Annotated in this window: 48 protein-coding genes, 1 tRNA gene and 2 pseudogenes; 28 read left to right on the top strand and 23 right to left on the bottom strand. The window is 41.1% G+C overall.

From position 1 onward, the window contains the following. Positions 1-2,420, top strand: a 2,420-nt coding sequence (locus tag RMZ95_RS26840) for a PBS lyase (protein ID WP_409883895.1), incomplete at its 5' end; no start/stop codon positions are given. Positions 2,421-2,518: 98 nt separating this feature from the next. Here RMZ95_RS26840 and RMZ95_RS26835 read toward each other — a convergent pair. The 3 genes from RMZ95_RS26835 to thrS all read right to left on the bottom strand — a co-directional run bounded on the left by RMZ95_RS26835 (position 2,519) and on the right by thrS (position 5,803). Beyond that, positions 2,519-2,746 (bottom strand): hypothetical protein, encoded by a 228-nt coding sequence (locus RMZ95_RS26835; RefSeq protein WP_322682190.1) that lies wholly within the window; start codon positions 2,744-2,746, stop codon positions 2,519-2,521. Between the two features lie 365 nt (positions 2,747-3,111). After that, positions 3,112-3,606 (bottom strand): hypothetical protein, encoded by a 495-nt coding sequence (locus tag RMZ95_RS26830; RefSeq protein WP_409883893.1) that lies wholly within the window; start codon positions 3,604-3,606, stop codon positions 3,112-3,114. Between the two features lie 361 nt (positions 3,607-3,967). After that, positions 3,968-5,803 (bottom strand): threonine--tRNA ligase, encoded by a 1,836-nt coding sequence (gene thrS / locus RMZ95_RS26825; protein WP_322682200.1) that lies wholly within the window; start codon positions 5,801-5,803, stop codon positions 3,968-3,970. Positions 5,804-6,328: 525 nt separating this feature from the next. Between thrS and RMZ95_RS26820 the strand changes: the two genes are divergently transcribed. Then, on the top strand, positions 6,329-6,646 hold the full coding sequence (locus RMZ95_RS26820; protein ID WP_322672930.1) for a DUF2605 domain-containing protein: 318 nt from the start codon (positions 6,329-6,331) through the stop codon (positions 6,644-6,646). 308 nt (positions 6,647-6,954) lie between these two features. Next, positions 6,955-7,284 carry a DUF2973 domain-containing protein gene (locus RMZ95_RS26815; protein WP_322672931.1) on the top strand — a complete coding sequence of 110 codons (330 nt, stop codon included), beginning with the start codon at positions 6,955-6,957 and terminating at the stop codon, positions 7,282-7,284. Between the two features lie 215 nt (positions 7,285-7,499). On the opposite strand, the gene RMZ95_RS26810 is transcribed toward RMZ95_RS26815, so the two are convergent. From RMZ95_RS26810 to RMZ95_RS26795, 4 genes are all read right to left on the bottom strand, one after another. Beyond that, entirely contained in the window at positions 7,500-7,745 is a 246-nt protein-coding gene (locus RMZ95_RS26810) for a hypothetical protein (RefSeq protein WP_322682188.1), read from the bottom strand. Between the two features lie 46 nt (positions 7,746-7,791). Next, complete coding sequence (locus RMZ95_RS26805) at positions 7,792-8,067, bottom strand: hypothetical protein (RefSeq protein WP_322682187.1); 276 nt, start codon at positions 8,065-8,067, stop codon at positions 7,792-7,794. Between the two features lie 229 nt (positions 8,068-8,296). Beyond that, positions 8,297-9,820 (bottom strand): chlorophyll a/b binding light-harvesting protein, encoded by a 1,524-nt coding sequence (locus RMZ95_RS26800; RefSeq protein ID WP_322682186.1) that lies wholly within the window; start codon positions 9,818-9,820, stop codon positions 8,297-8,299. A 92-nt stretch (positions 9,821-9,912) separates the two neighbouring features. After that, positions 9,913-10,971 (bottom strand): chlorophyll a/b binding light-harvesting protein, encoded by a 1,059-nt coding sequence (locus RMZ95_RS26795; RefSeq protein WP_322682185.1) that lies wholly within the window; start codon positions 10,969-10,971, stop codon positions 9,913-9,915. Positions 10,972-11,111: 140 nt separating this feature from the next. On the opposite strand from RMZ95_RS26795, the gene RMZ95_RS26790 reads away from it, so the two are divergent. The 3 genes from RMZ95_RS26790 (at position 11,112) to RMZ95_RS26780 (ending at position 12,303) form a co-directional block, all read left to right on the top strand. Further along, a complete protein-coding gene (locus RMZ95_RS26790; protein ID WP_322672936.1) occupies positions 11,112-11,300 on the top strand; it encodes a hypothetical protein in 189 nt (62 codons plus the stop codon). A gap of 111 nt (positions 11,301-11,411) precedes the next feature. Beyond that, positions 11,412-11,696 carry a hypothetical protein gene (locus RMZ95_RS26785; RefSeq protein WP_322672937.1) on the top strand — a complete coding sequence of 95 codons (285 nt, stop codon included), beginning with the start codon at positions 11,412-11,414 and terminating at the stop codon, positions 11,694-11,696. 283 nt (positions 11,697-11,979) lie between these two features. Next, positions 11,980-12,303, top strand: a complete 324-nt coding sequence (locus tag RMZ95_RS26780) for a hypothetical protein (protein WP_322672938.1) — start codon at positions 11,980-11,982, stop codon at positions 12,301-12,303. A 117-nt stretch (positions 12,304-12,420) separates the two neighbouring features. Here RMZ95_RS26780 and RMZ95_RS26775 read toward each other — a convergent pair whose 3' ends face one another. Continuing rightward, positions 12,421-14,712 (bottom strand): amylo-alpha-1,6-glucosidase, encoded by a 2,292-nt coding sequence (locus RMZ95_RS26775; RefSeq protein WP_322672939.1) that lies wholly within the window; start codon positions 14,710-14,712, stop codon positions 12,421-12,423. 724 nt (positions 14,713-15,436) lie between these two features. On the opposite strand from RMZ95_RS26775, the gene RMZ95_RS26770 reads away from it, so the two are divergent. The 3 genes from RMZ95_RS26770 (at position 15,437) to trpE (ending at position 19,712) form a co-directional block, all read left to right on the top strand. After that, on the top strand, positions 15,437-17,446 hold the full coding sequence (locus RMZ95_RS26770) for a DICT sensory domain-containing protein (RefSeq protein WP_322682184.1): 2,010 nt from the start codon (positions 15,437-15,439) through the stop codon (positions 17,444-17,446). Between the two features lie 216 nt (positions 17,447-17,662). Beyond that, complete coding sequence (locus RMZ95_RS26765; RefSeq protein ID WP_322682183.1) at positions 17,663-18,088, top strand: photosystem I reaction center subunit II; 426 nt, start codon at positions 17,663-17,665, stop codon at positions 18,086-18,088. Between the two features lie 94 nt (positions 18,089-18,182). After that, complete coding sequence (trpE, locus tag RMZ95_RS26760) at positions 18,183-19,712, top strand: anthranilate synthase component I (RefSeq protein WP_322682182.1); 1,530 nt, start codon at positions 18,183-18,185, stop codon at positions 19,710-19,712. A 598-nt stretch (positions 19,713-20,310) separates the two neighbouring features. Here the strand turns inward: trpE and RMZ95_RS26755 are convergent. The 3 genes and pseudogenes from RMZ95_RS26755 to RMZ95_RS26745 form a co-directional block, all read right to left on the bottom strand. Further along, positions 20,311-20,541: pseudogene (locus RMZ95_RS26755) on the bottom strand (hypothetical protein). 69 nt (positions 20,542-20,610) lie between these two features. After that, positions 20,611-20,823: a chlorophyll a/b-binding protein gene (locus tag RMZ95_RS26750; RefSeq protein WP_322682181.1), complete on the bottom strand. Its 213-nt coding sequence runs from the start codon at positions 20,821-20,823 to the stop codon at positions 20,611-20,613. A 718-nt stretch (positions 20,824-21,541) separates the two neighbouring features. Continuing rightward, on the bottom strand, positions 21,542-21,703 hold the full coding sequence (locus RMZ95_RS26745) for a hypothetical protein (RefSeq protein WP_322682180.1): 162 nt from the start codon (positions 21,701-21,703) through the stop codon (positions 21,542-21,544). A gap of 82 nt (positions 21,704-21,785) precedes the next feature. On the opposite strand from RMZ95_RS26745, the pseudogene RMZ95_RS26740 reads away from it, so the two are divergent. The 3 genes and pseudogenes from RMZ95_RS26740 to RMZ95_RS26730 all read left to right on the top strand — a co-directional run bounded on the left by RMZ95_RS26740 (position 21,786) and on the right by RMZ95_RS26730 (position 24,128). Further along, positions 21,786-22,747, top strand: a pseudogene (locus RMZ95_RS26740) (orange carotenoid protein N-terminal domain-containing protein). Positions 22,748-23,066: 319 nt separating this feature from the next. Further along, positions 23,067-23,759, top strand: coding sequence for a hypothetical protein (locus RMZ95_RS26735; RefSeq protein WP_322682179.1), 693 nt, complete (start codon positions 23,067-23,069; stop codon positions 23,757-23,759). Positions 23,760-23,885: 126 nt separating this feature from the next. After that, positions 23,886-24,128, top strand: coding sequence for a hypothetical protein (locus RMZ95_RS26730; protein ID WP_322682178.1), 243 nt, complete (start codon positions 23,886-23,888; stop codon positions 24,126-24,128). Positions 24,129-24,171: 43 nt separating this feature from the next. Here the strand turns inward: RMZ95_RS26730 and RMZ95_RS26725 are convergent, their stop codons facing one another. The 4 genes from RMZ95_RS26725 to RMZ95_RS26710 all read right to left on the bottom strand — a co-directional run bounded on the left by RMZ95_RS26725 (position 24,172) and on the right by RMZ95_RS26710 (position 28,145). Continuing rightward, positions 24,172-24,627, bottom strand: a complete 456-nt coding sequence (locus RMZ95_RS26725) for a nuclear transport factor 2 family protein (protein WP_322682177.1) — start codon at positions 24,625-24,627, stop codon at positions 24,172-24,174. Positions 24,628-24,764: 137 nt separating this feature from the next. Further along, a complete protein-coding gene (locus tag RMZ95_RS26720; protein ID WP_322682176.1) occupies positions 24,765-27,086 on the bottom strand; it encodes a Piwi domain-containing protein in 2,322 nt (773 codons plus the stop codon). After that, a complete protein-coding gene (locus tag RMZ95_RS26715; protein ID WP_322672949.1) occupies positions 27,083-27,904 on the bottom strand; it encodes a PD-(D/E)XK nuclease family protein in 822 nt (273 codons plus the stop codon). The genes RMZ95_RS26720 and RMZ95_RS26715 overlap by 4 nt, the downstream gene beginning before the upstream one ends. 37 nt (positions 27,905-27,941) lie before the next feature. Beyond that, positions 27,942-28,145: a hypothetical protein gene (locus RMZ95_RS26710; protein WP_322682175.1), complete on the bottom strand. Its 204-nt coding sequence runs from the start codon at positions 28,143-28,145 to the stop codon at positions 27,942-27,944. Between the two features lie 355 nt (positions 28,146-28,500). Between RMZ95_RS26710 and RMZ95_RS26705 the strand changes: the two genes are divergently transcribed. The 3 genes from RMZ95_RS26705 (at position 28,501) to RMZ95_RS26695 (ending at position 30,987) form a co-directional block, all read left to right on the top strand. Beyond that, positions 28,501-29,580, top strand: a complete 1,080-nt coding sequence (locus RMZ95_RS26705) for a helix-turn-helix domain-containing protein (protein ID WP_322682174.1) — start codon at positions 28,501-28,503, stop codon at positions 29,578-29,580. Between the two features lie 44 nt (positions 29,581-29,624). Next, on the top strand, positions 29,625-30,299 hold the full coding sequence (locus RMZ95_RS26700; protein WP_322682173.1) for an ImmA/IrrE family metallo-endopeptidase: 675 nt from the start codon (positions 29,625-29,627) through the stop codon (positions 30,297-30,299). Between the two features lie 100 nt (positions 30,300-30,399). Further along, positions 30,400-30,987, top strand: a complete 588-nt coding sequence (locus tag RMZ95_RS26695; RefSeq protein ID WP_322682172.1) for a Uma2 family endonuclease — start codon at positions 30,400-30,402, stop codon at positions 30,985-30,987. 2 nt (positions 30,988-30,989) lie between these two features. Here the strand turns inward: RMZ95_RS26695 and RMZ95_RS26690 are convergent, their stop codons facing one another. The 3 genes from RMZ95_RS26690 to RMZ95_RS26680 all read right to left on the bottom strand — a co-directional run bounded on the left by RMZ95_RS26690 (position 30,990) and on the right by RMZ95_RS26680 (position 34,622). Beyond that, complete coding sequence (locus tag RMZ95_RS26690; RefSeq protein WP_322682171.1) at positions 30,990-32,924, bottom strand: hypothetical protein; 1,935 nt, start codon at positions 32,922-32,924, stop codon at positions 30,990-30,992. 656 nt (positions 32,925-33,580) lie between these two features. Beyond that, positions 33,581-33,985, bottom strand: a complete 405-nt coding sequence (locus RMZ95_RS26685) for an ExbD/TolR family protein (protein WP_094352241.1) — start codon at positions 33,983-33,985, stop codon at positions 33,581-33,583. Beyond that, positions 33,969-34,622 carry a MotA/TolQ/ExbB proton channel family protein gene (locus tag RMZ95_RS26680; RefSeq protein WP_322672955.1) on the bottom strand — a complete coding sequence of 218 codons (654 nt, stop codon included), beginning with the start codon at positions 34,620-34,622 and terminating at the stop codon, positions 33,969-33,971. The genes RMZ95_RS26685 and RMZ95_RS26680 overlap by 17 nt, the downstream gene beginning before the upstream one ends. 341 nt (positions 34,623-34,963) lie before the next feature. On the opposite strand from RMZ95_RS26680, the gene RMZ95_RS26675 reads away from it, so the two are divergent. Then, positions 34,964-36,502, top strand: a complete 1,539-nt coding sequence (locus RMZ95_RS26675) for a TonB family protein (RefSeq protein WP_322682170.1) — start codon at positions 34,964-34,966, stop codon at positions 36,500-36,502. Between the two features lie 189 nt (positions 36,503-36,691). Here the strand turns inward: RMZ95_RS26675 and RMZ95_RS26670 are convergent, their stop codons facing one another. After that, positions 36,692-36,916, bottom strand: a complete 225-nt coding sequence (locus tag RMZ95_RS26670; RefSeq protein ID WP_322682169.1) for a hypothetical protein — start codon at positions 36,914-36,916, stop codon at positions 36,692-36,694. A gap of 190 nt (positions 36,917-37,106) precedes the next feature. On the opposite strand from RMZ95_RS26670, the gene RMZ95_RS26665 reads away from it, so the two are divergent. Further along, a complete protein-coding gene (locus RMZ95_RS26665) occupies positions 37,107-37,352 on the top strand; it encodes a hypothetical protein (RefSeq protein WP_099099597.1) in 246 nt (81 codons plus the stop codon). Between the two features lie 10 nt (positions 37,353-37,362). Next, positions 37,363-38,400 (top strand): hypothetical protein, encoded by a 1,038-nt coding sequence (locus tag RMZ95_RS26660; protein ID WP_322682168.1) that lies wholly within the window; start codon positions 37,363-37,365, stop codon positions 38,398-38,400. A gap of 90 nt (positions 38,401-38,490) precedes the next feature. Here RMZ95_RS26660 and ilvA read toward each other — a convergent pair whose 3' ends face one another. Beyond that, positions 38,491-40,002 (bottom strand): threonine ammonia-lyase, biosynthetic, encoded by a 1,512-nt coding sequence (ilvA, locus tag RMZ95_RS26655; RefSeq protein ID WP_322682167.1) that lies wholly within the window; start codon positions 40,000-40,002, stop codon positions 38,491-38,493. 404 nt (positions 40,003-40,406) lie between these two features. Between ilvA and RMZ95_RS26650 the strand changes: the two genes are divergently transcribed. From RMZ95_RS26650 to RMZ95_RS26630, 5 genes are all read left to right on the top strand, one after another. After that, positions 40,407-40,712 carry an RNA-binding protein gene (locus RMZ95_RS26650; RefSeq protein ID WP_322672960.1) on the top strand — a complete coding sequence of 102 codons (306 nt, stop codon included), beginning with the start codon at positions 40,407-40,409 and terminating at the stop codon, positions 40,710-40,712. Positions 40,713-40,948: 236 nt separating this feature from the next. After that, entirely contained in the window at positions 40,949-41,956 is a 1,008-nt protein-coding gene (locus RMZ95_RS26645; RefSeq protein ID WP_322682166.1) for an aldo/keto reductase, read from the top strand. Between the two features lie 314 nt (positions 41,957-42,270). After that, positions 42,271-42,666 (top strand): hypothetical protein, encoded by a 396-nt coding sequence (locus RMZ95_RS26640; RefSeq protein ID WP_409883880.1) that lies wholly within the window; start codon positions 42,271-42,273, stop codon positions 42,664-42,666. Positions 42,667-42,802: 136 nt separating this feature from the next. Then, complete coding sequence (locus RMZ95_RS26635) at positions 42,803-45,100, top strand: tetratricopeptide repeat protein (RefSeq protein WP_322682165.1); 2,298 nt, start codon at positions 42,803-42,805, stop codon at positions 45,098-45,100. A gap of 193 nt (positions 45,101-45,293) precedes the next feature. After that, entirely contained in the window at positions 45,294-45,656 is a 363-nt protein-coding gene (locus tag RMZ95_RS26630; protein ID WP_322682164.1) for a hypothetical protein, read from the top strand. Between the two features lie 3 nt (positions 45,657-45,659). On the opposite strand, the gene RMZ95_RS26625 is transcribed toward RMZ95_RS26630, so the two are convergent. After that, complete coding sequence (locus RMZ95_RS26625; RefSeq protein WP_322682163.1) at positions 45,660-46,406, bottom strand: Uma2 family endonuclease; 747 nt, start codon at positions 46,404-46,406, stop codon at positions 45,660-45,662. Between the two features lie 64 nt (positions 46,407-46,470). Beyond that, positions 46,471-47,697: a hypothetical protein gene (locus RMZ95_RS26620; protein WP_322682162.1), complete on the bottom strand. Its 1,227-nt coding sequence runs from the start codon at positions 47,695-47,697 to the stop codon at positions 46,471-46,473. Between the two features lie 377 nt (positions 47,698-48,074). Between RMZ95_RS26620 and RMZ95_RS26615 the strand changes: the two genes are divergently transcribed. From RMZ95_RS26615 to RMZ95_RS26595, 5 genes are all read left to right on the top strand, one after another. Next, on the top strand, positions 48,075-48,665 hold the full coding sequence (locus RMZ95_RS26615; RefSeq protein ID WP_322672965.1) for a chromophore lyase CpcT/CpeT: 591 nt from the start codon (positions 48,075-48,077) through the stop codon (positions 48,663-48,665). A gap of 236 nt (positions 48,666-48,901) precedes the next feature. Next, positions 48,902-48,972 (top strand) — tRNA-Cys (locus RMZ95_RS26610). A 407-nt stretch (positions 48,973-49,379) separates the two neighbouring features. After that, complete coding sequence (locus RMZ95_RS26605) at positions 49,380-49,976, top strand: hypothetical protein (protein WP_322682161.1); 597 nt, start codon at positions 49,380-49,382, stop codon at positions 49,974-49,976. 347 nt (positions 49,977-50,323) lie between these two features. After that, positions 50,324-51,961 carry an AAA family ATPase gene (locus RMZ95_RS26600; RefSeq protein ID WP_322682160.1) on the top strand — a complete coding sequence of 546 codons (1,638 nt, stop codon included), beginning with the start codon at positions 50,324-50,326 and terminating at the stop codon, positions 51,959-51,961. 99 nt (positions 51,962-52,060) lie between these two features. Beyond that, positions 52,061-52,435, top strand: a complete 375-nt coding sequence (locus tag RMZ95_RS26595) for a DUF1257 domain-containing protein (protein WP_322682159.1) — start codon at positions 52,061-52,063, stop codon at positions 52,433-52,435. An 89-nt stretch (positions 52,436-52,524) separates the two neighbouring features. On the opposite strand, the gene RMZ95_RS26590 is transcribed toward RMZ95_RS26595, so the two are convergent. Then, positions 52,525-53,760, bottom strand: a complete 1,236-nt coding sequence (locus RMZ95_RS26590; protein ID WP_322682158.1) for a WD40 repeat domain-containing protein — start codon at positions 53,758-53,760, stop codon at positions 52,525-52,527. Between the last annotated feature and the right edge of the window lie 109 nt (positions 53,761-53,869).

Here is a 53,869-nt window from a genome sequence, read left to right as displayed (position 1 = left end):
ACATCCTCGATATCTTCAAGGATAAATCCGTTGACTCAATTGTTCGTTACGGTGCAGCATCGGCATTGGGAAATCTGGGGGAGGCTGCCAAACCCTACGTCAAAGACATCCTCGACATCCTCAAGGATAAATCCGTTGAGTCTTATGTTCGTTCCAGTACAGCATCAGCATTGGGAAATCTGGGGGAGGCTGCCAAACCCTACGTCAAAGACATCGCTGACATCCTCAAGGATAAAACCGTTGATAAAGATGTTCGTTCCGGTGCAGCAAAGGCATTGGGAAATCTGGGGGAGGCTGCCAAACCCTACGTCAAAGACATCGCTGACATCCCCAAGGATAAAACCGTTGATAAAGATGTTCGTTCCGGTGCAGCAGAGGCATTGGGAAATCTGGGGGAGGCTGCCCAACCCTACGTCAAAGACATCGCTGACATCCTCAAGGATAAAACCGTTGATAAAGATGTTCGTTCCGGTGCAGCAGTGGGATTGGGAAATCTGGGGGAGGCTGCCAAACCCTACATCAAAGACATCCTCGACTTCCTCAAGGATAAAACCGTTGACAATAGTGGTCGTTCCGGTGCAGCATCGGCATTGGGAAAGATAGAACAACTCAACCTGAATAATATTGTTGTAATTCTGGATAGCATCTATTACGCAGGTCAATCAGAATTTGAACAGTGGCGATTTTTGACATATTTTCTGAGTGGCGGCACTGATGAAATCAAAACACTGCTTACATGGCTGGGTTTTCCTGAGCCTAAAACAATTCCTGTTTCATTAAGCCACGATCGCGGTGATAAAACTCTCAAAATCTTTGCTCAAGTCTGGGAACCTAGCCAAGGTTTAGCACGATTACGGGAAGACTTAGCAAAGCAAATTGCTGTAGTTGCGAGAAAAGTCCATTGGCAACCGCAAGATATTGTGATTTTAGAAACTCACTACAATAACCTCAAAAACGCTGGCTACAACGAAGCTGATTCGCTGCAATCAGTAATAGTTAACCTCAAAACTTGGCAGTGGTTTCTCAACGCCAGAACTACTATTTTGATTCATGCTGCCTTTTGGCTTGCCCTCATCTTCGCTTATCCCAAATTTCCCCAAGTTCAAGCCATCTTCTTCTGGAATCCTTGGGTGAGGCGCATTCTCGGTGTCGGCTACGTCGGCTTAATTCTCACCTGGGTTCCCTTTTTCCGCGAAAAGTTATTTGAACCTTTCAAGCCTTCCCTACTAGCCGATGCCGGGTTAGATAATTTTAACCCCGAAGCTTATTTCCCAAATTCTAAAGTGAAAGTTCCCGGTGTAGAGGAACCCGTACCAATTACCCAAGTGCTACCTAGCATCAAAGGACAAGTCATCTTGGAAGGTGATTCTGGCTTGGGTAAGTCGATGTTTCTGCGTTATTTGGTAAAAACTTCTGGGCGGCTTGTGGTTTATCTACCTGCACACAAGTGTGACAAAGGGGTAATTGAGGCAATTCAAGCCAAGCTGCACGGACAAGCACAAGATGCTAATTTTCTCAAGAATTTAATTTACAGTGGTGCATTAGATATTTGCATTGACGGACTCAATGAAGTTACCGCCGACACCAGGGCAAAAATCTGTCAGTTTGCCGAAAGCTATTTTCGGGGTAACATCATCATGACCACCCAACCCCTAGAGTGGACACCACCCTCAACAGCCAAAATATATAAATTGCTCCCCCTTGAAGAACCACAAATTCAGCAATTTCTGATTTCCCGTCAGCCACGATTGCCCAAAAATGCCAAAGTTCAAGGTACTAATTATGAGCAAGCCACTGCTAGTTTTTTAACCAAAGCCCTCACTAATCAGCAATCACCCCAGGAATTAAGCGCGATTGAGAAAGTTCTCTCTAATCCAATGGATTTAACTGTGGTAGCCCTGATGTTATCCCAAGGTGAATACCCCGATTTGTTTCACTTGCAACAACATCAATATAATTTGATGGCAGCCGAATATTTGCAAGAGTGGAATCAAGAATTTCCCCTGAAAAAATTCTCCGATGCTGTCTATCAAATGCGGCTGAACGATAAACAGGCGTTACCTGCGGATGAATTTTACCAGGTATTACAGTCTTTAGAAGACGATAAATATAAAATGGTTGTCAGCCGTCAGTGGCAAGACGAAAAAGGCGAAGCCAAGAGAGAATGGTACTTTCGCCACGACAAGATTATGGATTTCTTTTTAGTGCAGAACTTTCTCGGCGAGAGTGAGGAAGCTAAAAACCGTCTCCTTGACCACATGGACGACCCCCGTTTTCGTGGTGTCTACTTTTTGCTAGCAACACTACTACCGTTAGATGCAGCGAAAGAACTGAAGGAAAAATTAGTTCAATACGCTGCTGATACCAAAGACCATACTGTGAGTGATACCTTTGTGCAATTGTTGCGACCAAGGGCGTGAGATTAATTCGTAATTGGTAATGGGCTACACGCTGCTACGCTAACGTAATTCGTAATTAAGAAAGAGACTTATAGGCTGAGGGGAAATTTTTGATTTCATTAAAATGAGTCTTTTAGCTCCATTAATGAGCCTTTGAACTCCATTAAAGAGCCTTTTAGCTCCATTAATGAGCCTTTGAACTCCATTAAAGAGCCTTTTACCTCCATTAATGAGTCTTTGAACTCCATTAAAGAGCCTTTTACCTCCATTAATGAGTCTTTGAACTCCATTAAAGAGCCTTTTACCTCCATTAATGAGCTTTTGAACTCCATTAATGAGTCTAGCACTAAGGGTAAATTCTTAATTTAATAAAAATCTGACCTTTCACATCGTGTAGAATAGCTAACGCTAAACCTAATCCCTGAGCAAGTTTCCTTACTAGGGAATAGAAGCGAGGTTTTCTAGATAAGAGTGAAAAGTCAGATATTGGAATGATATTATGTCCGCATAGTTAGTTATGATTCCCATAGTCATTGCACCCCACCCCCAACCCCTCCCCGCCTGCGGGGAGGGGAGATAAAACGCAGGTTTAGCGGGGTGGGGTTTTTTGGGTTTAATAAGCAATCAAGCGGACATGATATGACTGGAATAAAGAGATTGTGTTTGTCCTACTGCCAAGTAGAATCAATGCTCAGTTTACTTGGAACTAAGCTTAATACGTAGGCACAATGATTCTACGTTCCCAGCCGCGATCGCGCTCATAGCGACGGTTATTATCAATGTTGCGAAGGTCATTATCGCGGTCATATCGGCGGTTATTTTCGCGCTCATAACGGCGGTTATTTTCGCGCTCATAACGGCGATGATTTTCACGCTCATAACGGCGATTATTTTCGCGCTCATAGCGGCGATTATTTTCGCGCTCATAGCGGCGATTATTTTCGCGCTCATAGCGGCGGTTATTGTCGCGGTCATAGCGGCGATCGTCACGAATGTTGCGAAGGTCATTGTGGCGGTCATAATCACCATTTCTGTAGTGACGACTATGACGTTCGTAGTTAGCATCATTGTTGTGTTCATAGCCGTAGCTATCAAACTCAGCAAGATAAGACGCTGGTGTATTAGCCTCAGCTTTTGGAGAAATAGCCAAAGCTGATGCAGATGCTATCAAGCCAGCCAGCAAAATAGAGGTAAAGCGGTTCATCATGTTAGTCAAAAATTATTGACATTAATTTATGCAAGTCCAGTCTGTTTACGAAGAGCAGATTCCACAAGTCTTTAAATCAATCCTATCAGTCTTAAATAACTTGAAAAGTTTTCTTGAGTGCGGTGATTGAGAAAACTTTTGTTGTCTGTGATACTTTATGCTCTTCCAAATCTCATGAAAAGTTAAAATTAAAATGAGTATTTGAACTGGATGAATCCACCTTTGATCTTTGTTAACAAGTCTTTGAACTCCATTAATGAGCCTTTAATAATTAAATACGTTACGATCGCACCTTCCCAAAACCTACCAGCTAGACAAAACGCACACCAATATATGATTAGTGTGCGCTTGCGGTTAGATTTTAGAAATTCTCGAACTTAGCGATCGCATCTTTCATCTTATCTACCACCTCATCTACAGCTATAACTCCCAATTCCCCAGAGGCGCGGGTACGGATACTTAAGGTGTTAGTTTCCACTTCCTTAGCTCCTACCACTGCCATCACGGGTATTTTTTCTTTCTCTGCATTGCGAATTTGTTTACCCAAGCGATCGCCACTGGTATCAACTTCTGCACGGATGCCTAATGCACGCATCTTCGCCACCACATCTTTCGCAAAGTCTAACTGTGTATCACCCACTGGCAGTAATCTAGCTTGCACTGGCGCTAACCACAAAGGAAAATCACCTGCATATTCTTCAATTAAGATCCCAATCAACCTTTCCAGCGATCCAAAAGGCGCACGGTGAATCATCACTGGACGTTTGCGAACACCATCTTCGGCGACGTATTCCAACTCAAAGCGTTCAGGCAAATTGTAATCTACTTGTACAGTTCCTAATTGCCACTCGCGATCTAGGGCATCACTAAAGATAAAGTCAAGTTTTGGCCCATAGAATGCCGCTTCTCCAATCCCTTCAAAGTGTTCCATTCCCAAGGTTTCAACTGCACGGCGAATTGCACCTTCGGCTTTGTCCCAAACTTCATCTGAACCGATGTACTTATCACTAGCAGGATCGCGGAAACTCAGTCTAGCTTTAAAGTTCTTCAGTTGCAGCTTATTGAACACCGACAAAATCAAATCCACTACACTGAGGAATTCGCTATCTAGCTGTTCTGGAGTGACAAACAGGTGAGAATCATCCACAGTAAAACCGCGCACCCGTGTTAAACCGCCCAATTCCCCTGATTGTTCGTAGCGGTAAACAGTACCAAATTCCGCCAGTCGCATCGGTAGTTCCCGATAAGAGCGCAACTCACTCTTATATATTTGGATATGGAAGGGGCAATTCATCGGCTTCATCACGAAGCCCTGTTCCTGTGCAGCAGCTTCCTGATCGTCTGCCATCAAGGGGAACATATCTTCTTTATACTTCTGCCAATGTCCAGAAGTTTTAAATAAATCTACTCTGGCAATATGGGGTGTTACTACAGATAAGTAACCCCGTTTTACCTGTTCTTGCTTGAGGAAATCTTCTAAAGTACTCCGCAACAAAGTGCCTTTGGGTGTCCACAAAGGTAAACCCGGCCCTACTAGATCGGAAAATATAAATAATCCCAGTTCCTTACCCAGTTTCCGGTGATCTCGCCGTAGCGCTTCTTCTTTGCGTCGCTTATATTCAGCGAGTTGTTCTGGACTTTCCCAAGCGGTGGCGTAGATGCGTTGTAATTGGGCTTTAGTTTCATCCCCACGCCAATAAGCGCCAGCAACGCTTTCTAGTTCAACTGCTTTCGGGTTTAATTCACTAGTATTTTCCAGATGAGGCCCCGCACACAAATCCCACCATTCATTCCCCAGGTGGTAAATTGTGATTGGCTCCTCTTTGATATCTCCCAGGATTTCTAGCTTGTAAGGTTCATTAATTCCTTGAATCCGGCGTTCGGCTTCTTCGCGGCTGACTTCTTCCCGAATTACTGGCAATTTGCGATTGATAATCTTCGCCATCTCTTTCTTGATGGCTTTGAGATCGTTTTCGCTAAATGGTTCTGGACTGTCGAAGTCATAGTAAAAACCGTTTTCTATCCAAGGGCCGATTGTAACTTGCGCCTTGGGAAACAGCTTTTGTACCGCCATTGCCATAACATGGGAAGCAGTGTGGCGAATCTTTTTTAAGTTCTCCGATTCGCTGGTACGCGGTAAATAGATTTTTTCAACTTGTTCTGACTGTTGTGACTGATTTGATGAATTTGGCGACATTGGCTGCTGAACCGTTGGCGAGGTGATTACAAAAGGTGATTTATCTGAATCTGTAGGCTTATTCAACTATAACGACTTTGGTTAATTAGTCATTTGTCATTTGTCCGTTGTCATTTGTCCGTTACGAATAACTAATGACTAATGACTAATGACTAATAGCTAATGACTTTGCGTAGCGGTTTGATTCTGAGTCTTGAATTTTGACTTCTGAATTCTTCTTCAATCCAAAAATAAAGATAAATTTTTGATTTGTTACCGTGAGTTTCAAATTCAGGATTGCCCGCGTAGGCATAGCCCGTCGTAGACATCGCTAAATTATCTTATGAATTGCAACTCGCTGTCATATATGCCTATAGATGCCTGTCCAAAGGCACTGTACAAACCAGAGATCGAGACTATATAATAAATTTTGTGCCCTTTGTTACAAAATTTTACATTAAGTAATTATGAGAGAAATCTAAAAAGTATTAAGAAACGTAAATAACGTTAATATTAGTAAGCAAGTTTGAAATATCCCTCTTATTTATGTCAGACTCAAATTTACCAGGGCCTGAGTTGTTTAAAACGGTTTTAGATCCGCTGCTGGAAGATTTTCAGCATTGGTTTACGCGATCGCGCCATTTACTCGAAACTGAGGAACTCTCATTTATGAGTCACCAAGAGCAATCTGACTTGCTCTTGCGGGTTAAGCAAGCGCAGGATGAACTAAATACGGCGAAGATGCTATTTAATGCAACTGATAAACAAGTCGGAATTGATATGGCAACGTTAATGCCTTGGCATGAATTAGTAACAGAATGCTGGAATGTCGCAATGCGCTTTCGTCAAGGACGTGAAGTCTAAGCGCGCTAAATTTCGGCAGACAACTTAGCGATGTCTCAAGACTTACCAAGGAAGCGTCTACGCAAGATGGTAAATCAGTCGTTAAAAAAATAGTAGAAAATTCTTAACAATTTCTTAACATTAACTGGATTAGCAAAATAATGTATCCTATGCTACCGTAAGTGGAATAACGGTTGACAAATAGCTTCATATAAATGTAAGCGCCTGAAAAGTGCGTAGAATATTCGTCTTAACTGTGAGTACAGTATCGGCGAAACAAAGCGTTACAAAATAAAGTTTTAAAAATTGCTGTTCTGGAGGAAAATCCAATGTTACATCTGCTTTACATTCTTGCTTTTACAATCCTTGCATTTATAGCTGTTGGCAACTTAATTCGTAACCTGATTATGTTCAGTTTCGATCGGGAGCGAACTTACCCAACGAATTCCTCGCCAATGAATAACCAACGTAACTCTGGTTATTATTCATCAAAAAAACAGTTTGTACCCCATCCAGAGTTGTTAGATAGCGCGGGGAATTTAATTAAAGAGCCACTTTTGATAATGCGTTCAATTAACGTTGAAGATGCGCGTCAACATCTCGATGCACTTTACGAAGCATCCCCAGGACATAAAAGAGATAATTCAGAAGAAGCATAATGTAGAGACGCGATTAATCGCGTCTGTTAGCAATTTGGGTGTAAATGGTTGTTGTTTTTACATCCTTAATTTTTTTCTGAGTAAAAATTTATTTCCATATCAATCCAGTCAATGTAACTTTTTTACATTTTGTTAAAAATACTCAATTGGTGGACAACTCCACTCATCTTGCAAAGACTGCGATCGCAGGCGTATACAATTTTCATTCTATTTAGCTAGCGAATTTCCAATTCTTTTTTAGCACTTTTCAACTGTCTCCAGAGGATGTGAATTTGTTTGTAAGCCTCTTGTGGTGAAAGTTTACCACTAGTTTGGAGGCTGCAAATGTAGTTTACCCGTTGAGAAAAATCTTGAAGATTAGCGTTAAATACTAGATACTCTGGTTTAAATTGCCCATAATATGGACTACGAGGATATAAAAAATCGCATAGTTCCGATAGCAAATCAGATTGTCTGTTCATAAGTATTTAGAGTATTACGGATTAGAAATTATCTAATTAGAAAATTTTAATAAAGCTTTTGCCGACCCTTTTGACAAGCATTACAAAAAGAAGTTTGAGGTTCAAAGTCAAGACAGCCAAACGCTTCCTCAGAACAAGCTTTAGTTGGATGTACAGTACACTTAAGGCGATAGTCGTTAGTGAAATATTCACAAGCATGACAAGGAATTTGATGTAGCTTTTTTAAATGATTTATCCCTTGTTTTAAGGTAAACCCGATACTCAAAATAAAGAAAATAAAAGTGGCCCAAGCAAATGAAGCGCAAAAAATTGTAGCTAGCATAAGTCATCCTCCTAAAGATTAGAAAAAAGTGCCCGCAGTCAACTGCTTTTAACCGCAGGCATGAAATATTATTTAGCTAGTGTTGAGTGAAACTAAATTAACTGAGTCAGTAGGTAGACATAAATCAAAAGGAATGAGGCGAGTGTGAGCAATTTAAGTCTTGCTCTAATTTATTGTAAAGACGTAGCATTCTACGTCTTTACATGATGAGTATTAAATCACTAGATGATTAAATCGAGTTGATTGCGATCGCACCGAATAAAGCAATACTAGTCAATAGCAGATAAGCGAAGATTGCTCCACCAATTCCACCAATCAAAAAGCCCTCGGTAAATTGACTCCATTCGGCGACAGTATTGATGCTCTGTGGTACTTTGGCAACAGTTGCAACCGAAACCGATCGTGAATAGATTTCTTGCTGTCTTTCGTAGCTAGTAGTGCCATAAAGCGAAAAACCAATTGTCAGGATGATAATCAAACTGCCTGTGGCTAATAAACCAACCAAGCTGCCGACATTAGAATTGCGTAATAAACCCAATGAACCTAATGTTGCAAAGGGGCCAACTAGCCAGTAACCATGAGCCATGCCAATTTCTAATCCCCGCCACAAAGGAGATATACCGGGGCGGTAAATTGGTAAGTATTTGAGAAACTTCAGCGTCAGATCGGAAGAATTGACTGCGCTTACCTGATTACTCGTTTGGCGCTCTACACGTGGAGGCTGAACCATATCACCATTTTTAAAATCAAACCCGCCTGCGATCGCACGAGCGCGGAGAGCGTGCCAAATGTGACCTAACAGAAACATGAGCGCTAGGACAAAATGGAAAGTTACCAACCAACCACGAGCAGAAACTATACCAGTAGAAGTTTCTATAGCTTTAACTGGGCCATAAAAAACTTCCGGATAGACAGTGTTATTGACTGATGCAAAATATGCTGCTAAAAAGCCCATGTATGCTACAGCACCAATGCTGTAAGATAAATACGCTTCCCCTGAGTAAATCAAAACTCGGCGTGCCCAAGCAAATGGCTTAGTCAAGATGTGGAAAATACCACCACCAATTAACATCAAACCAACCCAGATGTGACCGCCAACAACATCTTCCAAGTTATCAACAGCAGCCAATCCCTCTGGCCCCCAAACCCCAAATAGGTAGCCAAAGATGCGCAATGGGTTAAGTGTCGGATGATTGATTACCCTGACATCTCCACCGCCAGCAGCCCAAGGGTCAAACAGTCCACCCCAAAACACCGCCTTAGCAACTAAAGCCAAAGCACCTAAACCTAAAAGCGTGAGGTGAATGCCCAAGATGGTTGTCATCTTGTCCTTATCTTTCCAGTCATAGCCAAAAAATCCAGCCCAAGTAGGATTATCTTGTAACACTTCTGGACCCAGCAGGGAGTGATAAATACCACCAGCTGCCAGAATCACTGAAGGTATCAGATGTAAGACACTGATTACAAAGTAGGGATAGGTGCTAATAACTTGCCCACCAGTACCGACACCCAAACCGAGAGTTGCTAGATGAGGTAGCAAAATTAAGCCTTGCTCATACATTGGCTCATTAGGGTTGAAGCGCGACAATTCAAACAGCGTCATCCCTCCAGCCCATAACAAAATCAATGCAGAATGGGCAATATGAGCGCCTAGTAATTTTCCCGATAAATTAGTGAGACGAAAGTTACCAGCCCACCAACCAACATCAGGTATCTGTTGCTTATATGGGCTATCTTCAATTACTGCTGTCATTTCCAAAACTCCTTGAGAATATTTAGCAATATTGTTGAGCTTATGATTCCAGACAATTGCAAATTTATTGCATTAAATGCATTAAATTGAATTTAGCTAATTGGTTGCGGAATCACCGCCTCCTGACTCACCCTACCTTTGCGAAAATCGAACCCACGCGCCCGCAAGGCGTGCCAGATATGACCTTGGAGAAAGAAGAAAGCTAACCAAAAATGGGCATTAGCTAACCAAGTCCGAGCAGTTACAAGGTCAGGGTCAGGTGATGAAAAGTACGGCACGATATTCTGTCTAACTACAAGCGCCGGACCATAAAAAACTTCAGGATAAACAGTGGTGTTTACTGATACAAAGAGAGTTGCAATAAAACCCATCAGTGCCAAAGCGCCCAGACTGTATGAGAGATAAGCTTCTCCAGACCAAACAAATAGTGGATGCGTCCAACTAAAGGGCTTAGTAGCTATGTGGAAAAGTCCACCAATAATCAACATTGCACCAACCCAAATATGTCCACCAACCACGTCTTCTAGGTTGTCAACGCCAGCAATCCAAAATTTACTAATTGCGCCAAACAGATAACCAAAAATGACGGCTGGGTTTAATGTCGGATTTGTAATTACCCGCACATTTTCAACATTTGGGTCGTACAAACCCCCAAAGTACATTGCTTTGGCGACTAACAAGAATGCACCACAACCCAGTAAAACCAGATGTATACCAAGGATTGTGGTCATTTTACCCGTGTCTGACCAGTCGTAGCCAAAGAAAGGAACTTTACCCTCCAATTTTTCCGGGCCACGCAGGGAATGAAAGATTCCTCCAAAACCCAAAAAAGCTGAGGAAATTAGATGTAAAGCTCCAATTACAAAGTAGGGATAAGTATCGACGACTGCACCATTTGCACTAACACTCCAACCTTGAGTAGCTAGATGAGGTAGCAAAATTAAGCCTTGCGAATACATTGGTTCTGCTGGATTAAAGTGGGCTAGCTCAAATAAAGTCATAGCTCCTGCCCAGAAAACGATCAGACCAGAATGAGCGACGTGAGCGCCTAGTAGTTTCCCCGATAAGCTGGTGAGTCTGGCGTTACCAGCCCACCAAGGCGAGTCAGTAAGGTCTTGCTCCACCGACAGCGGACTTGTAGAAGTTGTCATTTTACCCTCTAACTTATTGATTAATTTTCTCAATAGTTGTCAAAAAAGAGTCTACAATAAAATTCAAATTAATGAAAGTAAATCTCATTAATGAGATTGTAAACTTTTACAAAAAAGCGTATTGACAACGTAAATACATCTTGCCTAAACTATGTAGGGATAGATGTGTTTTCGTGCTTAATGGCATCACCTTTATTTGGAACGAGGAGAAAGCTTGGATTAATCGCAGCAATGATGACGGCATAACATTTCAACAAGCCGTAGAAGCTTTCTTCGATCCGTTTCTGGTGGCGGTTGATGCAAGCCGCAATGGGAGCGGGATGCTGTGATTGGCTTGGACAAACGATAGAATCTTCTCTACGTCGTCTACATTGAGCGTGAAAACGACATGATTCGGATTATCTCGGCTCGGAAAGCGACGCGTAAGGAAGGTGAATACTATGAAAGCTGAAGTCTTAAAAAAGCGACTTGATAAAAATCGTCCAATGACGACAGTCACAATTCGCATTCCCGAAGATGTGATTGAGGATTTGAAACGAGTAGCACCATTGTTAGGGTTTTCTGGTTATCAGCCATTAGTTCGCGCTTACATCGGACAAGGACTTCGAGCCGATCTTGAGCGACTTGAAGGAAATACTGTTTCGACATTGATTGCCAGCTTGAAACGGCATGGTGTCAGTGATGAGATAATTCGTGAAGCACTCAGCGAAGCGACTGGGGGGTAGTTTTAAATTCTCTGTTCGCAGTTAGACAAGACAAGGTTCTGGCACACATCAAGATTCAGGTCTGAATTATAACTGTATAACATCTCATTTGAGCAGATATACGAAATACACTGGTAAATATAAGATATGGGAATAGAGGGAAACTTCAAACAAATATCCACATCTATTTTAGCGAAACAAGATTTGTATGTGTTGGACTTGTATCTTCATGCAAAAGAAGCCCTAGAAACCAAAGCAGTTCAACATCTACCTACCTACTTAAAAAAAAGGAATAAATAATAACTTGAACGCTCTTATTGCTGAAGAGCAATGGAAAATTGGAAGACTAGATATTGATTCATATTGGCACGCAATTCACTACTTGCTAACTGAAGACATATCTCCGTGGGAAGAATGTCAGATACCTTATTACTTAGTAAAGCAATTAGCAACTGAAGGTGTAATTTCAAAATCTGAGTATCAGTTACTAATGAATGCACTCCCATTACGTAATTCTATTGCTCATGGCTTCAAAACTACACAAATTACGCAAAATTCTGTATCTGAATTGATCGAGCTTACAGAACAACTCTTGAGAACTGTACATACTGACGATGAAGCAGGCTAACACTGCGTTGGTTGGAGTGGATGGCACTGCGCGATGTCTACGACGGGCTATGCGCTACGCACCAAGTATATCAGCCTAAAATAGGGAGTGGTGAATTTCCTACTCCCTACTCTCTTCCTATGCTTCAATAACTACTCGAAGATTACCCCGTTTTTTAGCAACGCGACAAGCAGTCGTAGTCCCAGAACGCTCGAATTCCAAATCGAGGATGGTGGGGCCTACTTGTAAATTATGAAATGACAAGCGATTAATCGATTCTGGTAAAGCGGGGTCGATGATTCGCAAGCAGTTATTTTGAGCATCAGGCACTAAGTTGACCATCATTTGCAGTAGTTGGAAAATACTACCCGTAGCCCAAGCTTGGGGAGTGCAAGCAACCGGATACTGCACAGGAGCATTATCACCGTTCCGTTCGTAGCCGCAGAAAAGTTCTGGAGGACGTTGATAGGGTTGCTGCTGAGTCATGTCAAATAAACCTTGGAATATTTCTAAAGCTTGATCGATAAGACCGAGCGATCGCAATCCCATTGCAATCAGAGCGTTATCATGGGGCCAAACCGAACCAATGTGATAACCCATCGGATTATAAGCGGGTGACAAACTACTTAGAGTCCGAATGCCCCAACCATTAAACATATCTGGTGCCCGCAACCGTTCTGCAACACTATGAGCTTTTTCGTCTGTGAAAAGTCCCAAATGCAGACAATGACCGGGATTTGAGGTAATACTGTCTACTGGCTTACCTTCTCCATCCAAAGCCAGGGCGCAGAAATCTTGGTCTTCTACCCAAAAATCTTGATTAAACCGAACCTTAAGATTTCTGGCCTCCTCTTGCCAACGATCTGCCAAATCAAGCCGCTTCTTCATCCTAGCTATTTCTGCTAGGCGAATTTTTGCAGCATAAACGTAAGCTTGTACCTCACACAGAGCAATTGGGCCGTTGGCTAATTCTCCCTTGCGGTCTACAATACAGTCGCCAGAATCTTTCCAACCTTGGTTAACAAGACCGCGTTTGGATCTACGGAAGTAGCTGAGGTAAGTGGTTTCTTTGGTATTGCGATCGATCCACTCCATTGCCGCTAGAGCATTGGGCCAAAGTTGCTCTAAGAGTTCTCGATCGTGAGTCCAAGCATAATGTTCGGCATAGAGCAGCAGCCACAAGGGAGTGGCATCAACTGTACCGTAGTAAGGTGTATGGGGAATTTCTTCACAACGAGCCATTTCTCCCAAACGTAACTCGTGCAAAATCTTACCCGGTTCTTCTTCGCGCCATTCGTCGTCAATTTTACCTTGGTATGTTGCCAGTAATATCAGAGTTTCCTTGGCGATTTGCGAGTTTAACATCAGGCTTTGAGAAGCTGTAATCAACGAATCTCGCCCAAATAATGTCGAAAACCAAGGTACTCCAGCGGAAACAGTCTTATGCTTACCAAAAGACTGGCGCAACAAATACATATCTTGTTCAGCCCGCTCAATCACTCGATTGAAGGTACTCTTATCTGAGCTAATGCGAGTAATTTGTTGTACCCAGTGCTGCTCCTCCATCCACTCAGCAGCTTTCGCCTGTCCTAAAGTGGTGGCGGCGCTCACGGTTGAACTGGACTGGTTGTTTCTCAACATATTCACTCGGTAGCCCAGCTTTTGAGTTTCGTGAGAAGCCAACTCTAGCTGCCAAACCGCAGTGTAACCCTTGAAATTGTCTGGTTGCCGATGCTGGAATAAAATTCGGGATTCCATCACCGAGCCATCCAGGCCTTGATAGGCGAGTGTTAAGGATTCTTCTCTATAGGCAGATGGCTCTTTAGGTACAGGTGCAACACCATCGACGCGATCGGATGTTCCTTCCTCAGTCGTCGGTTCTACTAGGCGTAAAAGCCGACCTCGTTTTTCTCTGTCATAGCCACGGACTTCAAATAAATCAACAAAATCCGCATCAAAACTGATACTTAGTTCAAAATTGACAGTGGTTGTGCTGTAGTTAGATACTTCTATTTCTTCAAATAGTGCCCCATTCAGCACGATTTCCCGGCGAATTCCGATAGTCTCGGCTTTTAGGCGTTCGTCGATTCTGGGATTGGTACACAAAACTGAGAGTGCAAAACCTTTTTCGGCAGTACTACTGAGGAGTACAGGCGATCGCCCTTCAATTTGCAACTCCAAGCGATTGAGAAATCTCGTATCACAACAAAACAGTCCCAGACTGAGATTACCATCGTTGAGGGAACAGCCAGAAATATTACCGATAGTATCTGTCACAAAAAATAAATCATCATCTTTAACCGTTAGTGTCGGTTGCGATCTTTCAGCCACAACACAAGGCCACTCCGGAATCGGTAATTGTTCGGCAGGAATAAAAGTTTTTCCATCCAGAAAAATTTTTTCTGGGGTGATTAGCGTATCCGGTGTCATTAGACAAAGTTCCGTGTACAGGTCTATATTTTTGTGGTCTTTTGAGTATAAGTCTCTTCCCCAAGAGGCAGAAGGAAAGAATAAATACCTTTTGCTTTGAGACAGAGCAACTAAATTTATTTAGGTCGATAAAAGAAAGATTTGTGTCTCGACACATAGTTTAAACAAAAAACAGCGTATTGTAGAGAGACACAAGATTTTAAATAATCTTTGATATTTGATTAGACTAATTTATGATAATTAATTGATTAAGTTTAATCAACATTAGTGATTAAGTTATGTAAATATCGCAGTCATGATTTTTGGCTAAGAAAACTTATTTAGCAAGCAGAAATCAACGTCGGCGAAGTAGGCAATGTCTACGACAGGCGATTTTGCCAACGCATGGACTAGAAATCGAGCGTCCGTGGTTATTAGCGAACACAGTAGTTAAAACCATACAATAATTAATGTTTTAGTACTTATTCCTGAAAAAATTTACCTGTACAAGCAAAAGCATCAGTTGCCCTGAATGTATATTGGGCGTAATAGGTTGTCAATCAGCAAATCAAGTGTACCCACGCCCCTTATTTGGTAACAAAGTGTTGCGACTAGCTTTGGCGAAAAGCGCTTTTTAGCGTTCTTTACATATTGCAACTATCTATTTAACTTGAGAGTCCCTTGGAATTTGTACAATGCAGCTGTGACGTGGATCTGATCGAGGTTGAGCGTTTAACAATAATTCATGAGCATTTCGACTTCTGTGCTGAGTGATCTGCTAAAGTCCCTACCCAACTTGCGGCCCCAGCTATATTTTAAGGCTTCACTAACGGCGCTCTCCCACGCGATGGAAGATCAAGTTTTGGCTGCGACTTTAGCGAAACCCCTTGTAATTGCTAGTTTCCAGCGAGAGCGATTCTACCGCCAAGAAGCTCATCGCTACCTGCGACTTGCCTTGCGGAGTAACCAAATATACGTATTAGCTGCTCCAGAAACGGATTTCGCCAACAGTTCGGAACACTACGAAAAGATAGCTTTTGAGGCAACGGATGGCTTAAGTCAGGAGTGGCATTTGGTAGTGATTGCTGACAATTATGCTACTTGTCTGGTTTGCCGAGAAAACCTTGGTTCTCTTGCCAAAAATAACCAACTACCGGAACTAAGCCCTAATTTGGATATAGACACAGCCCGAAGATTTGAGGGAATTTGGACATCAGAAAGGGGAGTTAGCCTGAAAGCCGCTGAATTGTTGTTAGATCGGGTTTTGGTTTACAGACCAGAACTGACAAGTAAAATTCAACAGGCACGTCAGAGGTTTGGCATTGGCGAACCGCGAAACTACTTTGGAGCCGAACAAGTAAACGAGTATGCCTGTGACATTGATACAGATCCCTTTGTGCAGCGCTTAGTAACTTATTTGCAAGCTAGTCAGTACAAATTGCACAAAGCTTACCGTTCTATTGCTGCTCAAGCACGAAAAGAGCGATTAGTCAACTCAATTAGTACTGCGATTCGGCGATCGCTCGATCCTCATGAAGTTCTCCAGGTGGCGGCACAAGAATTAGGGCAACACCTAGAAGCTTGTCGCTGTTTAATTTACCGCGCTCAAGCTACGGATAGCCAAGCGATAATTGAACACGAGTTTTTGACTCCCGGTATTTTATCTGTTTGCGGACAAACCTGGGAGTTAGAGAAAAATTCTCTATTTCGGGACATCGTAGAACTTGGCGAAGGTGTTTGTGTCAGCGATACGCTCAGTGACCCCCGCGTTACCAAATCGCCAGGGCTTTCCACGATCGCCAAAAAGTTTGCCATTCGTTCTTGGCTGATGGAACCAGTTTTCTATCAGGGGCGATTATTGGGGATTGTAGAGTTACATTACTGCCGGATGCCACCCCACGAGTGCCAACCTGGAGAATTGGATTTGGTAGAAGCGATCGCTACCCAAGTAGGAGCAGCTCTCATCCAAGCGGAAGCTTACGCTAACCTAGAAGAACTTAACCAGCAGCTAGAAGCCCTAGACCGCACCCGCAGCAACCTCATAGCCATCACCGGACACGAACTGCGTACTCCCCTATCTACAATTCAAGTGTGCCTGGAAAGTCTTGCTAGCGAACCGGATATGCCCTTGGAGTTGCAGCAGGTCATGCTCAACACTGCTCTTTCCGACTCGGAACGGATGCGAAAACTGGTACAAGATTTCCTCACACTTTCCAACTTGGAAAGCGGCCGGGTGGAATGGCATCCAGAATCCCTCAGCTTACAAGAATGTGTCGATTTAGCACTCAGCCGAAATCGCACGCGTTCCTCAACGGAAAAGCTGCCCCAAATCAAGACTCAAATTGCCGAAAATCTACCTTTAGTAAGAGCTGACGGTGATTGGCTAGTCGAGGTGCTGGCAAAACTTATGGACAATGCTTTGAAATTTACGCCGCCCCAAGGAGAAATCACGATTAAAGCGATTTACAACAGCCGTCAAATGGTCGAAGTGACTGTAGCTGACACTGGACGCGGCATTGAACCAAATCGTTTAGAAGTAGTTTTTGACCGCTTCTATCAAGAAGAAGGAGCGCTGCGCCGCACCACTGGCGGGACTGGACTTGGTTTAGCAATTTGCCGTCAAATTGTTAATGGCTGGGGTGGGAAAATTTGGGCAGAGTCAGCTGGCAAAGACCAGGGCAGTCAGTTTCACTTCACTATCCCAATTGTTCGGAGTAGCCAAGAGGAAAAGCGGACAAAAGTCAAGAGTAAATAGATATTTAGTCCTTTGTCATTAGTCATTGGGCATGGGGCATGGGGCATGGGGCATGGGGCATGGGGCATGGGGCATTGGTTTTTAACAAATGACAAAGGACAAATGACAAATGACAAAGAACAAATGACTAAAAACTGTTACAGTCTATGACGCGATCGCAATATGATCCTGGTTGCGATGTTAGGATTCCCTAAAAACGTTGAGAGAACAGACTTTATGGCAGAAACACTCTCTGGACAAACCCCGCTATTTGCTGGCAGCACTGGTGGCTTGCTCAACAAAGCAGCAGTTGAAGAAAAGTACGCGATCACTTGGACTAGCCCGAAAGAGCAAGTTTTTGAATTGCCTACAGGTGGTGCTGCTGTTATGCGCAAAGGTGAAAACCTGCTGTATATAGCTCGTAAAGAATATGGCATCTTTTTGGGCGGTCAGCAACTTCGTAAACTCAAAATCACAGATTACAAAGTTTACCGGGTTTTACCCAACGGAGAAACCACTTTACTTCACCCAGCTGATGGTAACTTCCCTGAAAAGGTAACTGAAGGTCGTGACAAAGTGCGTTATGTAGACCGTCGTATCGGACAAAACCCCAGCCCCTCTAAAGTTAAGTTTAGCGGTGTTACTACCTACGACGCTCCGTAAGTAGCTGTTAGTCGCTAATGGGTAATTAGTAATGGGTAATTGGTAAATAAAAACCCATTACCCATTACCAATTACCAATTACCTTTGAAAAATAATGATGTTTCCGGATTTCTCCCAGTTTTCCACCCTAGCGCAACAAGGCAACTTCGTCCCTGTATATCAAGAATGGGTAGCGGACTTAGATACGCCCGTATCTGCTTGGTATAAAGTCTGTGCAGGTCAGCCTTATAGCTTTTTGTTGGAATCCATCGAAGGTGGGGAAAAACTGGGACGCTATAGTTTAGTTGGTTGCGATCCGGTGTGGGTTTTGGAAGCAAGGGGCGATCGCACGACTCAGAAAAACCGCGATGGTTCGCAGGTGGTTTTTGCTGGCGACCCTTTTACAGCTTTAGCCGAATGTTTAGCACCTTATCACCCAGTAAAATTACCACAGTTACCGCCGGGAATTGGCGGTTTATTTGGGTTTTGGGGCTATGAATTGATTCAGTGGATTGAGCCGCGTGTACCCATTTATCCACCAGATGAGCGGAATATCCCTGATGGGTTGTGGATGCAGGTAGACCACTTGTTGATTTTTGACCAGGTGAAGCGGAAAATTTGGGCGATCGCTTATGCTGATTTACGCGACCCGAATGTAGATTTGAAAGCAGTATATCAACAAGCGGGCGATCGCGTCACCCAAATGCTCGAAAAGCTATCTTTGCCCCTATCGCCAGAAAAAACTCGATTGGAATGGAATCCGCCAGGGAGCAGAAAAGCAGAGGAGCAGGGGAGCAGAGAAGCAGAGGAGTATCAGAGTAATTTTACCCGCCCTGATTTTTGTGCCAGCGTTGAGAAGGCGAAAGATTACATTAAAGCAGGTGATATTTTTCAAGTAGTAATTTCCCAGCGACTATCAACAACATACACAGGCGATCCTTTTGCCCTTTATCGGTCGCTACGTCAGATAAATCCTTCGCCTTACATGGCTTACTTTAACTTCCAAGATTGGCAAATCATTGGTTCCAGTCCTGAAGTGATGGTGAAAGCCGAAAGCGATTCTGATGGTGGAGTAATAGCAACGGTACGCCCAATTGCTGGGACGCGTCCGCGAGGTAAAACTACTAAGGAAGATGCAGCCTTGGCTGAAGATTTACTCCAAGACCCCAAGGAAATTGCCGAACACGTGATGCTTGTCGATTTAGGGCGGAATGATTTGGGGCGTGTTTGTCAAAGTGGTAGCGTCAAAGTCGATGAATTAATGATGGTTGAACGCTACTCCCATGTAATGCACATTGTTAGCAATGTTGTGGGTAAATTAGCTATTGGTAAAACAGCATGGGATTTACTGAAAGCTTCCTTCCCAGCAGGTACGGTAAGCGGCGCACCCAAGATTAGAGCGATGGAAATTATCCACGAGCTAGAGTCTAGCCGTCGGGGTGTTTATTCCGGTGTGTATGGGTATTACGATTTTGAAGGACAATTAAATACTGCGATCGCAATTCGCACAATGGTAGTGCATGATAATACCGTGAGCGTACAAGCCGGTGCAGGTTTGGTAGCTGATTCTGAGCCAGAAAAAGAATACGAAGAGACGCTCAATAAAGCTAGAGGTCTATTAGAAGCTATTCGTTGTTTGCGTTGAAATGAGGACTGAAGAAGGGAATAGAATACGGGTTAGAGGGTACAGATTATTACCTGTCACCTGTAAACTCTCCTTTAACCCCAATCCTTTTTACTACTTGTATGGTTTCTCTTGCATACAATTAATTGCACACTGGTTTTTGTTGCTTAATTGTAAAACCGGGCTTGATATAAGTACAGTAACAGTTCGATCTGCGGTATGAGCATCCAGACCAGACTTTAAAAGTTGATGTACCAATACTCTTCTATTTTGAATTACATAGGTTTTACTTTGAACAGCAAGATGTTTGGAGACAATTTGTGCTACTTCTAAGCCCACGTATCCACAATACCGCGACAAATTAGGAAGCTTTATAAATCCAATCAACATCAAACTTTTTCCAAAGCTAAATAGAATTTTTAAACTTATTGAAAATTTCAAATAAGTCCTGGTAAGCTAAACCACATCTAGTTTGCATAATCTGAAATTGTACATTTCTTGTGGGGTGGGCGTCTCGCCCGCCCAATATATGCAACTTTTATGTGGAACAGCTTATCCAAATCCAAGACCTCTGTTGAAGTTACTACACACTAGAAATGAACAAACTTACTCATCCTAATTAGTTGAAGTAAATCGCCCAAAGAATTCCAGTTACTTTAATGGCAATTAAAAGGTTAGTGAAAAATCTGTCGAACTCAATTTATTCTCCCAATCCTTTGTCATCTTGACCAGCAGTAAAAAATAATTACCAGACTTGATTGACATTGATAGTCTCAAAGTTGTTGAAATCATGTCTAAAAACAACGGGTTCAATTAAATCCTTTTTGGGATAATCAAAATCAGTTTTCATAAGTAAGTTTGACTCTAAATTGCTTTATTCGTCAAGTAAAGAAAATTAAGAAATCTCAAAGTCTCTTCTTTAAAGGCTGGTTAGCCATCCAAGCAAACCGTGTCCGGTGATAACTTCTACAGCTATAAGTGAAACAAAAGCAATCATTGCCAAACGCCCATTAACTTTTTCAGCATATTTGGTGAATCCTATCTGTGGAATTTCATCAACATAAACTTTGGGTTCAATCGCAAATCTGTTGAATTTACTGCGTTCGTTAATGCTAAAGCCTTTACTTGCCATTTTTGACTCTTTGTTTTTGCTTTCTGTAAAGGAATATTCAATATTGTAAATATTTTTTGCAAATACTTGACATAGAAATAAAAGTAGTAATCACCGTACTAAGTGAGTAGGGTATTTCGGATATGTACGAGAACTAGGCAATAGACCTCTTGCAAAAGTCCCTAACACCCCTCCCCGCTCTTCGGGCTACGGTGTATACACAAGTCGGAAAAAGCTCGATTTCCCATTGTTCTCTCGCTTCTCGTTCCCAGTCTGAGACTGGGAATGGCTTATTAGAGGCTCTGCCTCCAGCCAGACATTGAGTCAGAGACTCAATGAATGCATTCCCAGTCTGAGACTGGGAACGAGGAAAGTCTTATTAAGGCTAGGTTTTTAAGACTTGTGTATACACCGTAGGCTCTTCGGGAGGGGATGACAAAGCGTAGCTTTGGCGGGGTGGGGTTCTTTCTTATTTTTGATTTATGCAAGAGGTCTAATGTCTACGACAGGTGGTTCCTGAGTGCAGCCGTACTCCTTCAAAGAAGGGTTACACCTACGCTCTTGGAGGGGAATTCATACAAAAGTACCAATTGCATGAAATTAAACATCAGGAAAACTTATTTTTTAGATAAACACAAATTATCAATATATAACTGAGAAAGTATTGCTTATTTGTAACGAAATTGTTATATTTCTTTACATAAAGATACACAGACAGCATCAATGCGTTAAACCACGGTTAATCAAGGCTTTCTAAATAACTATTCAGTTGAGCCTGCAATGTGCTTTGCCAAGTATCTAAACTCAATGGCAACAGCATCACTATGCCTTTATTAGAGCTATCTATGTCTACAACAGGCTTTCTAGTGATGTCAAAACTATTGAGTGCCTTTATTAACACTTAAACGCATTTCTCATCGGTTTTTGCACATTTGATTTTTCACATTCGGTAGAACTGTAATTTTCTTTTTGGAATTTCTGCTATGTCTTTTACCATCCAGTCGGCTCAAAGTATTTTTCCCGGCACCCTAGTTGCTGACGTTGTTCCAACCGTCGTCGAATCATTCTCTAAGCTCAATGCTGAAGATCAACTAGCATTACTTTGGTTTGCTTATACCGAGAGGGTAGAAGTATCACAGTTGCGGCTCCTGGAGCAGCAAACATGATCCTTGCACAAGGCTTACTCGAACAAATTAAGCAGATGCCTTTTGAGGCTCAAACGCAAGTCATGTACGATTTGGCTAACCGTGCTGATACTCCTCTGTGCCGTTCTTATGCATCCTTCACGGTGAATATCAAGTTGGGCTTTTGGTATCAGTTAGGAGAATGGATGGCTCAGGGAATCGTTGCTCCCATCCCACCAGGTTACAAGCTTTCTTCTAAAGCTGCCGATGTGTTACAAGCCATCCGCAATGCAGATTCAGGTCAACAAATTACCATCTTACGTAATACCGTAATTAGCATGGGATTCGATCCGAATGCTCCTGGTAGTTACAAAAAAGTCTCAGAGCCGGTAGCTCCTCCCACTGCACCAGCATTTCGGACTAAAGTCACCATTGAGGGCATCAACAATCCTACGGTACTTGGCTATATCAACAACATGAATGCCAATGACTTTGATGCTGCGGTTTCTCTGTTTACTTCCGAAGGTGCTTTGCAACCTCCCTTTGAAAGACCAATTGTTGGTCAAGATGCAATTCGTGCTTATATGCGTGAAGAATGTCAGGGATTGAAGATGCTCCCAGAGCGCGGTGTATCTGAGCCTGTGGAAGATGGCTATACCCAAGTTAAAGTTACAGGCAAAGTCCAAACCCCTTGGTTCGGTGCCAGCGTGGGTATGAATATTGCATGGCGCTTTTTGCTAGATCCCCAAGGCAAAATCTTCTTTGTAGCGATTGACTTGTTGGCTTCTCCAAAAGAACTGCTGAATCTAGTACGTAAATAGAGGGCTAGATTAGTTACTGCTTAAGCGTGGATAAGGCGTAGCCCGTCGTAGACATCGCCACGCTTAAGCAAAAGAAAGTTATAGCGCTTTATTTGGTATTTTGATGTTGCGATCGCTATTGAAAACAACCGATTTTATCAAGAAAGGCAGGAGGCAGAGGGCAGTTCTTGCTTGAGCAAAACTGCCCAGTTGTTGAGCGTAGTCGAAACACTGTTTCCTACGTGACCAAAGGGAACTCTTTACTTGTTTATATTTAAATAACAATATATCTTTGGATAGAGTAATAATTTATTCATCTACCAAGGGTAATAGATTATCAATGACTTTTTTCAATTCCTCTGAGCCGCTCCTGCGTGAAAAACAGCAAGAGCTAGATTTTCAAGATATTCAAGGTCTAGTCTGTCTCAACTACCAAATTGGAAATTTCACTCTCTTTTCCAAGTTTTATACTCGCGTCGATCAAGCATTTATTCTCTGGGGACTAATTTCATCTGGAATTTTCGTAACCGCCCAGTTTCTACCCATTAGCTGGAGTAGCCAAGCAATTTTGTGGTCAGTGCTTACCTTATTCGGTGCAGTTGGCATGGTAAGTTTAACTTGGTTTTGGGCAACTGTAGAACAGTTACGCTGGGTTGTTTATAACTGGGCGATTTTAATCTTAATGGGTTTAATCTTGACCGATCTGAGCATTTTTTTGGGATGGGGAGAGGTGTTGATCCGTTTGTGTCCACTGTGGTTAGGATTAAGTGCGATCGGCTACTTTTGCACCGGGGTAGGAATGCGTTCGCGCACATTTATTTTGATGGGGTTTATTCATTTGCTGGGAATTTTAGTTTTGCCATACTGCGGTGTTATGCAGTTTCTCTCAACGGGGCTAATTATGACCGTTAGTTTACTGTTACTAGCAGAATTACAATGGGATATGCAATCTTCAAGTGATTACAGCCAATTAACACCACAACAAAAGCAGTTTAACCAAGCACAGTCCCAACGGCGTCAAATGACTAACTAAAGTTATAAAGAATTAAAATCTTACTTTAGACAAGTTTATATAAACAATATAGCTATATCTCTTGACTAGGTGGTGTTTATACTTGAGAGAGAGAGGTTTTCACCCAACTGTTAGCTATTCTAGTTTATGAAAACAAACAACACTGTATGGGTGTTATGCCGCTGTGGCCCAGTATCAAACATCGAAGGAGAGCGATCGCAGATGTTTGAACAGTGTAAATTAAATACGTTGACGGTGTGGAGTTTTTGTCGCTTCCTCCACCTTGTTATCACCAAGGGAAGGTTAAATTCTTTATCAGAGCGGTCTGAGGTGATAAACGTCTTGTGTTTTTTAGATTACAACTTAATTTTGACACTCCAATCTTCTTAGTTCATTTTGAGCTAAGGAGATTTGACTATCACGACTAGTGTAACTATTTGTTAGTTGGCGTTTGTGTGTCAAAATATTCACGCCAACGACTAATTTGATTATCCTTAAAATCTACAACAATTACGTCATCAGCTTTATTACGACGACCTGTTGCCTTTTCTGTATCTTCATAGTACCACTCTACTGCTGCCTGATTTGCTCCAATGATAATCCGGTGGATGTCTATTTTGACATCTGAATACTGTTCTTTAAAATTGGCAAGTCCTTCTCGAATTCTTTCTTGCCCCCGCCAGCATTGACCAGGCACGATTAGTTCTCCATCAATCGTAAACAATTGTGCAATAGCGTCAATATCTTGAGCAACCCATGCATCTTTAGCTTTTTCTATTAATATCTGGATATCTTGTTGGTTCATAGACTGACTGGCAACTAAAGGTGTGCTAAAAGTTAAGCTAACAAATATAGTTCCTAACACTAGCCATTGAGATAACCAAAGCATCTAAATTTTTCTACCTTCTAAAGTATCAAGCTTATAGAGCATTAGTAACATTTAACCAGAAGTTGTTTGGATTGCGATCGCACCTGCGCAAAGTCGGTTTTGATGAATGCAGAATGTCTGTAGCGTTGATTTTAATTCTACAACCAAAACTGGCGATCGCCTTCCACTATACCTGGAGCAATTCCTTGTAACCGTCGATAAGCTATTTTGTCAGAACCGTATAATGGGACGGGTAAGCGAGGTTCTTTCAAAGCTCCGTGATGTAGCAATGTCAGTTTAAGTGTAGCTTCTATTAAACTTTCAATTGATACTTGCTGTTCGTGTTCAGGATCGGGAATAACCTTTAAACGCAGAGGATAAGGTAAACCCATTTTCTCAGATTTTACTTCAGTAGTGATTAAAATTACTTCATACGACGATAAGCGAAGAGCTAACCCTTTAGTTGGTGCTGTCACTACAGACTGCTGAAATTTATATAGTCGTGGAATCTGAGATTTTACACACTCTACCAAAATAAACTTTGAACCAATAACTTTTGATCTTTCTCTTAAATTCTTTATTTCATCACCACAAAAACGTCCATCACGGTAAATTAGTACAGTTTTTTGTCTTAATTCAGCAGATGGTAGAAATCTTTCTAGTGTTCGTTTATCAATTGTTTCACCCTCGGTTAAAGCATCTTCCAGTCGGTAACGAATAAACTCCCCTCGCTTGTCATAGAGACGCACACTCGCACAGACATTTCTACTTCCGATTCCCTTATTTTTAGAAATTCGGGAAACATCAAAGCCGATAAAATAATCAGCAATTTCTAGAGGTTCAGCTAAAATAAAGGGTAAGTTTCCTAATTTTGCGAGAATTCCTGGAATTACCTGATGAAGGATATTACCATAATTACTAGTATTTTTTAATGTCTCTTCATAAATTACTTGACTAGCAATTTCTCGCCGAAGTAAACGTGAAGAAATAAAAGAATAAAAGCTACCATCATCACTATTATCAGCATGGCGATCGCTCTGAGGTAAAAATGTCAAAACAATATCAGTAGGAATCGCCATTAATTCATTAATAGCTTCTTTAAATTTTTCTCTATCTTCAGGAACTGCCATTAGTTTATCAACAGCTTCTTCAACTTTTTCTCTATCTTCAGGTATACTTGAACTACTTACTGATACACCAACTCGATGAACAATTATGCTTTCAAAACCATAGTATTTTAGACGTTTCTGAACTTCCCTGATAAAAGGATCTACCTTCAAATCACAAAGCTTCAAAGCTGTGATACGAATCGGTGTTAATTTATTTTCATATTGAGATTGACGATGATAAACGCCTCCTTGTGATAATCCTTTGAGGACATCTCCTCTCCTACTTATAAAATTTTGACCAGATTTATCCTTTCCAAATAGAAGTGGAGTATCTTCAAGCTTAAATTCTAGTGGCAAGAATAATTCAGAACAATTGCCGCCTTTTCTACTGTTAATACAGTTTTCGGATAACACAAACCCATAAAGACTTAGAGCTAGTGCAGCTTCTTTTTTGTATGAAGCCAAACTATTTTGTCGTTCTTGATAAGGAATCTTAGCTTCTTTGAGTAAATCTCCATAGTTTACATCAAATCGTTTGGCAGTTTCTTCTGTAATACAAGGAACAAGAGCAGCCATTGCATAAGGATAGCGTTTTTTCTTCTTACCAAATTGAACAATTACAACAGGTTGATCTCTTGGTGCTTCACGAATAGCGATTTCACTGGTTGATGCAGGCTTATAGTTGAGTAATTCTTCTTCACGCTCACCAATAGTTCCTTCTATATCTACAATAGTAGCTGAACTATTCTTTTCAATATCTCGAACATTTAAACCAATTAATAAATCTTTTGAATTTTGTCTATAAGGATGATTCTCGTAAAATTCAGACAATTTCCCTTTAAAGGCGAAAGAACTACGAACAGTTATAGCAATAGCTGGGTGTGAAATATTTTGAATTTCAATTGGTTCTGCCCAAAATTTGGCTTCTCGTCTAACTTCAACCTTATTAAATGGAATACTAAAATATGAAAATGGTCGTCTGATTTTTAATATTCTTATAGCTAGTTCAGAAAGAATATCAGCAGATATTTGTGGTTGGCTTACCCATTGAATTGAATAATAGCGATCGCCAATATCTTTTTTCAATTCTTCTTGAATTCCTGTTAAAGCTTTTCGCCATTCATCTAAACTTGGCATTACTTGATCGGGTTTAGCTAAAACCCAGAAATTACCATCTGCAAAGATGGTCATAATATCAGGAAATTTCTGACTAAACCGCCAACTTAAGCGATTTCCTATTTCAGTATCTAATCTGGGAGTCAGTCGAAAGCAGATTAAGTTAGGTTGAGGAATATTGAGTAAAAATATTTCAGCCAAAAATATTGGGGATATATTAGTTTTTAAGGGAGATTGAAGCACACCAGCAGTCATGTAGAAACCTCTGATATAGTAAATTCACAAATTGAGTTAAACGAACAGTAGCGACAACTTACACCCGGATTTTGGGGAAATATTTGACTGAAATCAGCAGAATTTTTCCGGTAGCGTCTCAATTCCTCTTGATGTCGTTGAGCTATTAAAGCGAGTTCTATCTGAAAGGCCTTAAGAGTGTTAGGTGTTGCGCTGATAGGTTCTGACCAGTTACCATTTTCTAAGTTATAAAAAGACGCTACTGCTTTTTGCTGGGGGTATCGGTAACTAGCAGCTAGTAAATAAATATACCCTTGTCGCCGATCAAAATCAGAGTGGCCAGTTTTGAAATCTAAAATGTGCAAAGTATCATCTTCTTCGGCAAAAATACAGTCAATCGCAGCAAAGAAGTTAAAAGACTGATTGCCCTGCTTAATCAGAATTGGTTCTGGAAAACCCTCATCACCTCGGCTAAGTTGAATAATTTTCTTCTCAGCAAGAATTGGATTTTGCTGGTAGTTTGTCAGTATTTGAAGTACTCGCTGCTGAACCAAATCTGACTCTTTCCGCAATTCCAGAATCTCTATTATTTGTTCTACAGCATCTTCTTGATGTAACATCGGGGAGTTTTCATGAAACTCATAAACCCCCCTTTGTGCAAGTAATCCAATTCGCTGAGGAGTGCTATCACTTACCAAGATTGCTGCAACCGCAGGTTCTCGCGATCGCGCTTTGGTAAAACCTCGTTTCATGTCACAGTGTAAGTGTTCTTTCCCTATGGGTGGAGAATACTGCAACCATAGGTTGTAGCTGGCAAATGGTAGCCAATTTTGGCTCATTGATGTCAAACCCCAGAATTTAGCAGAGAAAAAAGTTTTACTTGGTTAGGATTTCGTAGATTGCTGTATATACACCAATCTCGGTTGCCATTTCCAAGGTACGCAAGCCTTCTAGCATCTGTTCTGCAGCCTTTATGAGTTGTGGATTGCGGCTTGATTTTTGAATTTCTTCAAGCAGAACTGGTAGAGGTCTACCAATAGAAAAGGATAATTGTTCAGGGTTCAACGATTGTTTATTCATACTTTTGCTCAGGTGTAACGAAATATAACTCAACGAACATCAGTACAGCCGCCTGAATTGCCATATAATTTCAACAAGGCAAGATATCAGTTGTTCAGTATTGAACCATACTATTCAACTTGTACAATTTTTGTCAACTATTTAATCTATGCAAATTAAGTGTTGAATTTTTATTTTAATACAGGTATTATCTATTTATGAGTAATTCAAAGGCTAAAAATTTTGGGTAACTTATAGCCCACCGACTCCTGAAAAGCTTTGTAAAATAAGGCTTTTAGCCTACTATGGCTCAAACCGATACAAGGTTTATTATTATGTATACTTCAGGAAATACGTTAGGCAGTTGAATGTGATTATGGATAAACAAGAGAGTCAGAGTTTTGGCAGGTGTATTTGGCAAGCTCGTAGAAAGAAGGGATTGAGTCAGCGTGAGCTAGCAGCAAAGGTAGGGGTGGACTCTACGTACTTGTCAAAACTAGAAAACGACCACGTTGAGCCAAGCGAGAAGGTTATCCGCTCGTTAGCAGAACATCTCAGTTTGAATGCTTTAGAGCTAATCTACCTAGCTGGACGCATGACTCAACATGACTCAGAAGCTCTTGAGGAATTAGTTAAAGCTAACTACAAGGAGATGCCTGCTTTATTCCGTCGAGTACGGGAAAATCCAGGTATTGATTCATTGGTAAAGGCACGAGATGAGCGAATTGCAAGATTGCAAAAAGAAAATGCTGAACTGAAAGCTAAAGTTTCATCTCTGGAAAAAGAACTCCAGATTTATAAGTTTTATTCAAAAGAGGAAATTGAACGTGTTGCTAATAATACTTTAAAGCTTATGCATAAAAACAATTTTCCTCCAAGATGGCCTATGGACGCCTCTCGTGTAGCTGATTCTTTAGATATAGCGATCTCTTTTGCCAAAATAGTTCCTGATGAGCAAGGGCCAATAGTAGCTAAAATTTTACCGATGGAACGTGAAATTATACTCAATCAAGATATTCAAGAATTACAAGGAAAACTTCACGAATCTACAATAGCCCATGAAATTGGTCACTGGTTAATGCACGTAACGCAATATGAAGCGGAAAATCTGAGAAAAGAGATAAATAATAATCTAGAGGTTGAAGAAACTCAAAATATATTTTTTTGTCGGAGTATTATTGAACAACTTGATACATATAAAGTTAATATTAAACATGATCATATCGAATGGCAAGCTGAATATTTTGCCAGTTGCTTATTGATGCCAACATTTAAACTAGAAGAAGTACGAAGAGGACGTGATTTAACAAACTGGCGTCATCTTTATGCTATGCAAGATGACCTTGGTGTAACAATCTCTAATCTCATCAATCGTTTGCAAGACCTTGGTTGGATTTATATTCCTGAAGGTTCTAAGCAAATCTATCCTAGAAAAATAGAATCAGTAGAATTTTAAGAAAGAATGTGCTTGTTATGAATAAAGAAGGTGAGGAGTAAAAAGTGAACATCTTCAGAAAATATCAATTTTATAGCAAAGAACAAATTGAGTTAAAAGCTAATGAAGTTTTAAGAATTATGGAGGTTGAGAATTTTCCTCCAAAGTGGCCTTTTGAGGCTAGTCGTGCTGCTGATGCTTTGGCAATAATGATTGACTGGCAAAGCATACCTCCTGATACTCAGGGGCTTATAGTAGCAAAGATTCTTCCATTGCAAAGAAAGATTGTACTTAATGAATCTATTGCACAACTAAGTGGAGGATTTGAACAATCTACAATCGCCCATGAAATTGGACACTGGGTACTTCATGTCAATCAAGATGAAGCGGATGGTCTTACAGAACAGTTAGAATTAAATCTAGGACTAGAAGATGTCACAAAATATTTTTTGTGCCGCACTGTAGACGCTAAAACTAGCCAGATAAATATGAATAGCCAGTTAGAGAATATTGAATGGCAAGCTCAGTTTTTTGCAAGTTGTCTGTTAATGCCTTTACACATTCTAGACGCTACACGGAAAGGACGTGATTTAACTAACTGGAAACATCTTTATGCTATGCAAGAGGAACTTGGTGTAACCATATCTAATCTTGTTTATCGTCTACAAGACCTTGGTTGGATTTCTATTCCCAAGGGTTCTAAGCAAATATATCTTGGTAAAGCTGCACCGAATGGGTAGACAAATTTATTTAATAGGTAAAGTGTGATCGCACTCCATCATCTCATCATGCGATCGCTTGAAACTACTAAAATAGAAACTAAGATGCTCACAATAGCCTATGAACGCTAAGACAACCACCTTCCCTTCTACACTCAAATTGAAAGTTGACTTGACTGATGAGCAATTTTTCCAGATGTGCCAGAAAAACCGCGATTATCGATTTGAGCGCACAGCATCAGGGGAATTATTAATTATGCCACCTACAGGTAGTGATACTGGCAACCGTAACTTTGATATGGTTGTTGAATTAGGAATCTGGAATAAACAGACTAAATTAGGCAAAGGTTTTGATTCTTCAACTGGCTTTACCCTACCCAATGGTGCAAAACGTTCTCCTGATGTTTCTTGGGTGAAAATTGAGCGATGGAATGCTTTAACACCTGAACAACAAGAAAAATTTGCCCCTATTTGTCCTGATTTTGTAGTAGAGTTGCGTTCTCGTACTGATTCTTTGAAAGAATTGCAAGAGAAAATGCAGGAGGATATCGAAAATGGCACTCAATTAGGCTGGTTAATTGACTGCAAAAACAAGCGCGTGGAAATTTATCGTCCAGGTAAAAATGTAGAGATATTAGACAATCCTACTAATTTATCAGGAGAAAATGTATTGCCTGGGTTTGTGTTGGATTTACAGCAGATTATGTAGTTTTATTGATTAGGATAAATATAGCGCATTTCAAAGCGGCTTTGTTCCCAAATTGGTATTAAAGCCTGTTTAGCAGCATTTAACTGAGCTTGTGAAAAAGATATTTTACCATTTTTTATAATCCAAATAAATATCCGAGTGATTAAATCTGCTTTGAAACTATTCTCGTATTCACTATTATTTATTCTTATTACTTGCCGATCTAAGCAATCTATAGCATATTTAAAAGTCAAGTTTTTCCAGTCTGTGGAATTGCTATAATTTTCTTCTAGCGTATTTTTCCACTCAACTCTTTGCAAATTTCCAAAAATATAGTCTATGCCTGTTATGGAAGAATCTGTGTTACGCACTAAATTTGTATAGGCTTGGTAATATGGCTTCAATAGCGAAGCCGCAATATTTTCCACATAGATATGTAGCCAAGATTGGATGTCACGAAGATAAGGTACTAAATCTTTAATATTATCAATTTCTTTAATCAGCACACGTTCATTTCTGTAATTTGTTATTTTTGCTAGCAATTCAGATTCAGATAATTGAGATTTGTTAGAGTAATAAGTAATAACTTTGGGAATATATTTATCTAATAACCATTGTTTGGTATATCTAGCTGTCCAAGTTCCTCTTACTCCAATATCTTGCTGCCAGAAGCTAAATTTAGCTTTTTCTATAGATTGTAAATTAATATCATTTATCTCGTAGATTATATCAATTTGATTACTAGGTAATAAAGAGAAATCTCTGTTAAATTTGGGAAAAATAAATGCACGATCGCGAATTCCTTTACTCACTCGAATTGAGATATTTTTTCTATGAAATAGATGCCATTCTGACTTGCCTTTATTATAATCAAATTCTTTAAAAAACTGCCGCATTAACTCCCATAATTCTTGCCTAACAGAAAAAAGTATAAAACCACGAACTTCTGAAAATTTGATGAATTCAAAATCCCATGTTTCTAAAGCATTCTCAAATTCAATTATTGAGTTTTTATATTTTTGGCAAATTTCATCAATACACAAACACAAGTCTATTGCTTCTAAGTTTGATAAAATGACTGTTATTTGACCCAAATTTACTATAAAACTATCTTTATCTATCTGTTTTAAAAAACGACGACATCCCCAATCTGGTTGAGTGTGCAATCCAGTCATTAAGTTACCTAAAATATCTTGATGATTTAAGTGAATTTTTAAACCTTTAAAAAGAATACTACTGAATTCTATTTGACAATTACCTTCTCCAAAAGCTTTGGGTAAATTACAGGCGATCGCTACTTTTGGTTTAACAACAACTAAGTGGCAGCCTTCTAATGTTATAGAAGGCTCAAAATCACATTTTTCTAAAAAATACTGTAAATCTGGATGGCGTATAATTAATTTTTCTATTAAGTTACATTTAGAATATGTCAAAATATCGGCTATATTTTTATCAATATTTTTAACTACATCAAAATTGAGTTTATTATAAAACTTTGAGACGATATCGTTATTTTTAAAGGCATCTATATTTAGATCGAATACTAATTCTTCTCGATTATAATCTAGGCGCTGGAAAACCTTAATTTCATATCCATTAGTGACAATAAAAAATAGTGTATTAAAATGATTACTATAAAATTTAGCTTGCTCAATAGCTTTATTTAACTTAGTTTTATGCGGTTCTATCGTTTTTACAAAAATGAGTGATGTATCTGTATTTTGTTTTTTAACATCATCTGTGGCAAAATATATCTGAGCAATTTCTGGATTTTTGGTGTGTGTTTCTGATTGATATGTTTTCAAAGAGTATTGACGATGACATATCTCTGGATAGTAGAGATAGCGGAACATGGGCAAAATTAACTTTTCTTTTACGTCATCTTCATTGTGTAAAACACGACGATCAAAACCTTGTATCCATGTAATGAATTTTTTAATTGACTCTGGAATAGTCATCAGATAATCTACCTGCTTGTATAAATTTGCTATGCCTTATTTTGTTCGTGTAATTAGCAATTTATCAAGTCAGTTTGGATTATGTCGTGATTCTAGATACTAGAATGGAAGCATTCGGCTGAAACTTAACCTTAGCAAAACCTACATTAATAAAACGTGAGTTCGATGAACCTCTCCCGGACAACCTCCCTCTCCCACGGAGAAAGGGAGGAGCAACGAGAAATTAGGGTTTTGGCTCCCCTCTGGGTGTCCAAGCTACGGTGTATACACAAGTTATCGAATCGCTACTAGTCCTCGAATTACCCCACCCTAACCCTCCCCGTATGTATTGGGGAGGGAACTAGATTTTCCGGTTTCCTCCCAATACATCGGGGGGATTAAGGGGGGTAATTCGACTTGTGTATCACGGTAGGGGTGTCTAAGAGGGGTTGAGGGAGAGGTCAAAAAAGGGCTTGTCGAACTCACGTTAATAAAAGTTACTGCTGTTAGAATTAAATATTTGGTGAAAATTAGCTAGGCAAAATTAATGAATTGTGTATAACAAGGATTTTGGACAACGCATAATTGCTAGAGATGTTTATTAGACAAGAAGGAGTTAGGAGTCAGAATATAGAATTTTCCTGACTCTCTGAACTTCTGATGCCTAATATATCTATTTACTCTCTTTGGGTAGCGATCGCTAATTTAGCTCCCGGAACCTGACGTACCCGATCCATTACCGCTACCACCCGGCCATAATCAACTTTTTCATCAGCATTAATAATCACTAATACTTCCGGGTTAGAACCAACTAAAGTCCGCACTTGCGCTGTTAAATCATCAACTGCAATTGGTTTACGGTTCAGGCTTACCTGTTCTTTTTCATCTACCGTAATGGTAATTTTAGTGGGAACTTGCTGTTGTTTAGCTGTGGCGGCCTTCGGTAAATTGACTGGCAAACCTTCCGAACGTGTTAAAAACAGAGTTGACATGATGAAAAATGTCAAAATTGCAAAAATCACGTCAATCATCGGCACGATGTTGATCTGGAGCGGAAGTTCTGGTTCATCTGGTAGACGCATAGGTTTTTTCTCCTCGTTCATAGCGACGGCGGTAAAGTAATTCTAGCTGTCCCCCATACTCCTGAATTAGTGCAATTTGCCGTTGGTACAATCCCCGGAAGGTATTGGCAAACATGAGTATGAATATAGCAACGATCAATCCTGATGCAGTTGATACTAGAGCCTCACTAATCCCAGCCGTAACACTTGCCGTTTTGCTACCTCCCACATCACCAAGATTTAGGGAAGCAAAAGAAGCTATCAATCCTAATACTGTGCCGAGAAGACCTAACAGTGGTGCCAGACTAATGATTGTCTCAAAAAGGTTTTGGAAACGTTTTAACACAGGTATTTCAGCCTGTGATTCGCTTTCTAACGCCAAACGAAACTCCTCCGGGTTTGGCTCTTCTAATTCTAAAGCCGCCAGAAAAATCCGAGCGAGTGGCAAATCTGCGTTTTTCTGAAGTTTATCCATTGCACCGACAATATTATCGAGACGGTAGAGATTCAAAACATCTCGCACCACCCGGTTTTGACGCTGATTGATTCTTACCCAAAATCTAATCCGCTCGACAATCAGTGCCACACCTACTACCGAAAACGCCAACAGGGGCCACATGACGATACCACCTGCTGCAAATAAATTCTGAATTTCCATGTAGTGCCTCTATAACGTCATCCACAATACAAAATTAGACTACCAGAATCTAGAGAAAAGATGAAACTTATTCTCAACAAAATATAAGATATAATGAGAAATTTTTCAAATGAAACGATCATGATTTTTATTTACTTGTTCGTTTGTTTTACATAAATTAATTTAATTTAATTGCAATAAAAGTTAATTTTGTCCAAAAAGCATGATATTGGTGGTTTAAAAAGATGTTTATCCTAGTCCAGGATTCTGTAAAGCGATCGCAATTAATTTGAATTTTTACTTGATATTTGTAACCTTGCATTCTAAGATAGCTAAATTAGTGAGAATAGGTAGCAATAGCTATGAGCTTTTCTGGCATTACTGTCGAGCAACGTTCCAAAGAAGTTGAGGCTCTCAAGTCTTTTCTGACTTACAGTCTGATAGGTTCACTGGCGCTGCATATCGGCGTACTGTCTTCTGGCATAAGTAATTATTTGACCAGAGTACCTACAGGAGAAGAAGAACCAATAGAGTTGGCGCTCGTGGATGCTCCGACTGCGGAACCAGAAAAACCAATTGCAGAGATTCCAAAAGAAATAAATAAAGAACCAGAAGTTGTCCAAAAACAGCCTATAGAAACTCCACCAGTAGAAAAATTTGAACAGATTACAGCAGTCCCTCAGAAGCCACAGCCGATAGATACGCCGCCAAAAGCAATTCCGATCGAGCCAAAAGTTGCTGTGAAATCTGCACCTATTCCACGAGCGGTACCAGAAGTACCTGTGAAATCTGCATCATCCATTCCCCAATCAGCTCCGTCTGAAGATTCCAAAGCAAGTTCACCAGGTGGTGGCGGTGGCGGTGGCGGTGGCGGCGGATCTGGTGTTGGTTTAGGCTCAGGTAGTGGTATTGCTGTAGGTACAAATAGCGGTACTGGCCCTGGCGGAGGTACTGGCACAGGCAGTGGCGGTGGCATTGGCAGTGGAACTGGTACTGGTACTGGTAGCGGCATTGGTAGTGGCACAGGCAGTGGCATCGGTAGTGGAATTGGTAGTGGCAGAGGCAGTGGCATCGGTAGCGGCACTGGTAGCGGCATCGGTAGCGGCACTGGTAGTGGCATCGGTAGTGGCACTGGTAGTGGAATTGGTAGTGGAACAGGAAACCGTCCCACAGTAGCAACAGCGCCTACAACTCCAAAAATTAACAGTTCAGGTAATGGTAATGGTCGTGCAGCCTGCCGCGAATGTAATGCCAAATATCCAGAGGCAGCAAGACGGCGAGGAGTTGAAGGCAGAGTAGAAGTAGCTGTAGATACTGATGCACAAGGTAATGTTACTAATGTGCGGATTGCTCGCTCTAGTGGAAACCGCGACTTGGATGAAGAAACCAAGAGACAAGCGCGTGACTGGAAATTAAAACCCACAGAAGGTGGTAGACAAGGAGTATCTATAGCCACTGAATATGCCATCAAAGGCTCACGGCGATCGCGCCAAGTTCAAGAACGGAGAACACAAAGACAAGCACAAGAGACACAGAGAAGCCAGCAAACAACGGCTGCTAACTCTACACAGGAAACTCCAAGACGTAGGCGCAGAGAGTTGGCACCCCCATCAAGACCAGCAATATCTGGATTTAGTCGGCGACTGGAACCTCAAAGAGCAGAAAGTCCTGCGAGAAACTCATCATCTGAAGCTAGAACAACTCGTACTCAAGGAACTGCAAGAGAGTCCCTACGCCGCATCCAGCGCGAGCAAACGACTACCGATTCATCACAAAAGCCACAAACAACCACAAATCGGCGGCGGCGAAGAGATAACGCTAGCCAGAATAAATTGCGGGACTCTTTGCGTCGTTTACGCCAACAACCTCAATCACAACCTGCTACTCCCAGTCAGCAGTAGTCTGTTAAGTTGAAATTCATGGGTTAATAATAAGCGCTTGAGCGCTTAACAAAGGGCTAAAGCTCTGACTACAAAGTTATTGACCCCGTGAAGTTGACTTGACATACTACTAATAGAGGGATCAAACTTATTGGAATCATACTTTGATTAACAACGATCGCCGCCTCCTAAACAGGAGGCGGTTGTTCTTTAGACAGGAATGGCTTCATTAAGCATTACCCATCTAGCATGAAGAAGAGGGGTTAGGAGTGCGGTAATTTTATGATGGGCTATTAGAGACACTGGCGATCGCGCCCTTTGCCAATCAATAGTACTGGAAGTAAATAATCCTGGACTTTCCCGATCCATTTTTCTAATCGGGGCAATGGCAATGTAAATTGCTGCGCCTAAAGAATGATAGTAGTGTTTGCTCATCACCAATTATATGCTGAGAGATATAGTCAACGGCTAAATCTCAAATTGCTCATTTGCACTTTATGTCTAGATGTCAAATTCACTGATTTGAATAAAACTTCTACATAAACACACACTGATGCGGTTTGATTTGCTTGAATAGCTATATTGATAGGACATTGATAACGTCGGCAATTCACAATTCCTGATTATGGCAAGTAAATTCATTGATGTTAGAGAATATACTGTCAGGGCGCACAAAAGACAGATTCATACTCGTGTTTTCCAGTTTGTCTGTAAAGAGTGTAACGATCTGACAAAACGCGAGACTTTCGGCCCTCGACCTTTATATTGTGAGAGATGTCGCCCTCCCCAACCGCCTAAGAAATCCCAACCTGCATCTCACAAGGCAAAACCCAGAGCAATGTCTTATAAAAGTGACATCGATTTAAATTGATTAAAGCCCTATGACTCAAAATGGACAATTAGAACCGCCTCCAGAAACCTTTTTCTCACCACTGTTGGAATTACGAGACTATTATGCTCGCCTTACAGAAGAGTATGAACGCCTCTTTGTGCAGGCGCGATCGCAGCTAGATCATGTAGAAGCGTTGTTGTCTAACTGGTCTTCTTCTGATACCAACAAGCAGATATCAAGATTAACGGCGGCTGATGAAACCTCAAATCTTTCTGGGGAAAGTTCTCTGCGGTTTTTATCACCCCTTGATGACATCGACAAAATCAACTTGGTGGAGTCTTTAGAGTTAGTAGAAAAAGACTCAGATCGGGTTGAGATAAATAATTCTTTTTCTGCTGTTGATACAAAAGAGAGTCAATCTCAAACGACATCAACAGATCCAAAGATCGCTCCAGAGAACAACGATAGTTCAACGAAGGTAGTGGAAATTCCGATGCTACCTCAGTATCAGCACGCTATCTCGCGAATGGAAGCCATAAAACAGCTATTGCAAGAACAGATAGGTACTGTTTGTCATATCGATTTTATCGTGCGATCGCTTTATGGAGAGTTAGATTCCAATCTATTCAAAGTAGTTAAAGGTAGAGTGCAATCTTCCCTCACCCAAGGCAGAGAAAGGAATTACTGGGTAACTATTCCCGATGAGCCAGGTTGTTATACTTTGGATTTAAGTTTAGTAGCCCCAAGTAATCGCAATGGTGCTTCTAGGAATATCAAGAACAAAAATAAGAAGCCTTTCGTTCCTCCGACAAAAACAGTACCGATGCTCAAAGCCTTTGAGGGCCAATTTTTAATTGATGCCCTCACCTCTCTGTTAAAACAAAATCCAGGTAAAATTTTCAGCGTGGCTGAAGTCATCACCGGAATTTATGGAGAACTAGATTCTCAGCAAATTAGAGAGATCAAAAATAAGGTGCTGAATGAACTATCTAGAGGCTATCGTACAGGTAGATTTGCTAGGGTTCCTAATCAAATCGGCTTCTATACTTGGGACTCAAATCTGATATTGAAGGGGAGTTCTCGTTAAATTGGGGATTGGGGATTGGGGATTGGGGATTGGGCATTGGGCATTGTTATACTGCCCCTCTGCTCCTCTGCCCCTCTGCCTGTTCCCCACCTATCCCAAAAACAGCTTGTATGCCGGATTCTTATTCTCATCCCAATAGCGATAGCCCAGGTTATCGAGAAAAGCTTGCCACTCTTGCATTTCGTGGGGGGGAACCTGGATACCAACAACGATTCGTCCGTAGTCTGAGCCGTTGTTGCGGTAGTGAAAAAGACTAATATTCCAGTCGGGACTCATGGAAGTAACAAATTTCATCAATGCGCCGGGACGTTCGGGAAACTCAAAACGGTAGAGCAATTCATTGTTAGCCAGGGGAGAGTGTCCACCCACCATGTGCCGCAGATGTAGTTTAGTTAGCTCATCGTCCGTTAAATCAAGGGTTTCAAATCCATGAGCTTCAAAGATTTCTACCATCTTGACAGCATCAGCACGGTTTTGAATTTGCACGCCGACAAAAATATGGGCTGTTTTTTCGTCGGCAATGCGATAATTAAACTCCGTTAGATTGCGGTTGCCGATACATTCACAAAACTGGCGAATACTTCCCCGTTCCTCTGGAATTGTGACTGCAAAGATTGCTTCGCGGCGTTCGCCTAACTCTGCGCGTTCTGCGACAAAGCGGAGGCGATCGAAATTCATGTTTGCACCACAGGCAACAGCAATTAAAGTTTGTCCCTCGATTTGTTCTCTTTCGGCGTAGGCTTTGGCGGCTGCGATCGCTAATGCACCAGCTGGTTCTAAAATGGATCGCGTATCCTCAAACACGTCTTTGATCGCAGCGCAAGTATCATCTGTACCCACCAAAATAATTTCATCTACATACTGCTGACATAAACGGAAGGTTTCTTCACCTACTTCCCGCACCGCTACGCCATCAGCAAATAACCCCACTTGGGACAAGCGTACCCGATGTCCAGCTTTAAGTGATTGGGACATCGCATCAGCATCTACTGGTTCAACACCAATAATTTTGATTTCGGGACGCAACCGTTTTACATAAGCCCCGATACCAGAAATTAATCCGCCGCCGCCAATTGCCACAAAAATTGCATGGATGGGTTGCTGATATTGCCGTAAAATTTCCATCCCAATTGTTCCTTGTCCAGCAATTACATGGGGATCGTCAAAGGGATGAATAAAAGTCAATCCTTTTTCTATTTCTAATTCACGGGCATAGCTATAAGCATCGTCATAAGTGTTTCCATGTAACACCACTGCTGTGCCCCTCATTCTCACCGCATCTACCTTCACTTGGGGTGTGGTTACTGGCATGACGATAATCGCTCTGGTTCCCAAACGATTGGCTGCCAGGGCGACTCCCTGAGCATGGTTTCCCGCAGATGCGGCAATTACACCCTGCGCCAATATATCTGGGGGCAGTTGCACCATTTTGTTATAAGCACCCCGCAGTTTAAAGGAAAATACTGACTGCATATCCTCACGTTTCAACAGGAGTTGATTATTCAGCCGCGCAGACAAATTTTGAGCATAATCGAGTGGTGTTTCCTGGGCAACATCATATACACGGGCAGTCAGGATTTGGATGAGGTAGTCGCAAAACATGGGCGTCAAGGTGTTAGCAAATGTTGGATGGAAACTAATTTTACGTTACAAGCGATCGCACTGGTTTTATTGATTTGTTCTCTCTCGAAATTTTGAGCGAACAAAATCTAAAAATTATCAATTAATATTCTTTGAAGATAAATTAAGTTCAGTAATGAAAATTTTTTGATTGCTGCATATTTCATGCGATCGTTGCTAGGTTGATTTGAAACTAGTTTTGCCAACTATCTGAGTACTTAGATCGACAGATTAAGTATAGTGTTACTTAAAAACATAACTTCTCCATTTATGTTAAAGTATGCATGGAAGATGAAATTCGGCTGTACAGTTTGTTTTTATATATATTTGTATTACAGACCTCTCCGGATCTAAATCTCTACACCCTCTGATTCTGGAGACATTCTATGTCAATTTACGTCGGCAATCTATCTTATGAGGTTAAAGAAGATGACCTCCGGCAAGTCTTTGCAGAATATGGAACTGTAAAAAATGTTCAATTGCCTGTCGATCGAGAAACAGGTCGGATGAGAGGTTTCGGGTTTGTGGAATTGGAATCAGACGCACAAGAACAAGCGGCAATTGATGCCCTTGATAAAGCTGAATGGATGGGTCGAAGCTTAAAAGTTAATAAAGCCAAACCCAAAACAGAGGGCGGTTCCTCTGGTGGTAGACGAGGAAACTATGGTGGTGGTGGTGGTGGCCGCTATTAAGGTCTAAAACCAAAAATTTAACTCTCAGGTCTTAAGGGGCAGACAAGGAGTCTGCCTTTTTTGTGCTTCGGTTAAACGAAGAAAAACAGAGAGAAAAATTATTTTCTACAACCTCCTGCCTCCGACCTCCTACTTCCAACCTCCTGCCCCCTGCCCCCTGCCTCCTGCCTTTCTTTAATAAATGATTTCTGCTATATATGCCTGATAATTAATAAGACAATCTACAAATAGCAAAGATGCAGACTCTCCAAAAACTCTCACTCCCAAGCATGGGCTGCGGTACTTGGGCTTGGGGCAACCAACTGCTTTGGGGATATGACGAAAGTATGGATGAGCAGTTGCAAGCCGTCTTTAACCTTTGTGTAAGCAACGGTGTAACTTTATTTGATACAGGTGATTCTTACGGAACGGGGAAATTGAATGGTCGCAGCGAGTTGCTTCTGGGACGATTCAACCGAGAATATGTAGGTTCAGGCAAAGAAAATATTTGTATTGCGACTAAGCTTGCTGCTTATCCGTGGAGATGGACGCGTCAATCAATGGTAAAGGCTTGCCAGTCATCTGCTCAACGCCTGGGAAAAAATGTTGATTTGGTACAGATGCATTGGTCAACAGCAAACTATGCTCCTTGGCAAGAAGAAGGACTTTTAGATGGTCTTGCCGATTTGTATGAGCAAAGACTGGTTAAGGGCGTGGGATTATCCAATTATGGGCCGAAACGGCTGATGCGAGTGCAGAAAAAATTCGCCCAACGAGGCGTTCCGATTACAAGTTTGCAAGTTCAATACTCTCTGTTGTCTACCTATCCTGTCACCCAACTCCAGCTCAAAGACCTTTGTGATGAATTGGATATTAAATTGATTGCCTACAGCCCTCTAGCTTTGGGACTACTAACAGGAAAATACTCTGAGCAAGGCCCTTTGCCTAAAGGCATTCGAGGTCTGTTATTTAAGCAAATATTATCAGGAATGGCAAGAGGCAAAGCGGCTTCTGCTGGTAAATCGCTTTTGGAATGTTTGCAAGAGGTGGCACAATTCAGAAACAAAACTATGTCACAAGTAGCAATTAATTGGTGCATCTGTAAAGGAACTATTCCCATCCCTGGAGCAAAGAGCGTGGAACAAGCGAAAGAGAATCTTGGGGCGTTGGGTTGGCAATTAAACGCTGGTGAGATTGCAGAGTTGGATAAGGCGGCGGCGAATGCAGACAAAAAAATGGTACAAAATATCTTTCAAACGAAGTGAAATTTCAATGTCGCTGAATTTGAAAAGTCTTAAATGTAACGATAGCGCCAGCAATATCAACGAAAATCGTAGTGGTGGTAACTAAACTCGTTATTTTACTAACAAATTGGTAATATTGTAACAAAAATAATCATGTTTGTCACAAAAATCGTAGTGGTGGTAACTAAACTGGTTATTTAAGTAACTTAAAGCGCGATGTTAGTAGCGATGTTTAGTAACGGCAACTGATTTCAATTCCAAAAACTTAGATATCACAGGCAATAAATTGAGAAAGTAATGCTCTTTAATAAAATACACATACTTAAGACAGGATTATGATACTTGAAACTGCGGCGATCGCTGTTGGCACTATAATAGCTACCAAAGCCTTAGAAAAAACCACTGAAAAGCTAACAGAAACTTTAGTGGATAAGACTGGCAAGTTTATCGTCACCCTCAAAAAGCAGTCTCCCCAGACTGTAGTTGCTATAGAGAAAGCATCAGAGGAACCACTTGATTATGGCAAGGCTGTACTAGAGGTTGAATCGGCTGCTAAAGCTAATCCGGAAGTGGCTCAAGCTATGCAGGAATTGGCCGCAGCAGCTAAAGCAGAACCAAATCCTAAATTGGCTGAAATTCTGGCTATGCCTAACCTGGAAAAATTAGCAGATAAAATTGGTCAGGTAGTAATGCCAGGTGGGACAGGAAATATTCAAAATCAATCCTTTTAAGTCATTTATCGTGTTACCTAACCCCAGCCCCTTCCCTACAAGGAAAGGGGAGCAAAATTCAAAGCCTCTCAACCTTTCCGAGAGAAGTTTGGAGAGAGGTCTTTCAGTTTTTGTGAACAGTAAGATTTAACTATGTATGCCTGAAGACTCTGGCAAGTTTGCCGACAAAGTTGGCGCTTTCGCCGCCCCTGGTTCTCAAGTTAACATTGGCACTCAAATTATTGAGGGACAGAAACAGCTAACTCCCACAAAATATATTCCTTATCGCGGTTCTCTTCATTTCGTCGGGCGAGAAACGGAACTGACAATACTGCATGAAGACTTGCAGCGAGGATATTATGTAGCATTAGCGGGAATGGGTGGCGTGGGCAAAACTGAATTAGCTACCCAATACGCCAGACGATACGAACAAGATTATGGCGGGATTGCCTGGTTTAACGACAGAGAAACCAATCTCGCCGCCGAAGTTTTAGAGTTTTTTCAGTTGCAGTTTGGTTTGGAGATTCCCCAAGAATTAGGAGGAAGACTTTTAAGCCTTAAAGAACAAGTCGCCTGGTGTTGGTCTAAATATCCTAACTCTGAGTTACCGATTTTAATCGTCTTCGATGACGTAACTGATTTAGACAACCTCCGCCAAGTTGTTCCTGATGATAACCGCTTCCAAGTCTTAATTACTACTCGACTGCGACATTTAGATCCAAATTTTATTCAAGAGATTTCCTTAGATGTTCTCTCGCCCCAAAAAGAACCAGGCAAAGCCTTAGAACTGTTAAAACGACTTTTGGGGGAAAAAGATAAGCGAGTTGAAAACCAACCACAAACTGCAACAAGTATATGTGAATGTCTGGAATATTTGCCTTTGGGGATAGAGTTAGTTGGAGGTTATTTGGTACGCGACCCGGAAATATCTTTAGATATCATGTTTGGGCGATTGCAAAAACGTAAATTAGCAGAGTCAGCTTTACAAAACCGGGAAACTCTCAACTCGACTCAACTGGGAGTCAGAGCCGCCTTTGCTTTAACTTGGGAAGAACTCGACCCACTAGCGCAACAACTAGGAAAATTTTTGAGTTTATTTTCTCCTGCACTGATTCTTTGGGATTTAGTTATTTGGGTGGCGACAGGAGGTCGAGGGGAAGCAGAAAATCAGGAACAAAGACAGCTAACTTGGTCAGAAGATGAATTAAACAAAGCTAAAAAGCAACTCTACGGGCGCAACTTGCTGCAACTGGTAGAAGAAAGAGAAAGATATTATAAAATTCATGCCTTAGTGCGGTGGTTTTTGCAAGAGCAGTTAGTAAATACTGGCAAAACCAAATCAGTTTTAGAAACAACCTTCGCCAGTGCGATGATAGCCGTTGCCCAAATACTTACCGATTCACCAACTTCTGAAGAGATTGGATTTTTCAGTTATTTTGTTTCCCATCTTGAAGACCTGGGAGAACGTTTAATTGCAGAGATAAAGGAAGCAGAAGAGGCACAGTTAATTACTCTAGCATCAGTCTCCAATGATGAGGTAATTTGGGTATTTGTAGGGATAGGAAGATTTTACAAAGGACAAGGATTATATAAATTAGCAGAACCCTGGTATAAACAATGCGTAAATGTTTGCCAAGCTTTATTTGTTGGCGACCATACTAATATGGCTACTAGCTTAAACAATTTAGCAGCATTTTATAAAAGCCAAGGACAGTACAGCCAAGCCGAACTCTTCTACACTCAAGCCTTGGAGATGAGAAAGCGGCTGTTTCAGGACGACCATCCTGATGTGGCACAAAGCTTGAATAATTTAGCAGGACTCTACTATAGCCAAGGGCGCTACAGGGAAACTGAACCCCTCTACACTCAAGCCTTAGAGATGAGAAAGCGGCTGTTTCATGACGATCATCCCGATGTGGCACAAAGCTTGAATAATTTAGCAGCATTCTATAAAAGCCAAGGGCGGTACAAGGAAACTGAACCCCTCTACACTCAAGCCTTAGAAATGAGAAAGCGGCTGTTTAATGATGACCATCCCGATGTGGCTAATAGCTTGAATAATTTAGCAGGATTTTACTATAGTCAAGAGCGGTACAGGGAAACCGAACCCCTCTACACCCAAGCCTTAGAAATGAGAAAGCGGCTGTTTAATGGCGATCATCCCGATGTAGCTACTAGCTTGAACAATTTAGCAGCACTCTACGATATCCAAAGGCAGTACAGCGAAGCCGAACCTCTCTACATTAAAGCCCTGGAAATGTGCGATCGCATTTTAGGCGTTAATCATCCTTTGACAGCAACAATTCGAAAAAATCTAACAATCCTGCAACGCCAGTCTACTCCCCGTGCTATCTGGAAACGTCAGTTAGGTCAGTTTGTCCAAATCTTAAAAGCAATATTAATTTTACCCTTTTCTCTGTTGTGGCGATTGACTAAAAAATTAATTCGTAATTAAAAGAGCGAGTCCAGGCGATAGAGTTTGCTGCAATCTAGTAGTTTTGAGCGTTCGTCGTACCCCTTCGAGGAAGCAAGCTACGCGTAGCGTCTCGTAGAGAAGACATTGCCGTTGGTAAAGCCTCTCGTTCGCGTTAGCGTCTCTGAAAGAGAAGAGAAGGCATCACTATTTTCTCATCAACACAAATAAATGTGTGAACATAGACTGTGGTAAGCGATCGCCTTTTACAATTGGAGTATTAATTGTATTTACATATATGAACTTTCCTCCCCAACTCCAACAAAAGATTGAAAAATGGGCAAGTAATCAGGGAATTTCGACTGAGCAGTTGATTTTGCAAGCTATTACAGAAAAAATTGATACGCTGAGTCAACAAATCACTGAAGAACATACTCAACAAAACTCTGAGATAGCTAATATACTGCCCCTTAACCAACCAAACATTTATCGAAAAGAAGGGATTTTAGTTGTAGAGGCAGAATTACCAGAAAACTTTGATGTTAATGCTTTTATAGATGAGTTGAGAGAAGAACGCATTCAAAATCAAATCTTCTAAGTTCTACGTTTCTATCTCAGATACATTCAAACCTGTTAATCTCGCTACCTGTTCTATTGGCATCCCAGACTCAAGTAAGTTGCGTGCAGTTTGCAATAACTGCGATTCTGCTTTGTCTGCCCTTTGGCGTTCCTTTTCTTCAGGAGTTGGTAGTAATTCTCCTGCCACATTTGCCCAGCGTAACCAAGTAGCATCAATACCTTTATAACTTCCCTGCCACAACTGCAATCCTAACCCTAAAGATTGGCTCACTAACTGATTTTGAGCATTGACTGCAATAGGTTGATAAGCTCCTTTTTCATTAGAGAAACCAGCCAAATCATCAGGGTTAAAAGGGTCATACCAGAAATATTCTGGTACACGCATTTTATTTTGATAAATCAGCTTTTTCTCATTTTTATCTGCTTGGGCTGTGCTGTCAGAAAGCAATTCAATGACTACATCTGGTGCTTTCTCCTCTTCCCAAACCACCCAACTGCGACGTTCTCCTTTCGGGACTCCCAACACAGCAAAAAAGTCTGGCCCTTTAAAGTCTTTGTTTCGTACTTGGGCCAGACTGTAGTAAACAAACATATTACCGCCGATAAACCCATCCTCTCGTTCTTCTAACCAAGGTATCAGAGCATCTATCAGCAAATCCATCTGGGTTTTGTGTCGTGCGCTTTCCATCGGGATACCGTCATCGTATGGTAATTCTGCTTGGGTGGGTGGGAGTTGAATATCTGGTGCAGCTAGGGTGGTTTCTGACATAGCTTTTCACCTTGGGGGTAAGCGTAGCGGGTATTTTTATGTTAAGCGATCGCAGAAATTTCAGTTAATTTGCGTTCGACAGTTTTTTAATTTGCCCAGTAAAGTATGCTTCTTCATGTTTGAGTTGTTGCGCCAGTTTTAACCCTTGTTGAAAAGCTGTTAATGCTTGAGGAAATTCTTTGCGTTCTAGATACAATTGCCCAATTTGGTCATAAGCTTGCATCATTCCGTAAAAGTTGGCGGCTTGCGCCTGTATCTGCACCAGAATTTCGCTAGCCTGCAAAGCCTCTTCTGTTTGTCCTTGGGAACGATACAACGCAATTAACTTTTGCAAAGCATCAGCAGCCCGAACGTATTCTTTTAATTGCCAAGCAGTGGTATAAGCTTCTTGATAATTATTAAAAGCTTCTAGCAGTAAATTAGGATCTTTCTTAGCTAGAGATTCGTAATCTGAAGCGATCGCTAGCTTTAATTCTAGTATTTCTGTAAGCTTATTTTCATTGGCATAAATTTCTACTAGTTTGTTAAGTACATTTAATGACTGCTGCGGTTGGTTTGTCTGCTCGTAAATATAAGCCAATTGTTGCAGATATGTTACTTCATTTACGCGATCGCCAAGGGATGTAGCGAAACTCAACAATTCCTCATAGATTGGTGCAGCTTTGCGATAATCAAACCAACTCAAATGCAGTTCTCCAATTGTTTTGAGGGTTTCTAATACTGCTGTCTGGTCTTGTTGTTGTCGCACTACTAGCAAAACTTGGTTGTAAGCTTCTATAGCTAGTTTAGACAATCGCACATTTTTGTAAGCTTCACCTAGCGCTCGCCACAATTCTAGATCGATTGGGGCAGCTTTTTTCTGAGATTGGGCTTGTTTTTGAATTGCTTGCAATCGTTCCGTTATATATTGTACTTCTTGTCCGTCGTTTAGCTTCCAAGCGATCGCGCCAACTCTTGATAATGCTTGCACTTCTGCTAATGAACCTAAAAAGCGCCGCAAACGTAATTCTCGGTTCCAAATTTCAAACGCCGCCACCTGTTCGCCTGCTTGCAGTTTCGCCGCCGCTTCTTGATTTAGGGCATCTAACGCTGGTTCTAACTTTTGCCGTTCTTGGGGAGTTAACGGCTGTTTATCCTTGGGCGATCGCGGTGACAGTGGATCGGGTGTGGTAATCTCTAGAGGGCTGGGAGGAAATTCATCGGGTGGTTTCGGCGGTTTACTCGCTGCCAGTGTTAAAGAATTGCTAAAGAGTATAGTGGCAGTAGCGATCGCAATTAAGTGCCTGAGCATGAGTACTTTACTTTGCCTTGAGTGATTTGCATGAGATAATTAACAATTATCCCCATGCCTATTATTGACTAACTATTCTCCTGCTTTTCTCCAGGTTTACAAGAAAAGCCTACCTAAGAGCAATCTGGCTTCACCACACAGAGAAAAGATAGTGTGCGGATTTTGCCAAAATAAATGCTTAACGAGTTCTAGTTATTAGGTACAAGATGTAAAGTTTCACTTGTACTGAAGCAGCTAATTTTCTCCAATCAGAGCACCTATCCTAGATATATTTTAAAAATTACGATAAAAATTGCGATCGCAGCCAGGATTTTTGAGCCAGGGGAGTGTCAAAATAATCCTAGATCGTATTTAAGTAACTAGTCAATCGTTTTGTAATGACTCATTCTACTGATATCGCCACCTTAGCTCGCTGGATGGCAGCTGACTTTAGCAATCAAGAACAAGCTTTTGAAAATCCGCCTTTTTATGCTCATATCCGCGTCTGTATACGTCCCCTTCCCTTAGAATTGTTCTCAGGGGTAAGTTTGTTTCTCGAACAAGCTTATGATTTTGCGCTCAATCAACCCTACCGGATGCGGGTAATGAAGTTAATTCCGGCAGAAAACCACATTGCGATTGAACACTACACCGTTAAACAAGAAGAGAAATTTTACGGTGCATCTCGCGAACCCGAACGCCTCAAAGAGTTGTCTCTTGACCAATTGGAAAAAATGCCAGGTTGCAACATGATTGTAGAGTGGACAGGTAAAAGCTTCAAAGGCAGAGTTGAACCTGGTAAAGGCTGCATAGTGTTTCGCGACGGCAAAAATACTTATCTGGATAACGAATTTGAGATTGACGCTAAAGAATTTTTCAGCCTCGACAGGGGAAGAGATTTAGACACCGATGAACGTCTCTGGGGTTCTATCGCTGGGCCATTTCACTTTCTGCGCTGGGGTAATTTTGCCGATGAAGTAAAGGTGTAACAAGTTAGGAGTGAGGAGTTACAAATCTCTTTAATCAGCTAAGATTTGTTTGTGCTGCGATCGACTTACAATCAAAATTTTCTCGCGATCGCCTAAAGCCTACCAAAAACATCCAGTTAACCTACTATCTCTAGCTCAAAATCCTATGCTATCATGGTTTAACTAGCGTCCTATGACTGCTAAATAGCTGCTAAGATACCTTAGCAACATAAAAGTAGTTCAGGGAATCTTGCTGTGGCGGCATAGCCAAGTGGTAAGGCAGAGGTCTGCAAAACCTCCACCCCCGGTTCAAATCCGGGTGCCGCCTTTAAAGAAATATAAGCATTACAGGGTTTTCAAGCCCTTTTTTATTGGGCGTTAAAAGCTTGTTTTCAAAGCCTTTAGAGATTTTTGGGGTTATTTTGGGTAGTTTGGGTAAAGAACTGGGGTAAAAATGTAAGGTAGAGGTTTTTACCCCAATAAGTATTTCTGGGGTAAAACTGGGGTAAAGCGAAAGGATAAAGGTCTTTACCCCAGTTAATTACCCTTATGGAATCTCAAAAATCTCAAAGTATTGCCCGTCGGGGTTCAGTATAGATTAAGAACTCTAACGGCAGCCTCCAATTAGTTTTTTATCGTCCTATTATTACTCCGACTGGAGAGCTAAAAACCAAGCGTTTCTATCTTTCAACAAGGCACGACGATACACCTTTTGGAAGACATCAAGCATCGGCTTTGGCGACAAAAATCCAGAGAGATATTGACTATGGAGAGTTTGATGCCAGTTTAGTTAAGTACAAACCAGCAGCGTCATTAAGCACCGTTACCCCAATTACACCTTCACCTAAACCCCAACCAGACTTGGGAGAATTATGGGAAAAATACACTGAATTTAAAAAACCACAGGTTAGTCCTTCTACTTATGCAGTTGACTACCGCAAGTATCGCAATCACATTGCTAAGTTAGCAACTAAAACTTTAGATGATGCGATCGCAATTCGAGACTATTTACTTGCAAATCTCAGTGCTAATGCAGCTAAACGTACTTTGACAAATATAAATGCTTGCTGTGATTGGGCACTTAAAAGTCAGCTAATTGAATCCAATCCCTTTCAAAGTATGGCAAAAGATATTCAAATGCCGAAGTCGGAATCGGCAGAATATGAAATCAATCCCTTTACTAAGGAAGAACGGGATAGCATAATTCAAGCGTTCGAGGAGAGTAAACTCTACAGCTACTATGCTCCTTTAGTAAAATTATTATTTTTTACTGGGTGCAGACCATCAGAAGCGATCGCTCTACAATGGAAGCATATCAGTGATAAATACTAAAAAGTCGAATCCGCAAAAAACTGGAGCAGTTTGATTGTTTACGAGACGCCATTGAAGATGTCTTGCATTTTGCGTCCTAACCATCTTGGCGCTTGCTATAGTATCCTTGGAAAGGATATAGTATTAATTAAGACTAATCAATTACTAGTACAGCACGGCAGAAATAAACATACCCTTCGGGTGACGCTCCTGCGTCGCTAACGCTACGCTAACACCAGTCGCCTGCGGAGGAAACCCTCCCGCAGCGCTGGTTTACCATTTCAAATAGCGCAAAAGCGCAAAGATAAGAGTTTTAAACAGCGCTAAAAACTCTTTTTCTTATACCCTAATACCCATTTTCAAGCGAAATGAACAATTTTCATCAATATGGAAAAGGAGATGCAACTCATAACAGCGAGAATCAGCAATACACCTCCTTAGTAGAACAACTTGATTTGATGATTCGGGCACGGTATCCCTTACTGTATGTGATTTCCGTTGAAGAAGAACCTGTGGAAGAAGTGTTGCAGCAAGTTGCATTGCGTTCTGTGCCCAAACGACAGCTTTTATTTTGGGATATTGTCCGGGGTTGGAGTGATAATGGTGCAGATAAAGGTTCGGTGATGGCGGCGTTAGGGCGAATTGGCAAAGCTGATGCCCAAACACCTGCGATGTTTGTACTGCGGGATTTGCATCCATTTGTGAAAAATCCGACGACTGAGAAAAATGCCCCAATTGTGCGAGAGTTGCGAAACTTGACGCGGGAGTTAAAGCGATCGCGTAAAATTATCATCACTACTAGCCATACTTTAGAACTTCCCGACGAGTTACTGCAAGAAGTGACAGTAGTCGATTTTCCCTTACCTAGCGTTAGCGAAATAGATAATTTAATCCAACAGTTAGTAGTACCAGATAAATTAAATGTTTCTGGTTTGGCGCGAGAACAGTTAGTTAAAGCCTGTCAAGGTTTAAGCCGCACCCGAATTTCGAGAGTATTGGCAAAAGCTTTAGCTGCCAAACAGCAAGTAAATGAGTCTGATATTGACGGCGTATTAGAAGAGAAAAAGCAAGCAATCCGGCAAACTGGAATTCTAGAATTTTTCACACCACAAGAATCACTCAAACGAGTTGGTGGATTAGATCAACTCAAACAATGGGTACTCATGCGCCAAGATGCTTTTACCGAAGAAGCCAGACGCTACGGTATTCCTAACCCGAAAGGGATGTTACTTGTGGGCATTCAAGGAACAGGTAAATCTCTCTCAGCCAAGACAATTGCCCATGAATGGCGCTTACCTTTATTAAGATTAGATTCTGGGCGTTTATTTGGTGGGATTGTCGGCGAAAGTGAAAGCCGGGTACGCCAAATGATTCAGTTAACTGAAGCAATGGCACCCTGCGTTTTGTGGATTGATGAAATCGATAAAGCCTTTGGCAATATTACCAGTAGCATTGACGGAGATTCGGGGACATCCCGCCGCGTGTTTGGCAGTTTGATTACCTGGATGCAGGAGAAAACTGCGAGTGTGTTTATTGTCGCCACGGCAAATAATGTCAAAATATTACCAGCCGAGTTGTTGCGAAAAGGAAGATTTGATGAAATTTTCTTTTTGAATTTACCTACAGAAACCGAACGCCAAGAGATTTTTAAAGTGCATTTGCAACGGTTACGCCCGAATCGGCTGCGAGAATTTAACTTAGCTTTGTTAGCTAAACAGAGTCTCAATTTTAGCGGTGCGGAAATTGAGCAGGTAATCGTTGATGCCATGCACCAAGCATTTTCCACAAGAATTGAGGGACAGCGCCGAGACTTTAATACAGAGGATATTTTACAGGCTGTAGCGCAGACAGTGCCACTAGCTGCGATCGCGCATGAACAAATTGAAGCATTAAAGCAATGGGCAGCACAAGCCGGTGCCAGAACCGCCTCCAATGATGTGCTGTTAGTAGAAGAATTAAAACAATACTCAGCCGAACAAGGAATAGGCCCTTTAGAAGTCGATTAAAATAGAAAAAATACGTGTTTCCTACGCCTCGTTTTTTAATCCAAAATCGTTCGACTGAGCGAAGTCGAAGTCCAAAATCTCAAATCCAAAATTGGTATTATGTCTCATTTCACAACTATCAAAGTCCAAATCAAACACGGTGAAATTCTGCATCAAGTTTTGCAAGAATTAAACTATCAAGTTGAATGCAACACGAATGTACGCGGATATCGAGGCGATACGACTCAAGCCGAGTATGTAATTCGCCAGAACAATGGTTATGATTTAGGTTTTCGCCGCAGTGGTGAAAATTACGAAATAGTTGCAGACTTTTGGGGAGCAAAAATTAATCAACAGCAGTTTGTTAACTCCATCAGCCAAAAATATGCTCATAAAACCTTGATGGCAACAGTGCAAGAACAAGGCTTTAATGTGGAGGACGAAGAAGTTTTAGAAGATGGAACAGTGCGAGTATTGGTAGGGCGTTGGGTGTAAATAAGTGCCTGGGCTGGGCATCTTTCCCAGCCTAGATATTTAACCTCTTGCAAAAGTCCTAATTACGAATTATGAATTACGAATTAGTATTAGTCTGGCATACTCCAAATTTTAATAGTTTTATCGATACTCGCGCTAACAACAGTTTTTCCATCAGGACTCACAGCAATAGACATAACATTAGCTGAATGCCCTTCTAAGTCCTGAATTTCTTCACCTGTAAGCAAATTCCAAATTTTAATAATGCCATTATTTAAAGCTCCAAAGAAAGCTTCACCATCTTTGCTAACAGATATTGAGTGAATCTTATTATTTGCTTCTAGAGTAAGTGTATAAATTTTCTCTCTTTTTTCTATATCCCAAACATCAACCTGATTTTCTCCTCCAGCAATAGCAATTGTTCCATCTGGACTGATAGCAACACAAGAAAGTCCTGGTACATAATTATTTAAACCCAATGTTTCGTTTCCTAGAGTTGTAATTTGTTGTCTTTGCTTCCAATTCCAAATTTTGATTGCCCTATCAATAGCACTACCACTAATCAAAATCTTCTCATCAATACTAAGGGAAACCTTAACAGTATTCATTCCCCAAACGTAACAAGGATGCTCTCCCAAAACATCATATTTTCCTGAATGGGGTTGTTCCCAAACATAAATCAATTTATCTTGACTACCACTAATTAAAGTGCCATCAGGAGCAACAGCAAGAGATAAAACAGCATCAAAATGCCCTTTAAGTATACGAATCTCTTGCTTTTTTTGTAAATCCCAAATTTTTATTTCATTCCAATTATTGCTATACAAAGTTTTTCCATCTGGACTGAACGCAAGGGCATAAGGAGATGATAAATCTTCACCTAATGTGGAAATTAATTGGCTGGTTTGAAGATTCCATAATTTGATAGTTTTATCATGGCTTCCACTAGCTATAGTTTCTCCATCGGGACTAAATGCTATTCCATATACATCAGATGTATGTCCTGTTAAAGTAGTTAAACATTCAAAAAACTTATAATGGTATGGATTGAAAGCTCCAATAACCTGTTCAAGACCAGCTTCTTTTCTTTTATGTAATAACTTATATGCTACCGCTTTTAACTGCACTGATTCATTCTGTAAACTTTGAATGACTAACTCTAAGCCTGTATCACCATAGTTGATAGCTTCAGTAAGTGCAGCCATTTTTGCTTCTAAATTATTACTTAAAAGACGACGCTTAACGCCTTCGATTCCGCCTAGAACTACACCGGAAACTGGAGGTGGTGCTTGTCCACCAAGTACAGCATCATATTCTCGTGGTTGATTGGGATTCTCTAACATCATTCTCTTCCTCGACACTAATACCAGTGTTCCCAATTAAGGAAATGCGATCGCACTTACAGCATATTCGGAGCTTATGAGGTACAGTAGCAGCAATTTGTAAACCAATTTT

Origin of the sequence: Nostoc sp. DedQUE07, assembly GCF_034530975.2 — a bacterium.
Taxonomy (GTDB): Bacteria; Cyanobacteriota; Cyanobacteriia; order Cyanobacteriales; family Nostocaceae; genus Nostoc.
This window is presented reverse-complemented; position numbering and strand designations above follow the sequence as displayed.

Bases quoted from the DNA above. Each gene is read 5' to 3' on its own strand.
- RMZ95_RS26665 (WP_099099597.1), top strand. From the start codon at position 37,107: ATGGCAAGTAAATTCATTGATGTTAGAGAATATACTGTCAGGGCGCAC.
- RMZ95_RS26785 (WP_322672937.1), top strand. From the start codon at position 11,412: ATGAAAGCTGAAGTCTTAAAAAAGCGACTTGATAAAAATCGTCCAATG.
- RMZ95_RS26730 (WP_322682178.1), top strand. From the start codon at position 23,886: ATGAAAACAAACAACACTGTATGGGTGTTATGCCGCTGTGGCCCAGTA.
- RMZ95_RS26735 (WP_322682179.1), top strand. From the start codon at position 23,067: ATGACTTTTTTCAATTCCTCTGAGCCGCTCCTGCGTGAAAAACAGCAA.
- RMZ95_RS26660 (WP_322682168.1), top strand. From the start codon at position 37,363: ATGACTCAAAATGGACAATTAGAACCGCCTCCAGAAACCTTTTTCTCA.
- RMZ95_RS26690 (WP_322682171.1), bottom strand. From the start codon at position 32,924: ATGACTATTCCAGAGTCAATTAAAAAATTCATTACATGGATACAAGGT.
- RMZ95_RS26635 (WP_322682165.1), top strand. From the start codon at position 42,803: ATGCCTGAAGACTCTGGCAAGTTTGCCGACAAAGTTGGCGCTTTCGCC.
- RMZ95_RS26685 (WP_094352241.1), bottom strand. From the start codon at position 33,985: ATGCGTCTACCAGATGAACCAGAACTTCCGCTCCAGATCAACATCGTG.
- RMZ95_RS26815 (WP_322672931.1), top strand. From the start codon at position 6,955: ATGTTACATCTGCTTTACATTCTTGCTTTTACAATCCTTGCATTTATA.
- RMZ95_RS26680 (WP_322672955.1), bottom strand. From the start codon at position 34,622: ATGGAAATTCAGAATTTATTTGCAGCAGGTGGTATCGTCATGTGGCCC.
- RMZ95_RS26820 (WP_322672930.1), top strand. From the start codon at position 6,329: ATGTCAGACTCAAATTTACCAGGGCCTGAGTTGTTTAAAACGGTTTTA.
- RMZ95_RS26800 (WP_322682186.1), bottom strand. From the start codon at position 9,820: ATGACAGCAGTAATTGAAGATAGCCCATATAAGCAACAGATACCTGAT.
- RMZ95_RS26675 (WP_322682170.1), top strand. From the start codon at position 34,964: ATGAGCTTTTCTGGCATTACTGTCGAGCAACGTTCCAAAGAAGTTGAG.
- RMZ95_RS26695 (WP_322682172.1), top strand. From the start codon at position 30,400: ATGAACGCTAAGACAACCACCTTCCCTTCTACACTCAAATTGAAAGTT.
- ilvA (WP_322682167.1), bottom strand. From the start codon at position 40,002: ATGTTTTGCGACTACCTCATCCAAATCCTGACTGCCCGTGTATATGAT.
- RMZ95_RS26710 (WP_322682175.1), bottom strand. From the start codon at position 28,145: ATGAATAAACAATCGTTGAACCCTGAACAATTATCCTTTTCTATTGGT.
- RMZ95_RS26830 (WP_409883893.1), bottom strand. From the start codon at position 3,606: ATGATGAACCGCTTTACCTCTATTTTGCTGGCTGGCTTGATAGCATCT.
- RMZ95_RS26810 (WP_322682188.1), bottom strand. From the start codon at position 7,745: ATGAACAGACAATCTGATTTGCTATCGGAACTATGCGATTTTTTATAT.
- trpE (WP_322682182.1), top strand. From the start codon at position 18,183: ATGATGTTTCCGGATTTCTCCCAGTTTTCCACCCTAGCGCAACAAGGC.
- RMZ95_RS26600 (WP_322682160.1), top strand. From the start codon at position 50,324: ATGAACAATTTTCATCAATATGGAAAAGGAGATGCAACTCATAACAGC.
- RMZ95_RS26705 (WP_322682174.1), top strand. From the start codon at position 28,501: ATGGATAAACAAGAGAGTCAGAGTTTTGGCAGGTGTATTTGGCAAGCT.
- RMZ95_RS26590 (WP_322682158.1), bottom strand. From the start codon at position 53,760: ATGATGTTAGAGAATCCCAATCAACCACGAGAATATGATGCTGTACTT.
- RMZ95_RS26770 (WP_322682184.1), top strand. From the start codon at position 15,437: ATGAGCATTTCGACTTCTGTGCTGAGTGATCTGCTAAAGTCCCTACCC.
- RMZ95_RS26805 (WP_322682187.1), bottom strand. From the start codon at position 8,067: ATGCTAGCTACAATTTTTTGCGCTTCATTTGCTTGGGCCACTTTTATT.
- RMZ95_RS26650 (WP_322672960.1), top strand. From the start codon at position 40,407: ATGTCAATTTACGTCGGCAATCTATCTTATGAGGTTAAAGAAGATGAC.
- RMZ95_RS26670 (WP_322682169.1), bottom strand. From the start codon at position 36,916: ATGAGCAAACACTACTATCATTCTTTAGGCGCAGCAATTTACATTGCC.
- RMZ95_RS26615 (WP_322672965.1), top strand. From the start codon at position 48,075: ATGACTCATTCTACTGATATCGCCACCTTAGCTCGCTGGATGGCAGCT.
- RMZ95_RS26645 (WP_322682166.1), top strand. From the start codon at position 40,949: ATGCAGACTCTCCAAAAACTCTCACTCCCAAGCATGGGCTGCGGTACT.
- thrS (WP_322682200.1), bottom strand. From the start codon at position 5,803: ATGTCGCCAAATTCATCAAATCAGTCACAACAGTCAGAACAAGTTGAA.
- RMZ95_RS26795 (WP_322682185.1), bottom strand. From the start codon at position 10,971: ATGACAACTTCTACAAGTCCGCTGTCGGTGGAGCAAGACCTTACTGAC.
- RMZ95_RS26620 (WP_322682162.1), bottom strand. From the start codon at position 47,697: ATGCTCAGGCACTTAATTGCGATCGCTACTGCCACTATACTCTTTAGC.
- RMZ95_RS26725 (WP_322682177.1), bottom strand. From the start codon at position 24,627: ATGCTTTGGTTATCTCAATGGCTAGTGTTAGGAACTATATTTGTTAGC.
- RMZ95_RS26720 (WP_322682176.1), bottom strand. From the start codon at position 27,086: ATGACTGCTGGTGTGCTTCAATCTCCCTTAAAAACTAATATATCCCCA.
- RMZ95_RS26625 (WP_322682163.1), bottom strand. From the start codon at position 46,406: ATGTCAGAAACCACCCTAGCTGCACCAGATATTCAACTCCCACCCACC.
- RMZ95_RS26715 (WP_322672949.1), bottom strand. From the start codon at position 27,904: ATGAGCCAAAATTGGCTACCATTTGCCAGCTACAACCTATGGTTGCAG.
- RMZ95_RS26640 (WP_409883880.1), top strand. From the start codon at position 42,271: ATGATACTTGAAACTGCGGCGATCGCTGTTGGCACTATAATAGCTACC.
- RMZ95_RS26595 (WP_322682159.1), top strand. From the start codon at position 52,061: ATGTCTCATTTCACAACTATCAAAGTCCAAATCAAACACGGTGAAATT.
- RMZ95_RS26775 (WP_322672939.1), bottom strand. From the start codon at position 14,712: ATGACACCGGATACGCTAATCACCCCAGAAAAAATTTTTCTGGATGGA.
- RMZ95_RS26765 (WP_322682183.1), top strand. From the start codon at position 17,663: ATGGCAGAAACACTCTCTGGACAAACCCCGCTATTTGCTGGCAGCACT.
- RMZ95_RS26750 (WP_322682181.1), bottom strand. From the start codon at position 20,823: ATGGCAAGTAAAGGCTTTAGCATTAACGAACGCAGTAAATTCAACAGA.